Annotated in this window: 53 protein-coding genes, 1 tRNA gene and 1 pseudogene (2 of these 55 running past the window's edge); 29 read left to right on the top strand and 26 right to left on the bottom strand. The window is 52.8% G+C overall.

What is annotated here, in order from left to right:
* The 7 genes from mreC to galK form a co-directional block, all read left to right on the top strand.
* A protein-coding gene (mreC, locus tag EZ315_RS02255; protein WP_135470245.1) for a rod shape-determining protein MreC crosses the window boundary here: on the top strand, window position 1 shows a 1-nt sliver of it. 854 nt of this gene lie to the left of the window's left edge; a 1-nt sliver of its 855-nt coding sequence is all that appears in the window; its start codon lies off the left edge, out of view; its stop codon straddles the left edge of the window (only 1 of its three bases is visible, at window position 1).
* 42 nt (window positions 2-43) lie between these two features.
* Window positions 44-565: a rod shape-determining protein MreD gene (locus EZ315_RS02250; protein ID WP_135470243.1), complete on the top strand. Its 522-nt coding sequence runs from the start codon at window positions 44-46 to the stop codon at window positions 563-565.
* On the top strand, window positions 549-2411 hold the full coding sequence (gene mrdA / locus EZ315_RS02245) for a penicillin-binding protein 2 (RefSeq protein ID WP_135470241.1): 1863 nt from the start codon (window positions 549-551) through the stop codon (window positions 2409-2411). The genes EZ315_RS02250 and mrdA overlap by 17 nt, the downstream gene beginning before the upstream one ends.
* 3 nt (window positions 2412-2414) lie before the next feature.
* Window positions 2415-3878 (top strand): rod shape-determining protein RodA, encoded by a 1464-nt coding sequence (gene rodA / locus EZ315_RS02240; protein WP_135470239.1) that lies wholly within the window; start codon window positions 2415-2417, stop codon window positions 3876-3878.
* A gap of 123 nt (window positions 3879-4001) precedes the next feature.
* A complete protein-coding gene (locus tag EZ315_RS02235; RefSeq protein WP_135470237.1) occupies window positions 4002-5042 on the top strand; it encodes an aldose epimerase family protein in 1041 nt (346 codons plus the stop codon).
* Window positions 5043-5074: 32 nt separating this feature from the next.
* Window positions 5075-5980, top strand: coding sequence for a sugar phosphate nucleotidyltransferase (locus EZ315_RS02230; RefSeq protein ID WP_135470236.1), 906 nt, complete (start codon window positions 5075-5077; stop codon window positions 5978-5980).
* Window positions 5981-5995: 15 nt separating this feature from the next.
* A complete protein-coding gene (galK, locus tag EZ315_RS02225; protein WP_135470234.1) occupies window positions 5996-7138 on the top strand; it encodes a galactokinase in 1143 nt (380 codons plus the stop codon).
* A gap of 220 nt (window positions 7139-7358) precedes the next feature.
* On the opposite strand, the gene EZ315_RS02220 is transcribed toward galK, so the two are convergent.
* The 5 genes from EZ315_RS02220 to EZ315_RS02200 are packed head-to-tail and all read right to left on the bottom strand — an operon-like array spanning window position 7359 to window position 12997.
* Window positions 7359-8669, bottom strand: coding sequence for a TolC family protein (locus EZ315_RS02220; RefSeq protein ID WP_135470232.1), 1311 nt, complete (start codon window positions 8667-8669; stop codon window positions 7359-7361).
* Between the two features lie 9 nt (window positions 8670-8678).
* Window positions 8679-9800 (bottom strand): efflux RND transporter periplasmic adaptor subunit, encoded by a 1122-nt coding sequence (locus EZ315_RS02215; RefSeq protein ID WP_135470230.1) that lies wholly within the window; start codon window positions 9798-9800, stop codon window positions 8679-8681.
* A gap of 13 nt (window positions 9801-9813) precedes the next feature.
* Window positions 9814-11058 (bottom strand): ABC transporter permease, encoded by a 1245-nt coding sequence (locus EZ315_RS02210; protein ID WP_135470228.1) that lies wholly within the window; start codon window positions 11056-11058, stop codon window positions 9814-9816.
* Between the two features lie 5 nt (window positions 11059-11063).
* The gene (locus tag EZ315_RS02205; RefSeq protein WP_135470226.1) at window positions 11064-12281 is read right to left on the bottom strand and encodes an ABC transporter permease; all 1218 of its coding nucleotides are present in this window, start codon (window positions 12279-12281) and stop codon (window positions 11064-11066) included.
* On the bottom strand, window positions 12281-12997 hold the full coding sequence (locus EZ315_RS02200; protein ID WP_135471888.1) for an ABC transporter ATP-binding protein: 717 nt from the start codon (window positions 12995-12997) through the stop codon (window positions 12281-12283). Before EZ315_RS02200 ends, EZ315_RS02205 begins: the two co-directional genes overlap by 1 nt.
* 195 nt (window positions 12998-13192) lie before the next feature.
* Here EZ315_RS02200 and EZ315_RS02195 point away from each other — a divergent pair.
* The 6 genes and pseudogenes from EZ315_RS02195 (at window position 13193) to EZ315_RS02170 (ending at window position 20986) form a co-directional block, all read left to right on the top strand.
* Window positions 13193-13953: pseudogene (locus tag EZ315_RS02195) on the top strand (shikimate dehydrogenase family protein).
* Window positions 13941-14960, top strand: a complete 1020-nt coding sequence (locus EZ315_RS02190) for a YeiH family protein (RefSeq protein ID WP_370463759.1) — start codon at window positions 13941-13943, stop codon at window positions 14958-14960. The pseudogene EZ315_RS02195 and the gene EZ315_RS02190 overlap by 13 nt, the downstream one beginning before the upstream one ends.
* Before the next feature lie 42 nt (window positions 14961-15002).
* Window positions 15003-17045, top strand: coding sequence for a ComEC/Rec2 family competence protein (locus EZ315_RS02185; protein ID WP_135470223.1), 2043 nt, complete (start codon window positions 15003-15005; stop codon window positions 17043-17045).
* Between the two features lie 119 nt (window positions 17046-17164).
* Window positions 17165-17554, top strand: coding sequence for a hypothetical protein (locus EZ315_RS02180; RefSeq protein WP_135470221.1), 390 nt, complete (start codon window positions 17165-17167; stop codon window positions 17552-17554).
* The gene (locus EZ315_RS02175) at window positions 17554-18516 is read left to right on the top strand and encodes a GSCFA domain-containing protein (RefSeq protein ID WP_135470219.1); all 963 of its coding nucleotides are present in this window, start codon (window positions 17554-17556) and stop codon (window positions 18514-18516) included. Before EZ315_RS02180 ends, EZ315_RS02175 begins: the two co-directional genes overlap by 1 nt.
* Window positions 18506-20986 (top strand): bifunctional UDP-N-acetylmuramoyl-tripeptide:D-alanyl-D-alanine ligase/alanine racemase, encoded by a 2481-nt coding sequence (locus EZ315_RS02170; protein ID WP_135470218.1) that lies wholly within the window; start codon window positions 18506-18508, stop codon window positions 20984-20986. The genes EZ315_RS02175 and EZ315_RS02170 overlap by 11 nt, the downstream gene beginning before the upstream one ends.
* Here the strand turns inward: EZ315_RS02170 and EZ315_RS02165 are convergent.
* On the bottom strand, window positions 20961-22466 hold the full coding sequence (locus EZ315_RS02165; RefSeq protein ID WP_135470216.1) for a potassium/proton antiporter: 1506 nt from the start codon (window positions 22464-22466) through the stop codon (window positions 20961-20963). The two genes, EZ315_RS02170 and EZ315_RS02165, sit on opposite strands and share 26 nt — an antisense overlap.
* A 142-nt stretch (window positions 22467-22608) precedes the next feature.
* Here EZ315_RS02165 and EZ315_RS02160 point away from each other — a divergent pair, with 142 nt between their 5' ends.
* From EZ315_RS02160 to EZ315_RS02145, 4 genes are read left to right on the top strand one after another with little or no spacing between them, the layout of a single operon-like run.
* Window positions 22609-24072, top strand: coding sequence for a DUF1846 domain-containing protein (locus EZ315_RS02160; RefSeq protein WP_135470214.1), 1464 nt, complete (start codon window positions 22609-22611; stop codon window positions 24070-24072).
* Window positions 24073-24103: 31 nt separating this feature from the next.
* Window positions 24104-25993: an amidophosphoribosyltransferase gene (locus tag EZ315_RS02155; protein WP_135470212.1), complete on the top strand. Its 1890-nt coding sequence runs from the start codon at window positions 24104-24106 to the stop codon at window positions 25991-25993.
* Window positions 25994-26038: 45 nt separating this feature from the next.
* Complete coding sequence (locus tag EZ315_RS02150; RefSeq protein ID WP_135470210.1) at window positions 26039-27046, top strand: hypothetical protein; 1008 nt, start codon at window positions 26039-26041, stop codon at window positions 27044-27046.
* A 49-nt stretch (window positions 27047-27095) separates the two neighbouring features.
* Window positions 27096-27980 (top strand): hypothetical protein, encoded by an 885-nt coding sequence (locus tag EZ315_RS02145; protein ID WP_135470208.1) that lies wholly within the window; start codon window positions 27096-27098, stop codon window positions 27978-27980.
* A 190-nt stretch (window positions 27981-28170) separates the two neighbouring features.
* On the opposite strand, the gene EZ315_RS02140 is transcribed toward EZ315_RS02145, so the two are convergent.
* Genes EZ315_RS02140 through EZ315_RS02120 form a run of 5 tightly spaced genes read right to left on the bottom strand, consistent with a single transcriptional unit; the run spans window position 28171 to window position 33992 of the window.
* Entirely contained in the window at window positions 28171-30006 is a 1836-nt protein-coding gene (locus EZ315_RS02140; protein WP_135470207.1) for an LTA synthase family protein, read from the bottom strand.
* A 57-nt stretch (window positions 30007-30063) separates the two neighbouring features.
* Complete coding sequence (locus EZ315_RS02135) at window positions 30064-31092, bottom strand: glycosyltransferase family 9 protein (RefSeq protein ID WP_135470205.1); 1029 nt, start codon at window positions 31090-31092, stop codon at window positions 30064-30066.
* A 21-nt stretch (window positions 31093-31113) separates the two neighbouring features.
* The gene (locus EZ315_RS02130) at window positions 31114-31839 is read right to left on the bottom strand and encodes a 3-deoxy-manno-octulosonate cytidylyltransferase (RefSeq protein WP_135470203.1); all 726 of its coding nucleotides are present in this window, start codon (window positions 31837-31839) and stop codon (window positions 31114-31116) included.
* Window positions 31840-31884: 45 nt separating this feature from the next.
* Window positions 31885-32757, bottom strand: a complete 873-nt coding sequence (locus EZ315_RS02125; RefSeq protein WP_170957435.1) for a lysophospholipid acyltransferase family protein — start codon at window positions 32755-32757, stop codon at window positions 31885-31887.
* The gene (locus EZ315_RS02120) at window positions 32742-33992 is read right to left on the bottom strand and encodes a 3-deoxy-D-manno-octulosonic acid transferase (RefSeq protein WP_207104615.1); all 1251 of its coding nucleotides are present in this window, start codon (window positions 33990-33992) and stop codon (window positions 32742-32744) included. Before EZ315_RS02120 ends, EZ315_RS02125 begins: the two co-directional genes overlap by 16 nt.
* Window positions 33993-34146: 154 nt before the next feature.
* On the opposite strand from EZ315_RS02120, the gene EZ315_RS02115 reads away from it, so the two are divergent.
* Together EZ315_RS02115 and EZ315_RS02110 are read left to right on the top strand one after the other, a co-directional pair.
* Window positions 34147-34812 (top strand): B3/B4 domain-containing protein, encoded by a 666-nt coding sequence (locus EZ315_RS02115; protein ID WP_135470198.1) that lies wholly within the window; start codon window positions 34147-34149, stop codon window positions 34810-34812.
* Complete coding sequence (locus EZ315_RS02110; RefSeq protein WP_135470196.1) at window positions 34809-35408, top strand: L-threonylcarbamoyladenylate synthase; 600 nt, start codon at window positions 34809-34811, stop codon at window positions 35406-35408. Before EZ315_RS02115 ends, EZ315_RS02110 begins: the two co-directional genes overlap by 4 nt.
* Window positions 35409-35493: 85 nt before the next feature.
* On the opposite strand, the gene EZ315_RS02105 is transcribed toward EZ315_RS02110, so the two are convergent.
* The 6 genes from EZ315_RS02105 to EZ315_RS02080 form a co-directional block, all read right to left on the bottom strand.
* Window positions 35494-36045: an IS1096 element passenger TnpR family protein gene (locus EZ315_RS02105; RefSeq protein WP_135470195.1), complete on the bottom strand. Its 552-nt coding sequence runs from the start codon at window positions 36043-36045 to the stop codon at window positions 35494-35496.
* 168 nt (window positions 36046-36213) lie between these two features.
* Window positions 36214-37410, bottom strand: a complete 1197-nt coding sequence (locus tag EZ315_RS02100; RefSeq protein WP_135470193.1) for a saccharopine dehydrogenase family protein — start codon at window positions 37408-37410, stop codon at window positions 36214-36216.
* A gap of 109 nt (window positions 37411-37519) precedes the next feature.
* On the bottom strand, window positions 37520-38245 hold the full coding sequence (locus EZ315_RS02095; RefSeq protein WP_135470191.1) for a Bax inhibitor-1/YccA family protein: 726 nt from the start codon (window positions 38243-38245) through the stop codon (window positions 37520-37522).
* Between the two features lie 83 nt (window positions 38246-38328).
* Window positions 38329-40116 carry an arginine--tRNA ligase gene (gene argS, locus EZ315_RS02090; protein WP_135470190.1) on the bottom strand — a complete coding sequence of 596 codons (1788 nt, stop codon included), beginning with the start codon at window positions 40114-40116 and terminating at the stop codon, window positions 38329-38331.
* Window positions 40117-40180: 64 nt separating this feature from the next.
* Complete coding sequence (locus EZ315_RS02085; RefSeq protein WP_135470188.1) at window positions 40181-41497, bottom strand: ABC transporter permease; 1317 nt, start codon at window positions 41495-41497, stop codon at window positions 40181-40183.
* A gap of 72 nt (window positions 41498-41569) precedes the next feature.
* Window positions 41570-42517 (bottom strand): ABC transporter ATP-binding protein, encoded by a 948-nt coding sequence (locus EZ315_RS02080; protein WP_135470187.1) that lies wholly within the window; start codon window positions 42515-42517, stop codon window positions 41570-41572.
* Window positions 42518-42608: 91 nt separating this feature from the next.
* Here EZ315_RS02080 and EZ315_RS02075 point away from each other — a divergent pair, with 91 nt between their 5' ends.
* From EZ315_RS02075 to EZ315_RS02045, 7 genes are all read left to right on the top strand, one after another.
* Window positions 42609-43106 carry an RNA polymerase sigma factor gene (locus EZ315_RS02075; protein ID WP_135470185.1) on the top strand — a complete coding sequence of 166 codons (498 nt, stop codon included), beginning with the start codon at window positions 42609-42611 and terminating at the stop codon, window positions 43104-43106.
* Window positions 43107-43111: 5 nt separating this feature from the next.
* The gene (locus EZ315_RS02070) at window positions 43112-43663 is read left to right on the top strand and encodes a hypothetical protein (RefSeq protein WP_135470183.1); all 552 of its coding nucleotides are present in this window, start codon (window positions 43112-43114) and stop codon (window positions 43661-43663) included.
* 52 nt (window positions 43664-43715) lie between these two features.
* On the top strand, window positions 43716-44636 hold the full coding sequence (gene pyrB / locus EZ315_RS02065) for an aspartate carbamoyltransferase (RefSeq protein WP_135470182.1): 921 nt from the start codon (window positions 43716-43718) through the stop codon (window positions 44634-44636).
* Between the two features lie 11 nt (window positions 44637-44647).
* Window positions 44648-45118, top strand: coding sequence for an aspartate carbamoyltransferase regulatory subunit (pyrI, locus tag EZ315_RS02060; RefSeq protein ID WP_135470180.1), 471 nt, complete (start codon window positions 44648-44650; stop codon window positions 45116-45118).
* A 22-nt stretch (window positions 45119-45140) separates the two neighbouring features.
* On the top strand, window positions 45141-45701 hold the full coding sequence (locus EZ315_RS02055; RefSeq protein WP_135470179.1) for a flavin reductase family protein: 561 nt from the start codon (window positions 45141-45143) through the stop codon (window positions 45699-45701).
* A gap of 22 nt (window positions 45702-45723) precedes the next feature.
* Window positions 45724-47004 carry a serine hydroxymethyltransferase gene (glyA, locus tag EZ315_RS02050; RefSeq protein WP_135470177.1) on the top strand — a complete coding sequence of 427 codons (1281 nt, stop codon included), beginning with the start codon at window positions 45724-45726 and terminating at the stop codon, window positions 47002-47004.
* 192 nt (window positions 47005-47196) lie between these two features.
* The gene (locus EZ315_RS02045; protein ID WP_135470175.1) at window positions 47197-48216 is read left to right on the top strand and encodes an alpha/beta hydrolase; all 1020 of its coding nucleotides are present in this window, start codon (window positions 47197-47199) and stop codon (window positions 48214-48216) included.
* Between the two features lie 90 nt (window positions 48217-48306).
* Here EZ315_RS02045 and EZ315_RS02040 read toward each other — a convergent pair whose 3' ends face one another.
* Window positions 48307-49479 (bottom strand): porin, encoded by a 1173-nt coding sequence (locus tag EZ315_RS02040; protein ID WP_135470173.1) that lies wholly within the window; start codon window positions 49477-49479, stop codon window positions 48307-48309.
* A 50-nt stretch (window positions 49480-49529) separates the two neighbouring features.
* Window positions 49530-50357 (bottom strand): acid phosphatase, encoded by an 828-nt coding sequence (locus EZ315_RS02035; protein WP_135470172.1) that lies wholly within the window; start codon window positions 50355-50357, stop codon window positions 49530-49532.
* Between the two features lie 211 nt (window positions 50358-50568).
* Between EZ315_RS02035 and EZ315_RS02030 the strand changes: the two genes are divergently transcribed.
* Window positions 50569-51081, top strand: coding sequence for a transposase (locus tag EZ315_RS02030; RefSeq protein ID WP_135470170.1), 513 nt, complete (start codon window positions 50569-50571; stop codon window positions 51079-51081).
* 203 nt (window positions 51082-51284) lie between these two features.
* Here the strand turns inward: EZ315_RS02030 and EZ315_RS02025 are convergent.
* The 5 genes from EZ315_RS02025 to EZ315_RS02005 form a co-directional block, all read right to left on the bottom strand.
* Window positions 51285-51358, bottom strand: a tRNA-Ile gene (locus EZ315_RS02025).
* Between the two features lie 184 nt (window positions 51359-51542).
* Window positions 51543-52115: a response regulator transcription factor gene (locus EZ315_RS02020; protein ID WP_135470168.1), complete on the bottom strand. Its 573-nt coding sequence runs from the start codon at window positions 52113-52115 to the stop codon at window positions 51543-51545.
* 35 nt (window positions 52116-52150) lie between these two features.
* Window positions 52151-52837, bottom strand: coding sequence for a hemerythrin domain-containing protein (locus EZ315_RS02015; RefSeq protein ID WP_135470166.1), 687 nt, complete (start codon window positions 52835-52837; stop codon window positions 52151-52153).
* A gap of 7 nt (window positions 52838-52844) precedes the next feature.
* Window positions 52845-53267 carry a DUF5606 family protein gene (locus EZ315_RS02010; RefSeq protein ID WP_135470164.1) on the bottom strand — a complete coding sequence of 141 codons (423 nt, stop codon included), beginning with the start codon at window positions 53265-53267 and terminating at the stop codon, window positions 52845-52847.
* 69 nt (window positions 53268-53336) lie between these two features.
* A complete protein-coding gene (locus EZ315_RS02005; protein WP_135470163.1) occupies window positions 53337-54737 on the bottom strand; it encodes an MATE family efflux transporter in 1401 nt (466 codons plus the stop codon).
* Between the two features lie 206 nt (window positions 54738-54943).
* Here EZ315_RS02005 and rplU point away from each other — a divergent pair, with 206 nt between their 5' ends.
* Together rplU and rpmA are read left to right on the top strand one after the other, a co-directional pair.
* Window positions 54944-55264 carry a 50S ribosomal protein L21 gene (rplU, locus tag EZ315_RS02000; RefSeq protein WP_135470161.1) on the top strand — a complete coding sequence of 107 codons (321 nt, stop codon included), beginning with the start codon at window positions 54944-54946 and terminating at the stop codon, window positions 55262-55264.
* Between the two features lie 22 nt (window positions 55265-55286).
* Window positions 55287-55547, top strand: a complete 261-nt coding sequence (gene rpmA, locus EZ315_RS01995; protein WP_135470159.1) for a 50S ribosomal protein L27 — start codon at window positions 55287-55289, stop codon at window positions 55545-55547.
* A gap of 94 nt (window positions 55548-55641) precedes the next feature.
* Here rpmA and EZ315_RS01990 read toward each other — a convergent pair whose 3' ends face one another.
* Both EZ315_RS01990 and EZ315_RS01985 read right to left on the bottom strand, forming a co-directional pair.
* Window positions 55642-57276, bottom strand: a complete 1635-nt coding sequence (locus EZ315_RS01990; protein WP_262709748.1) for an IS1182 family transposase — start codon at window positions 57274-57276, stop codon at window positions 55642-55644.
* Between the two features lie 5 nt (window positions 57277-57281).
* On the bottom strand, window positions 57282-57671 hold the final stretch of the coding sequence (locus EZ315_RS01985; RefSeq protein WP_135470157.1) for an ISAs1 family transposase. It continues 711 nt past the right edge of the window; only the last 390 of its 1101 coding nucleotides appear in the window; the start codon falls outside the window, past its right edge; the stop codon is at window positions 57282-57284.

Genomic DNA, 57671 nt, shown 5'->3' with positions numbered 1-57671 from the left:
GAAACATCATAACCCCCGTCCTCTCCCCAGCAACCCAAAAGCGATGAGCAAGCTTACTTTGCAGTTTATCCTACTCGGAGTGATTCTCGTATTCGCTCAGGTGATAGTGTTCAACCACATATGCCTGTTCAATGTGGGGGTGCCTATGGTCTTCATATACCTCATCATACGTCTCCCCATAACCCTTGCGGTCAATTGGGTGCTTACCATAGGATTCTTTCTCGGGCTCATTGTCGACGTGTTCTCCGACACCTACGGCATGAACGCCGTGGCGTGCACGGTCCTCGCCATGCTGAAACGTCCTGTCCTCCGTCTCTATGTGCCGCGTGAGGAGGATCTCGTCCGTCCCGAGCCGTCAATGATGTCGCTCGGAGCCGGAGTGTACATGAAGTATCTTCTCACCCTTACGCTCATTTATTGCGCGCTTATCTTCACGATCGAGGCATTCACGTTCTTTAACCCTCTCCAACTGGTGCTGCGCATCATATTCAGCACATTCCTGTCAATGATTATAATGCTCGGCATCGACTCCATAATGACTCCACGAAGTGAGAAAAGACTATAACCTTGCCAAACGGCAATATGTCATAGGCGGATTCATAGTTATCATCGCTATCATATATGTGATACGCCTCTTCAATCTCCAGGTGATGGAGGCGAAGTACAAGGATTCCGCCGATTCCAACGCCTTTCTGCGTAAGGCTGTATATCCGTCTCGCGGCATAATATATGACCGTGACGGACGCCTTGTAGTGTACAATCAGCCCGCCTACGACGTGATGATCATCCCGCGCGACATCAGGGAATTCGACACTATCGATTTCTGCAACGCGGTCAACATCACCCCCGGGGATCTTGTCAGACGCATGACCGACATGCGCGACAAGAGACGCAATCCGGGATGGTCCCCCTACTCACCGCAGAAACTTCTTTCCCACCTTTCGTCCGAAGAGTACGGACGTTTGCAGGAGAAGCTCTACCGCTTCCCGGGGTTTTATATCCAGAAACGCATCCTTAGGGAATACAACTACAATTGCGCGTCCAATGTCCTCGGCAACATCAGGGAAGTCGCGCCTGCCGACATGGAGAAGGACCCCTACTATATGCGCGGTGACTACATGGGCGACATAGGAGTGGAGCACACCTACGAGCGTTTTTTGCGAGGAGTCAAAGGAACCGAAGTGCTTATGCGCGACGCCCTGGGACGAATACAGGGACGATACGAGGATGGCGCGCTCGACCGCGAGGCGATAGCCGGAAAGAACATAAAGCTCAGCCTTGACATCGAGCTTCAGCAGTATGCCGAATCATTGATGGTCAATAAGAAAGGCGCCGTCGTGGCAATAGAGCCGTCCACCGGCGAAGTGCTCTGTCTTGTCACAGCACCCACCTACGACCCCACACTGCTTGTCGGACGAGAGCGTGGCAACAATTACAACAAGCTCATGCAGGACCTCGACAAGCCGCTACTCAACAGGGCTATACAGGCTACCTATCCCCCTGGCTCCACATTCAAGCCCACACAGGGACTGATATATCTCCAGGAAGGGATAATCACCCCGTCCACACCGTTCCCATGCTATCACGGATTCATCCTTGGAAGGCTCAAGGTGGGGTGTCACGGTCACGGCTCGCCACTACCCCTCAAGCCCGCGCTCCAGACATCCTGCAACGCCTACTTCTGTTGGGGCCTCAGAGCCATGATCGATAAGAAAAGCAAATACGGCTCGGTGGCAAACGCCTTTGAGATATGGAAGAACCACATGGTGGCACAAGGATACGGCTATAAGCTCGGAATAGACCTCCCTGGCGAGTACCGCGGTTTCATCCCCAATGTGGAATACTACAACAAGCGTTACGGCGACGGACACTGGAGCGCGGCCACAGTGATATCCATAGCTATCGGGCAGGGCGAGATCCTTGCCACCCCGCTACAGATAGCCAACCTCTCGGCAACAATCGCCAACCGTGGACATTACATCACCCCCCATGTGGTCAAGGAGATCCAGGACACCGTGGTCCCCGGGGAATTTCTTGAGCGTCACGACACATCTATCGACCGAAGATGGTACGAGGAAGTGGCAGAGGGAATGCGTATGGCAGTCACCGGAGGCACATGCCGCCTTGCCAACCTCCCTGACATAGAGGTCTGCGGCAAGACCGGTACGGCGCAGAACCCTCACGGCCGCGACCACTCGGCGTTCATGGGCTTCGCACCCTACCACCAGCCTAAGATCGCTGTGGCGGTCTATGTCGAGAACGCAGGCTTCGGAGCCACATTCGGTGTCCCTATAGGCTCCCTCGTTATGGAGAAGTATCTGCGCGGACACATACCTCCCGAACGGAAATATCTTGAAGAGAGAATGCTACAGAGCAATACTATACAGTTTGCCGGAACAAAAAAACACTGATCTATGCAGCAGAACGAGACCTCAGCATCCGTATTCAAATACGTCGACTGGTTCACGGTAGTGCTCTACATCATCCTCGTCGGGCTTGGGATGGTGAGCATCTACGCCGCAAGCTACGATTTCGACCATGCCAACATGCTCAGCTTTGCCGAATTCTCCGGCAAGCAGTTCCGTTGGATAGGACTGTCATTGGCTATGGGACTGGTCATCCTGCTCATAGATGTGCGCGTCTACGAGAATTATGCCTACGTCATATATGCCGGATTGCTGCTCTTGCTGCTGGTCACCATATTCATTGCCCCCGACATCAAAGGCTCCCATTCATGGCTGAAGATAGGACCTATGAGCCTTCAGCCTGCGGAGTTCGGAAAGTTTGCCACAGCCCTGTGCCTTGCCAAGCTCTTTTCAAGCTACAACTTCACGCTCAACGCCTCACGCAAGAATTACGCCCGAGCCCTCCTGATCATCTTCCTGCCTGTGCTCCTCATCCTGGGGCAGGACGAGACAGGCTCCGCACTCGTGTACATGTCGCTCTTTTTTGTCCTCTACCGTGAAGGCATGAGCGGACTTGTGCTCCTCGCCGCGCTTTGCGCCGTAGTCTTCTTCGTGGTCGAAGTCAAATTCACAGGCTCCCTTCTCCTCGGCATTCCTGTGGGGCAGGCTGCGGTCTTCATAATGATAATGGTCCTTGTAGTGGCGATGCTCGCCATCTATTGCAGGGATATTGATGCCGCGCGCAACGTCTTCCTTTGGTTTGTTGGGAGCGGCGTGCTGGCATCGCTTCTCACCCTTGTCAATCTTGAGATCCCGGGTCTCATATTCTTCCTTGCGGTCATAGCCGTCGCGCTTGTCTACTGTGTGCTGCTTATGTTCAAGTCCAAGGGGCGTCACCTCCCCATCACCATCTCGGCGGCACTCGTCTCCATAGCCTTCATGCTCTCGGTCAACTACACGTTCACCTCGGTGCTCAAGGGCCATCAGCAGATGCGTATCAAAGTGGCTTTAGGCATAGAGGACGACCTTCAGGGAGCAGGCTACAATGTCAACCAGTCCAAGATAGCCATCGGATCCGGAGGCATGTGGGGCAAAGGCTTCCTTAACGGCACGCAGACCAAGCTGAAATATGTCCCGGAGCAGCACACCGACTTCATCTATTGCACCATTGGCGAAGAGGAAGGCTTCGTAGGAGCGTCCGCTGTGCTGCTGCTCTTTGTCGTGCTCATATTGAGGGTCCTCGCCCTTGCCGAGCGGCAGCCCACCGTGTTCGGCAGAGTCTACGCCTACTGTGTTGCAAGTTATTTCATATTCCATATAGCCATCAACATAGGCATGGTTATAGGATTGTGCCCGGTGATAGGTATCCCGCTTCCGTTCTTCAGCTACGGCGGCTCATCCCTGTGGGGATTCACATTCCTCGTTTTCATACTTCTGCGCATTGACGCCTCCCGTCGCGAACGGTCCTTCTGATCATCCGCTACCCACCCTTTTTCACTAATTTTTGCTCCCGGAGGGTTGGATACAATAAGATAAATCGCTATATTTGCGTTGCCGGAATGCTACGTCCCGGCGGTTACTTATTGAATAATCATCATGTCTATTACCAAAGTCTTTTACCCCTCCCCGAAGGGTGAAATCACTCATCTTACCCTCACCAACAGCAAAGGCTCAAGCGTGACACTCTCCACACTCGGAGCCGGAATCATATCTATAATCGTGCCCGACAGCAACGGCAACATGGCTAATGTGGCTCTCGGATACAAGGATGCCGCATCCTGGATCGCCGACGGTCCATGCGCCGGAAAGATACCCGGACGTTTCGCCAACCGCATCGCCAATGGTCGCTTCACCCTCGACGGAAAGGAATACACACTTGCCATCAACAACGGTCCCAACGCCCTCCACGGAGGCCCTGAAGGATTCATGAACCGTATATGGGACATAAGCGAAGAGAACGATGGCAGAGTAGTAATGACATACACCTCCGTCGACGCAGAGGAAGGATACCCGGGCAATCTCACAGCCACAGCCGAATACATCTGGGACGACAACAATGTCCTCACCCTTAATATCGGAGCAGTGACCGATGCGCCCACCGTCCTCAACCTCACCAATCACGTGTATTTCAATCTCGACGGAGAGAACTCAGGCACCGTGCTGTCCCATGAGCTCAAGCTCAATGCATCGCGATGGCTCCCCACCGACGACACTCAGATCCCCACCGGAGAGATAGCCTCCGTAGTGGGCACACCCATGGACTTCACCTCGTTCAAAGCCATAGGCAAGGACATCAAGGCGGAATTCGAAGCACTGAAGATAGGCAAGGGCTATGACCATTGCTGGGTCATTGACGGCTACGAGAAAGGACGGCTCATCCCTGTGGCAGAGCTGCGCGGAGCCACCTCCGGACGCAGTCTCATTGTTGAGACAACACAGCCGGGCATGCAGATTTACACAGGCAACTGGCTCGCAGGATGCCCCGAAAGTATCTCCGGAGCCGCCTATCAGGACTACGACGGTGTGGCTATCGAATGCCAGGGATTCCCCGATGCCCCTAATAAGCCCTCCTTCCCGTCACCTGTCCTCCGTCCCGGCGAAGAGTACAAAGAGACAATCAGATTCACATTCAAGTAAAAACGTAATACAGTCAAATTTCAATATTTTTTATGAAACCCACACTTTTCGTCCTTGCTGCCGGTATGGGCAGTCGTTATGGTGGACTCAAGCAGCTTGATCCGCTCGGACCTCAGGGGCAAACCATCATGGACTATTCCATCTACGATGCCATCCAGGCCGGATTCGGTAAGGTGGTATTTGTTATCCGCAAGGATTTTGAAAATGATTTCCGCGAAAAGATCCTTTCAAAATACGAGGGGCATATACCTGTCGAAGTCGTGTTCCAGTCCACCGACAAGCTCCCCGAAGGCTACACATGCCCCCCTGACCGCAGCAAGCCATGGGGCACTAACCATGCTGTGCTCATGGGCAATGAAGTCATCAGAGAGCCATTTGCAGTCATAAATGCCGACGACTTCTATGGGCGCGACGCATTCCGCGTGATAGCCGACGACCTCATGCGTCCACGCGACCGCAAGGGCGACTACTCGATGGTCGGATTCCGTGTGGGCAACACCATGACCGAGAACGGCTCCGTGGCTCGCGGCGTATGCTCCACAGGTGCCGACGGCAATCTCACTGGTGTGGTCGAGCGCACTGCCATAAGCTATGCCCCCAACGGCGACATCGTGTTCACCGACGAGAACGGCGTTGAGCAGACACTCGACCCCATGACACCCGTGTCTATGAACCTTTGGGGATTCACACCCGACTACTTCGACTTCAGCGAACGTGAGTTCAGAAAATTTCTCGATAAGGATATCGACACACCCAAGGCTGAATTCTTCATCCCCCTCTGTATCGACACCCTTATCCACAACGGCGAGGCAACAGTCAAGGTGCTCGACACCGACTCCCGCTGGTTTGGAGTCACCTATGCCGCTGACCGTCCTGGCGTTGTCGAGAAGTTCGCTCAGCTCCACAACGATGGCATATACCCCGATAAAATGTTCTGAAACACAATAATTACCATGGAATTAAAAGAAAAAATCGTCAAGGCTTTTGACCAACGATTCGGCGGAAAGGGCACACTTTACGCATCAGCCGGACGCATCAATCTCATTGGCGAGCACACCGACTACAATGGAGGCTTCGTATTCCCCGGAGCCATCGACAAAGTGATCATGGCTGACATCCGTCCCAACGGCACCGACACAGTCAATCTCTACTCCATTGACCTTGATGAGAAATCATCTTTCGGGCTCAGCGAAGAGGACGCACCATCACAGCAGTGGGCACGCTATGTGTTCGGAGTATGCCGTGAGACCCTCAAGCGCGGAGGTGTTGTCAAAGGCTTTGATGCTGTTTTTGCAGGCAATGTGCCCCTCGGAGCAGGCCTCTCATCATCTGCCGCACTCGAATCATGCTTCGCATACGCCCTGAACGACCTTTTCAACAGCAACTCCATTGAGAAATTCGAGCTTGCCAAGATCGGTCAGTCCACCGAGCACAACTATTGCGGAGTGAATTGCGGCATTATGGACCAGTTCGCATCCGTGTTCGGAAAGAAGGACTGCCTCATACGTCTCGATTGCCGTTCGCTTGAGTACGAATATTTCCCCTTCAGCATCGACGGCCACAGGCTCGTGCTTGTTGACTCCGTGGTGAAGCACGAACTTGTGGATTCCCCCTACAACAAGCGTCGCCAGTCATGTGAGCGAGTGGCAAAGCGTCTCGGCATCGACACCCTCCGTGATGCCGAGATGGCTGATCTCGAAGCCGTAAAGGGCGACATCTCCGCCGAGGACTATATGCGTGCCAAGTTTGTCATCGAGGAGAAAGAGCGCGTGCTCGACGTGTGCGACGCCCTCAACCGTGGCGACATCGACACTGTAGGACGCCTCATGTACGAGACTCACCGCGGTCTGTCCAAGGACTATGAAGTGTCTTGCGAGGAGCTCGATTTCCTCAACGACATAGCCCGGGAGTGCGGAGTGGTAGGCTCACGGATTATGGGCGGAGGCTTCGGCGGCTGCACCATCAACCTTGTTGCCGACGACAAGTACGACCACTTCATAGCCACAGCCAAAGAAAAATTCAATGCCAAGTACGGTCACGCCCCCAAGATCTACGATGTCATCATCTCTGACGGAGCCCGCCGCATAGAAGAATAAAGAGATACAAAAGTATCAGAAGGACAAAAGAAACAAAAGTTCTTTTAATTATTCCCCACCTTCAACAATGAAGTGCACCCCAAAAGTTTTATGTACAACTTTTGGGGTGCACTTCAGCATTCGGCAGATGCTCAATTCACATTTGTTTTATAACAAGCTCTAAATCTTCTGTTTCTTTTGTTCTTCTGATACTTTTGTATCCCTTCTGTCGAGGTGATTTCTATCTTACCTTGTTATAGAAGTTCAGTATCCTGTTTCGGAGTATCATCTCGTATTTGGCCTGAACCTGTTGCGACAGGGTCGTTATATAGTTGGAGCGAGCCTGTTCCCATTCGGTGGCATTGGCGCGTCCGTAAGTGAACTTCTCGGTCATTGCATCGAGAGCCGCCTTGGCAGAGGTAACAGCCGTCTCCCCGGCGCGGTATTGGGCTTCCGCGCCCTCTGCCTGGCTGTGGGCCTGGCGGATGGTCTTCAGCAGATTGCTCTCCTGCCGTTCAAGTTCCAGCTCGGCTGACAGCTTCTGGGCACGTGCCTGACGTATCTGGTTGCGGGTGTTGAAAGCGTCGAATATCGGCACGTTCAGTGAAAACCCGAGCGACTTGGAGAAATTGTCGCGCATCTGCCTGCCGAAAGAATTGCTCGGCATGCCCGACATGGTATAATAGTTTGAACCCAGTCCGGCGTTGAACGACAGTTTGGGTATATACCCTGTCTTGGCTATGGATATGGCATGGTCAGCAAGCCCCACCGATGAGCGAGCGGCGAGTATACCCGAATTATTGTTGAGGGCATTCTTGTACACCTCGTCGGCAGATGCGAGTCGTGGCAGCTCTCCGTCCAGGTCTATAGGCTCAACGTCAAAATCCTCGGTGCCCTTAAGCTCCAGAGCCCTCGTCAGGTCCACCAGGGCGAGTGAATAGTCATTCTCTGCATTCACCACAGCCACCTGGCTTGATGCCACCTGCGATTTCGCTTGCAGCACATCCACCTCCGGCACCTTGTCACCCTCGAAGAGTATCTGTTGCCGTTCCAGCTGGGTCTGTGCCAGGCGTAGCTCCTCCTTGCGCACCGACACTATCTCCCTGCTGTAAAGCACCTGTAGATAATAGGCGATGACCCCGAGGGTCACATCATCCTTGGCGTTCTCTACTCTCAGGTCGAGGGTGTGTATGTTCGCCTGTGCCTGTCGCAACTGCCGTAGTGCGCTGAGCCCTTGGAATATTGGCAGCGAGAACGACACATTGAATCCTGTCGACGATGTGTTTCGGTTGGCATAAGTGTTTTCTGACGTAAGCCCCCTGCCGAAGCTCCAGCTTTGCGCGGCAGAGGCTGAGAGGGTGGGGAGGAAACGGTCCTTGGCTTCAGTGACGTTGAGGTCACCCTTATAACGCTCTATGAGTGCCGAACGCACATCGAGATTATGGTCTATGGCATAATTTATGCAGCTGTCCAGGCTCCATGTCTCTGCTTTCGCAGGGAGTGCTGCCGATATGAGCAGTGCTGACAGTATGGATATACCGGTAATTTTCATAGCTCAGTATTATTTTTTGGATCCGCTGTTTGGCATGTCAGCGATTATATGGCCTCGCAGATGGGATTCGGATGTTATTCCTGAGCTCACCTCTATGTTCACGCCGTCCGATGTCCCTGTCGTCACAGCCTTGCGTTCGAATTTCTGTCCGTCTATTGAGTCGGTGAGCAGATACACGTATGTGCTGTCTCCTGCCCATTCTATCACGCTTTCTGGCACTGTGAGCACCTGTGAGGCTTTGCTGAGCAGCACAGTGGCATTCGCGCTGTATCCGGCTCTGAGCTGCTGTCCCTCAGGCACCGTGAGTGCCGCCTTTATTTCAAATGTGTTTGCGCCGTTGGTCTCGGTTCCCTTTGGGGCTATGTATTCTATCACGGCATCGAGATGCAGGTCAGGCAGCGCGCCGATAGATATCCTCATCGGCTGGTTCACGCTCAGCAGCCCCACTTCTGTCTCATCTACCTTGCCCTTGAATATGAGGTTGTTCATATCGGCTACGGTGGCTACGGTGGTGCCGTCGTTCATGGTGTTGGCCTGTATCACCGACGATCCCACCTTCACTGGCACATCCAGCACCAGCCCCGATGTGGTGGCGCGCACAAGCGTGTTGCTCCCTTTGGCGTTGGTCTTGGATACACCCTCCTTTACAATCGAATAGGCATCCTGGGCGGCGTTCAGCTCGGCTTTGGCCTGAGAGTATTGTGTGGCGGTGGTCTCATACTCCTCTCGGCTTATAACCTTCTTCTCCAGCAGCATTGTGTTGCGCTCATGTTTTGCGCTCGCGTCCTCAAGGTTTATCTTGGCTGTCTCTATGCGCGAGAGTGCCGATGATAGCTGTCCCTCGTCGGGTATCACCTTTATTCGTGCTATCACATCCCCCTCTTTTACCATCTCGCCCGCCTCGACATTGATTTCCGAGATTATGCCCGACACCTGGGGCTTGATCTCTATCTCGTCGCGTGGCTCTATGGTGCCGGTGAGCACGGTGTTCCGTTCTATGTCCCCGAGCGTGGGGCTGACTATCTCATAGCGCATCTCCTTCGGACGTGATTTCATGAACAGGTACACGAAAGTTCCCACGAAAAGAAGGGCTATGAATGACCAAAGCAGGATTCTGAAAAACTTTTTCATATCTTGATAATAATTATTTGTCGTTTAGGGCTTCGATTGGTTTTATTTTCATTGCTTTTACTGCGGGGATGATACCTGCTGCGGTCCCGAGCACCAGGAACGTTGCAAGTATGCCTATGGCTTGGCTGAAATCCATCTGGAATTTTATGGGTCCCTGCGGGCCTGCCGTGAAAATCTCCGCGGCTCCGAGCAGGATTGCGGCAAACACTATTCCGGCTATCCCCGCAATCGTCGTGAGCACCATGGACTCCGATAGTATCTGCGCTATTATGTCGCGGGGCTTTGCGCCTATGGCGCGGCGTATCCCTATCTCGTGTGTGCGTTCGCGCACTATTATCCACATTATGTTGCCTACGCCGATCACTCCCGACAAGAGGGTGCCTGTGCCCACCACCAGTGCGAGAAGGGTGATTCCGGCAAACACATTGTCCACCATCTCGAACATTTCCGATATGTTGAAGTAATGGAAAGCTCCATCATCGTCAGGAGCTATCGGATGGTTGGATGCTATGATGCGTCTCAGTTGCTTTTCGTAATTGCCAGGCTTCGTGCCCTGACGGAATGTCATCATGAAGATGTCGATTCTGTCCCCGAGGTTATAGCTCCGGCGCATCGAATTGGAGGGTATGAATATCGACTCATCCATGTTTGCGCCTATAGTGATTTCCGATATCTGTCCCACCACCCCTATCACTTTATAGTATATGCCGTTAAGCTGTATGTCATTGCCCACACCAGATGCCGTTCCGAACAGTTCGCTGGCTACTTTCTTCCCTAACACACACACTTTACGGTAATTGGCATTGTCGGCTTCATTCAGGAAACGTCCGTCGAATATGATGGGCTCGAATATCTTGTCGTATTTATTCTCCACCCCTGTGAGCTGCGCGTTGGATTTCTTGTCTCCGTACAGGGCATTCGCCCACATGAAGTTGACCGACGATGAATTCTCTATGTCAGGTATGGCTCTGCGTATATTGTCGGCATCCTGTAGGTTCATTTCCAGTGCCATCCCCTTGTTGAATCCGGCATAGCTTTTGGTCGTGCGTTCCGGAAAGATGGTGGCGGCGTTTGTGGCGAATCCTTCAAAGTTGCGCGACATGAAATGCTTCAGTCCCTCGGCTCCTCCAAGGAGAAGGGCAAGCATGGCGGTTCCCCAGAATATTCCGAAGCCGGTCATGAAAGTGCGCGTCTTGTTCTGGGCAAGCGTGGTGCCTATCTCGCGCCAGTTCTCTATGTCAAATATCGGGTTCTTCATATTTGCTATTCGTCTCTGAGTGCCTCCACAGGCTTGATTTTAAGTGATTTCAGTGCCGGGAACAGTCCTGCCAAAGCCCCGGCGATGATCAGCACCACAGTGACCTGGATGGCTATGGTGATATTGACAGATGGGTCCTTGATGAACGACATGTGCTGTGTGAGCACACTGATTGCCTGCGCAGCTATCACACCGGTCACCACTCCTATGTAGCCGAACAGTGTCGTGATGGCGACACTCTCAAGTATCACCTGTTTGAGTATGCTCAGCGGGCGCGCTCCGATGGCGCGTCTCACACCTATCTCATGGGTCCTTTCCCTCACTGACACAAACATTATATTGCTTACACCCACTATTCCCGAAAGCATTGTGAGCAGACCTATTATCCATATCGCCACGCCGAGCGCTCCCATCGCCGACGATTGTTTAATATGCTGGTTGAAGCGGTTCCATATGCGTAGCGCGCTTTTGTCGGATGCGTCAAACTGATGCTCGCTCCCGAGCGTGGAGTAGAATCCTGCTTCCGCCGCAGTCCCCTCCTCAAGGTTTTTCAGGTTGTCGACCCCTACTGTGATGCGCTTCACCTTATCGCTCCCGCCGGTGAGATTTCGTGCGGTAGTGTAGGGGATATAGCTGCGGGTGTTCCATTCATGTGAATATACGCCTACCACAGTGAATGTCAGTCCGCTCATATTCACGAGTTCCCCTATAGGATACTTTTTGCCGAACAGATTGCGGGCATTGTCCTTGTGGAGCACTATCACGCGGCGTCCCCACCTTATGTCGTTTTCGTTTATGAACCTGCCCTCCATGATGGTGGCCCCCTCGCTCTTGAGCGCGGAAGGGTAGGCTCCCTGGTAACCTCCGGTCACATAGTCCTTCCCTGTTGATATTGTCGCGCTGTCGTTGCGTATGTCAGCTGCGATGCGCGTCACCACGTTGGAGTTGCGGTTCTGTATTATCGATATGTCCCGTTCCCGAAGAGTTATCTGACGGTTGTCCGTAAGTCCTTTGTAGGGCTTGTGGGTCCATCCTCCCTCTATGGTCATTGACTCCGTGTCCCGTTGCGAGAACATCGACTCCATTCCGTTGACCAGCCCCTCCGACACGCTCAGGAGCACTATCAGCAGGAATATGCCCCACGACACTGCAAAGCCTGTCAGGGCTGTGCGTAGCTTGTTGTGGCTCAGTGTGGCAAGTATCTCGTTTATTAGATCGGTCATTACGGATGGGCGGATGTGATGATGTCTGATTGGTTTGCGGCTGTGATGGTGCTGTCAGGGAGGGCGATGCGTCCGTCCGAGATGCGGATCACACGGTTGGTCTGCTCTCCTACACCTGGATCGTGGGTCACTATGACTATGGTGCGGCCCTCTTCATTGAGATTGCGGAACACCTCCATCACCTCTTTGGAGGTCTTCGAGTCGAGGGCTCCGGTCGGCTCGTCAGCAAGTATTATCGACGGATTGGTTATGAGGGCCCTGGCTATGGCTACACGCTGTTTCTGTCCCCCCGACAGTTCCCCGGGCAGATGCGTGGCACGGTCTGACATGCCCATCCTCTCAAGCTGCTCCATCGCCAGTGCGTTACGCTTCTTGCGTGAGATGCCGCGGTAGAACAGCGGCAGTGCCACATTCTCCAGCGCGTTCTTGTAGTTTATGAGGTTGAACGACTGGAACACAAATCCTATCAGGTAGTTGCGTAGGTCGGCGGCCTTGTTCTCGGTCAGGTTCCTTATAAGAATGCCGTCAAGATGATATTCCCCGGAGTCATAATTGTCAAGTATGCCCAGAATGTTGAGAAGTGTGGACTTGCCTGAGCCTGAAGCCCCCATTATGGATACAAGTTCCCCTTTCTCGATCTGTAGGTTCACATCCTTCAGCACATGCAGAGGCACAGCTCCCGGATATGATTTATTTACGTTTTTTAGGTCTATTATCATAGCTGTGTTATTGCTTTGCAATCATAACTATTAGACGATGAATTGTAAATAAAGTTTCACTATAGACTTAAAAAATTAAATAAATAAGATTAAAAAACAGCCATCATCCTACTCTCCTTGCCGTATAAAAGTGAAAAAATGTTGCTTATTTTAACAGAAACAAGTAATTTTGTGCAATTTCATATTTCCCAAATGGATACGCATAAAATTTTCGGATTGATAGGTTATCCTCTCGGACACTCCTTTTCGTGTGGCTTCTTCAACGACAAGTTTGCCGCCGAGGGGATCGATGCACGGTACATCAATTTTGAGATACCCTCGGTCACTGAGCTAAAGGAGGTGCTCGACGATCACCCCGGATTGTCGGGGCTCAACGTCACAATCCCTTACAAGGAGAAAGTGATCCCTTATCTTGACCGCCTTGATCCCGAGGCGGAGGCGATCGGTGCGGTCAACGTCATAAAGATCATACGCGACGATCCCGACGATGAGGATGACTATGAATTGGTGGGATACAATTCCGATGTCGTAGGCTTCCGCGATTCTATATCGCCGCTCATCACTCCGCAGCGCACAAAGGCTCTCATTCTTGGCACAGGCGGAGCCGCTAAGGCTGTGCGTCAGGGGCTTAAGTCGCTTGGGGTGGAATCGGTATATGTTTCTCGCTCTCCGCGCCGAGGCATGCTTTCCTACGATGATCTTACCCCGGAGGTTATGGCTTCCCGCAAGGTGATAGTCAACACCACCCCCTCGGCATGTACCCTTCCGTCGACAGTTTCCCTCCGATACCCTATGGGCTTCTCGGTCCCGATCATCTGCTGTATGATCTTATATATAATCCTGACACCACTGCATTTATGAGAAAAGGAGCTGAGCATGGTGCCGAAGTTAAGAACGGTCTGGAGATGCTTCTGCTCCAGGCTTTTGAATCATGGCGAATATGGAATATGTAAATCTCGGTCTTAAATTGGGTAATATGAATGCAGTAGGCAGGTACATCTACATTCTGTTGGTTGTTATGGTGATACTTCCTGTCGACCTCTTCGGCTCGGGTGTCGCTGTGGCTCCTTGGTTTGCTCTGTTTCTCGGCATAATGTATGCCCTGTTTTTTGAATGCCCTTATCCGAAGTTCAATAAAAAGACCTCCAAGTATCTTCTTCAGGCATCAGTGGTGGGGCTCGGTTTCGGCATGAATCTCACCGAGTCGCTTAAGAGCGGCAGTGAGGGCATGCTCTTCACTGTGGTATCGGTTGTGAGCGTAATGGTGGTAGGTGTCCTTGTCGGATACTGGTTGCATATCGGCAGAAAGACATCCTATCTCATATCTTCCGGAACAGCAATATGCGGAGGCAGTGCCATCGCCGCGGTGGCACCTGTCCTCAAGGCCGACGACCGTGACATGGCTGTGTCATTGGGCGTGGTGTTCGTGCTTAATGCAGTGGCACTGTTCATATTCCCCCCTATAGGAGCGTTCTTCGACATGAGCGCGCAGCAGTTCGGCACATGGGCGGCGATCGCCATCCACGACACATCCTCTGTGGTGGGTGCCGGTGATGCCTACTCCAATCTCCTTGCTGCACAAGGTGTCGCCAATGCCGGTGACGCGCTTAAGCTTGCCACGCTTATCAAGCTCACGCGTGCTCTGTGGATAATACCCCTCGCGCTTGTCACCATGGTGATATTCCGTGACAGGAAGAGCAGTATATCCATCCCTTGGTTCATATTCCTGTTCATCATTGCCATGGTGCTCAACACCTATCTTCCTATGCCTGAATGGCTCACATCCTCACTCGTGTATCTTGCCCGGAAAGGTCTTGTGCTCACACTCTTCCTTATAGGTGCCGGACTCTCGGTCAAGATGGTGAAGTCGGTGGGCTTCAAGCCGTTCCTGCTCGCGGTCATACTGTGGATTGTGATAGGAGTGAGCAGCTTCCTGGTGGTCATGAACACCATTGATTAACGACCCCCTGATGCAGTAAGTTTCAGGGACACATAATTCCCTATGCCTCTCTCCCTGTGCCCCATGCTGCCATTTGCGGTGGCATTCATGCTCGGAATCATATTCAACGGGACGGTGTCTTCCCCTCTGTGGGTATCCGTTCCGTTGGCTTTATGTGCGTTATTCATCATATTGCGTCGGCATTACATCTCTATTCTATCCCTTGCCATTGCATTGGGGTTTATGGTCAGCGAAGCTCATCGCCCTCTTAAGCCGGGATTTGTGAGTGACGGCGGCAGTGTGAGCATGTCATTCTCCGGTGTTGTCAAGGAGCACAGGGAGTACGATGGGGCGCGGGTGCTGGTTGTCGGCATTGACTCCTGCGGTCTTCGGCCCGCACCGCGTTTCATTGTCAAGGCTGTCGTTCCGTCTATGATACCCCCCGCCGACGAGGCTGACCGCATTCGGTTTAATGGCAGTCTGCGCCCTCTCGATAGCCGGCTCGACCTGCCCGATGAGATCGACTACAATGCACCCTATCGCGTAATGGGAGTTGTCGCTGAATGCTTTATACATCCCGATAGCATATGCTACGTCACCCCGGAGCCTGGCATTGTCAGCTCCATACGTCGGTACCGTCGCGACGTGCAGGCGCGTATAGCGGTCTTGCCCTTGTCATCAGGAGCCAGGGAGTTCCTTATGGCTGCACTCACAGGCGACCGCTCATGGATCGTCCCCTCCACTCGTGAGCTCTTCTCCTCCACAGGCATAGCCCACATCCTCGCCCTCAGCGGGCTCCATGTTGGCATCCTTTCTGCCGTGATAATGATCATGCTCTTCCCATTGACGGCATTCGGGATGAGGCGTTGCAGCATGATTCTTGCCATTGTCTCACTGTGGCTTTTCGCAATCCTCACCGGACTGTCTCCTTCGGTTGTGAGGGCAGTGGTCATGGCAACCCTTTTTCTTGTCACCACAATGTTGCAGCGGTTATGGTCCCCGCTTAACGCTCTTGCTATTGCAGCACTGGTCATTCTGATCTTTACCCCGGCAGCTATTTACACCCTTGGCTTTCAGCTCACATTCCTTGCGGTCCTCTCCATCATAGTGTTTGCCCGCAGGCTCAACCCCTTCGGTTACAGGCATCCCGTCATGCGTGCTATGGCAGGCTGTGTCACCGTCTCGGTTGCTGCAATGTTGGGCACAGGCATGGTTAGTGCCTTCCATTTCCATATATTTCCGGCATATTTTATGTTCACTAACATTGCAGTGTCCCTTCTGTTGCCACTTATTCTTGGCTCAGGCATGCTTTTGTTGGCACTTGATGCTGTCGGCTGCACGGCAGCATGGCTGGGAAGTATTGTCGATACCTTTTACGGCATGATGATGGATATCGCCGGATACATCGCCACTCTTCCCGGCTCCTCATTCTCAGGTCTCTGGATTCCGCAATGGGTTATGGCTATGTACTTTGTCCTCTTGCTCCTGTTCGCCCTTTGGCTCTATGGTAGGAGGGTGGTGATGCTCTTCGCCATGGCGGTCGTCACACTCTTCATCGTGTTGTGGTCATTTATCCCTGTCCCGGACAACAATGCCACGGAAGTATATATAACACACTCTTCCACCGAGACCACCATGCTTGTAAGAGACCGTGACACACTCCTGTCATTCACCACAGCCCGCCCTGCATTGCACGGAGAAGTCATGGAGCGCAGCCTCAGGAAATACAGTTCCTACATGCTTCGCCGAGGCATCCCCGATATAGTACCGCTGGAGGATGGAGCCATTCACGGTCAGGTGTGTAGGCAAGGCTCTCTGGTAAGTGTCTCGGGAGCCACATTCCTTTTCCTCGCATCAGGCATCCCGAAGAGCCACACACTCCCGGCATCCGCACGCATCACCTATGCAGTGGTGTGCCGCGGATTCACGGCAGATGTCCGTAAGCTCGCCTCCGGGATCCGTCCCGACACCATCCTGCTCAGTGCCGATCTCGACCGCCGTCGCCACGACCGCTACTGTCGCGAACTGACCGCAGCCTCCATCCCCCACCGCTCCCTCCGCCCAGCCCCCTTCTCAATATCATATCCGCCCTCTCCGCCATTGTGACAGCATTTGCATGGCTGCGAATAATATTGTATTTTTGCGCGTGGAAAAAAACACTGTCGGCACCTCTGTTGTTTCATTAAGTGTTAACAGTTTCCCCCACCATCATAGATTCAACTATTATGAGCCTACTTACACCATCCTCACGCAAAGCCGTCAAGGCATTGTCTTTAATGATCGTAGCACTGATAGCCATGACATCTTTCACATCGTGTGACGATGACGACGATGAATGGTACTACACCGTAGAGGGCAGCTGGGAGCAGGTAGCTCCGCCCACTCGCGAATACGTCTATTACGAGTTTTACGAAGACGGTTACGGCAATTACATCGTCGACGATCCGAGATATGGAGCGGATTATTACGAGTTCTCCTGGTGGGTCAGCGGCTCGTCTCTCACCATTGACTACGGCGGAGGTGACGTGGAATACTACTCATGGTCAGTCCAGGGTAGCACACTCTATCTTTACCCCGATTACGGCAACCCCATTGTCCTGAATGCGATCCACTGATGATATTCCGTACTGAGGTTTCTCCCGAAAAAGGCCTTGAAGGGCTGCTCTCGCACGGCACCCCTGTTGTGCTTGTCGGATCATGCTTCACCGACAATATAGGGGCATGCATGCGCGACGACCTCTTCGATGTCATAGTCAACCCCTTCGGACCCATCTACAATCCGTCGTCGGTGCGTCGCGCTGTCTCCTCCATAGTCGACGGCATCAGTATAAGCCCCGGCGATCTGTTCCCTCACGAAGGGCGTTTCCACAGCCACCTCTTCCATTCCCGCTACTCAGGCTGCGACCGTGAGGCGGCAGCCCAGGCGATGACACGTCAGATACATCTTGCCCGCGAGGCCCTCCTGCACGCCTCCTCCCTTATCGTCACCCTTGGCACCACCCGGGTGTTCCGCCACCGTCAACAAGGCATGGTTGTAGCCAACTGCCACAGGCTGCCGTCATCTTCATTCCGTGAAGAGACCCTTTCACTCGATCAGTGCACCGACGATTTGGAGTCTTTGGTCAGTATGGTCCGTACCGTCAATCCCGACATACATATAATATTTACAGTAAGCCCTTTGCGCTATTTGGGGCAGGGTGCGCACATCAACTCCATATCCAAGGCAACCCTCCTTCTTGCAATTGACTCCGTAGTCAGGACCTTTCCATCCACCCACTATTTTCCGTCGTTCGAGATAATGATGGACGACCTGCGCGACTATCGCTTCTATGCCGACGACATGAAGCACCCCACCGACCAGGCTGTCAGATACATCTACGACATATTCTCAGCCACATATTTCTCCCCCTCCACACGTGACCTTGCCTCACAATCCCGCCGTCTCACACGCCGTCTCGCCCATCGTCCCATGGGAGGCACCCCGGCTGACGACACCTCACAGATCATAGAAGAATTCACCAAAGCCCATCCTCTCCTGGCTCCAATCATAGACAGATACATTTCCAATGGATTATAGCATTTCCGAGATAGCCCGCATCATCAATGCCGGCTCACCGGCATTTCCTGACCATAGAATAACCTCCCTCCTCACCGACAGCCGTTCCCTCCTTGATCCGTCCGGCACACTCTTCTTTGCCCTACGCACCCCCTCGGGCGACGGTAACAACTACATCGCCTCCCTATATGCCCATGGTGGTGTGCGCGACTTTGTGGTCGACACCATTCCCGCCGACGCCTCATCCATGCCTCAGGCCAACTTCCTCAAAGTCCCTTCTGTCATCGACGCCCTCCAGAAGTTGGCAGCCTCCCATCGTGCAAAGTCCGGAGCGCGTGTCATCGCCATTACCGGGAGCCGGGGCAAGACCACAGTCAAGGAATGGCTCTACCGCCTCATATCCCCTGACCTCAGGGTCGTGAGGTCACCGCGCAGCTATAATTCCCAGACAGGTGTCCCGCTGTCCCTGTGCGCCATCGACAGCGGCACGGAGATGGCAATCATTGAGGCAGGTATATCCCTTCCCGGTGAGATGGACCGTCTGGAGTCAGTCATATCCCCCGAGATAGGAATCTTCACCAACATCGGCGCGGCACATAGCCACGGCTTTTCCGACATAGCACAGAAATGCCGAGAGAAGGCTTCGCTTATGCGCCGGTGCCGCTATGCCGTCTACTGTGCCGACAACCGGCTTATCTCCGACTCCCTCCCCCAAGGGCCCGATAGGGTAGGGTGGACCCGCCTTGACACCCCAGGAGCCGCACTGCGCATAGTCAGGGTTTCTAAGGCTGACGGCTCATCCACCATTGACTATCATTGGGTCCCAGGAGCATTGTCCGGACAGTTCACCATCCCTTTCACATCCGAGAGGGATATAGAGAATGCCGTCACCTCATTGGCGGTGATGCTCCTTCTCGGCACCGACCCCGCCACCATAGCCGACCGTATGCCCTTATTGCGTCCGGTCCGCACCCGTCTCGATGTTGCTGACGGAGTGAATGATTGCCAGATGATTCACGACACCTTCTCCTCCGGCATCGCATCCCTCTCCCTCTCTCTCGACTTCATGTCGCGTCGTGTCACCCCCGATCACACCCTCACAGTCATCCTCGGGGATATCGACACGGAGGGGCTGCCCGCTGCCGACGTGTACGCCCGCGCCGCCGCCATGCTGCGTCTCAGGCACATCGACCGCATCATAGGCATAGGTCCGGAGATCAATTCCCGTTCATCATCCCTTCCGGCAGGTTCTGTTACCTATCCCTCTGTTGAGGAATTTCTCGGCAGCGTCACCCCCGACGATTTCCGATCCGAGCTCATACTCATCAAAGGCTCTCAGGACGAACCTCTCGGCAACGTCGCACGCCTCCTTGAGAAACGCCGCAACGGCACCGTCCTTGAGATAAACCTCGACGCCGTTGTCGACAACTTCAACTTTTTCCGTTCCCGCGTCAGGCCCGACACCGGCATGGTATGCATGATCAAGGCATCAGGCTACGGTGCCGGCTCCCACGAACTCGCAAAGACCCTCCAGAGCCAGGGCGCAAGCTATCTGGCAGTAGCCGTCCACGACGAAGGCGTGGATCTGCGCCAGGCAGGCATCACCATGCCCATCATAGTCCTCAACCCCGCGGTCGACGACCTCAACGCCATCTTCGACAGCCATCTGGAGCCGGAGATCTACTCCGTCGACTTCCTCCGCAGCCTCATCGCCGAGGCACGCCGCCGGGGCATAAAGGACTATCCGGTCCACATCAAGATTGATTCCGGCATGCACCGTCTCGGTTTCCGTCTCGACACTCTTCCCGAGGTCATAGAAGTCCTGCGCAGTCAGGACTGTGTGTCACCCTCAAGCATATTCTCTCATCTCTGTGCCGCCGACGACCCCTCCGAGGACGAATACACCCTCCGTCAGTTCGACTATTTCGAACGCTGCTGCGTCATGCTCCGTTCGGCATTCCCCGGGCGCAGGATACTGAGCCACATCCTCAACTCCACAGGCATCACACGTTTCCCCGGGCAGCAGCGCGACATGGTGCGTCTCGGCATAGGGCTCTACGGCATACGCACCATGCACGACGGCTCCCAGGACGAGCTACGCCCCATATCCTCACTCAGCACATCTGTAATATCGGTAAAACACTGGGAGGCAGGCACCACCATAGGCTACAACCGCCGAGGCATACTCAGCCGCGACTCCGTGATAGCCACAGTCCCTGTGGGCTATGCCGACGGCATAAACCGTCACCTCGGCTACGGCAACGCATCTTTCTGCGTGCGCGGAGTCCTCTGTCCCACAGTCGGCAGCATATGTATGGACTCCTGTATGATCGATGTCACCGGAATCCCCGGAGTCCAGCCCGGCGACAGGGTCGAGATATTCGGCGACAGCGTCCCTGTTGAAGCCATAGCCGACACCCTCGGCACCATCCCCTACGAGGTCCTCACATCGATCTCTCAGCGCGTCAAGCGTGTCTACTATCGGGAGTGACATCCTCCTGTATCACCAGCAGCCTGTCACCCGGCACAAGTTTCAGAGTGCCGTTTGGCACCATATAGCGTCCGCCGCGTTTCACCATCATCACAAGGGAGCCCTTTGGGAGCGACATCTCTCTCAGAGTGTTCCCTTTTGTCAGCTCCCTCTCCGATAGCTCTATTGTGTGGAGCGATGTCGGCAGCTCGTCGGCAAGCTCTACGCCGAAATCCTCCTCTGGAGCCGCGTCAGTGTCGATAAGGTCGAGCTTGCGGGCGGAGCTTATCACACTTGTCCCCTGTATGAGCAGCGACAGCAGTGTCACGAAGAACACTATGTTGAATATCTCTCCCGCCCCCTGCACATTCTCCACCACTGGATAGGTGGCGAAGATTATTGGCACCGCACCGCGCAGACCCACCCACGACACCCACAGTTTGGAGCGCAGTGTGATGCCGCGGAAAGGCGCGAGTGACAGGAACACGCTCAGCGGTCTGCCTATCGCTATCATGAATACACCTATGAGCAGCGACACGGCTGCCACGTCAAGCATCTCATGGGGGTTCACAAGAAGCCCGAGCATCAGGAACACCACTATCTGCATGAGCCAGGTCATGCCGTCCATGAATTTCGATATACCGCGATGGTTGGGCAGACGCTCGTTGCCCAGGAGTATGCCGCATATGTACACAGCCAGATATCCGTTCCCAGCAAGGGCTGTTGTCGCGGAGAATGTCAGGAACACAGCCCCGAGTATCATTATGGATATCATCGCAGTGGCCTGTGACGGGTCCTCGCCTGCACCCTTGGCATTCCCCCAGGTGCGGTAGAAGGCTATCAGCCGAGATGTTGTTTTACCCATAGCCACACCCATCAGTCCACCTATTCCGAACTGAAGCGACAGCTGCCATATCACGCTCCACCCCGACAGTTCGCTCCCCATTGTTATGGTCTCTATGAGGATTATGGTGAGCATATAGGCCATAGGGTCATTCGAGCCGCTCTCCAGTTCCAGCAGAGGGCGCAGATTGTTGCGCATAGCCACCTTCTGCGAGCCGAGTATCCCGAACACCGATGCCGAGTCGGTCGACGACATCGTTGCCGCAAGCAGCAGCGACGGTAGGAATGCGAAATGTATATTCGTCCACTCCATCCCCGACAGCAGCCATATGAACCCTCCGGTTATGAAAGCGGTCATGAGCACACCCGCTGTGGAGAGTGCTATCCCCGGCATTATCACCGGACGTATGGCAGAGATTTTTGTGCCCATGCCTCCCGAGAACAGTATGATGCAGAGTGCCACCATGCCTATGCTCTGTGCTGTGTGCATGTCGCTGAACTGTATGCCCGCTCCGTCTGTCCCGAATCCCATCCCCACAAGCAGGAAGATGAGAAGGATGGGCAGACCTATCCGGTAGCTTGATTTTCCTATCAGCACACCTGCTATCAGCAGTATCGAGCCTACGAGCATTACACTCTCCGACGACAGATATTCCATATGGTTATATTAGGTTAGGGGTGGATACGTAATTTTTATGCAAATTTAGGGCTTGGCGTTCTATTATCACGAATTTTTCCGAAAAAAATATTCCTCCGCATTGTGATTTCCCTTGTAAAAATTATTAACTTTGTAACCCGTTATGAAATACGGATTCGACAATGAGAAATATCTCAGAATACAGTCTGAGCATATCAAGGAACGCATAGCGCAGTTCGGCAACAAGCTTTATCTGGAACTTGGTGGAAAACTTTTTGACGACTATCACGCAAGCCGCGTGCTCCCTGGATTCCAGCCCGACAGCAAGTTAAGAATGCTCTCACAGCTCGCCGACAAGGCTGAGATAGTGATAGTCATCTCTGCATTCGACATCGAAAAGAACAAGATTCGCAACGACCTCGGCATCACCTACGACGAGGATGTCATTCGCCTGCGTAAAGAGTTCCAGAGCCGCGGTTTTATGGTCGGCTCGGTTGTCGTTACCCATTATAATGGGCAGAGCAGTGCCGACGCTTTCCGCCAGAAGCTTGCCCGGATCGGCATCACCACCTACGTTCACTACATCATTGACGGATACCCCACCAATGTCGATCTCATCGACTCCGATGAAGGCTTCGGGAAGAACGATTATGTGGTTACCTCTCGTCCGCTCGTCATAGTGACAGCCCCGGGGCCAGGAAGCGGCAAGATGGCGGTATGCCTCAGCCAGCTCTACAACGAGCACAAGCGGGGCATCGAGGCGGGATATGCCAAGTTCGAGACATTCCCTGTATGGAGCCTCCCTCTTAAGCATCCGGTCAACATCGCATATGAGGCGGCTACCGCCGATCTCAATGACGTCAACATGATCGATCCCTTCCACCTTGAGGCATACGGAAAGACAGCCATCAACTACAACCGCGACATTGAGATTTTCCCGGTGCTCAACGCCCTCTTTGAAGGAATATATGGCGAGAGCCCCTACAAGTCCCCAACCGACATGGGCGTCAACATGGTAGGCTTCTGTATCTCCGACGATGAGGCATGCTGCGAAGCCTCCAGAGACGAGATAATACGCCGTTATTTCTACGCCCTCAACCGCATGGCTTGCGGCGATTGCAACGACAATGAGGTCAATAAGATAGCTCTTCTTCTCAAGCAAGCTAAGATCGACCTCTCTTACCGAAGGCCTGTTAAGGCGGCACGCGACAGGGCGGAGAGGAGTGGCGTTCCCTGTTCGGCTATCGAGCTTGCCGACGGCACCATCATCACAGCCGAGTCAAGCACACTTCTCGGCCCGAGCGCGGCACTCATCCTCAATGCCATAAAGCATCTCGCTGGTATCGACCACAGCGTAAAACTCATACCTCAGGAGATGATAGAGCCTATACAGCACACCAAGATATGCCATCTGCGCTCTATAAATCCCCGACTTCACACCGACGAGGTCCTTGTTGCTCTCTCAGTGCTCAGCACCACCAACGACGACTGCCTGCATGCCCTGGAATGCCTGCCGCAGCTCTATGGATGTCAGGTCCATTCCACTGTAATGCTCGGGGAGGTGGACCACAAGATTTTCAAGAAACTCGGCGTAGGGCTGACATGCGACCCCGTGCGCAAAGTGTAGCCTGATAAGAAAACAACTCAGAAGATTACCTATGGAGATACTCAGACACGAGTGTGGCGTGGCTATGATTCGCCTGCTCAAACCGCTTGAATACTATAAAGAAAAGTACGGCACATATGCCTATGGTCTTAACAGACTCTATCTCCTCATGGAGAAGCAGCACAACCGCGGTCAGGAAGGCGCAGGCATAGGGGTCGTGAAGAGACATTCCCTCCCCGGCACCGAATACGTATTCCGTGAGCGTGCTCTCGGCAAGGACGCCATCCAGGAGATATTCGACACCGTGAGGGATAAGATTGCCCATTACGATGTCAATTCCCACACCCCCGACGAAGTGGATATGGATGCTCCGTTCATTGGCGACATATATATGGGGCATCTCAGATATTCCACCACAGGGAAGAGCGGCATATCATATTGCCATCCGTTCCTGCGTCGCAACAACTGGCGTTCACGCAACCTCCTCATGTGTGGCAACTTCAATATGACCAATGTCGACTCCATTTTCAACGAGGTGGTCGGCAACGGTCAGCATCCCCGCATCTACAGCGACACAGTCATCCTGCTTGAGCAGCTTGGCGACGCCCTCGACAAGGAGAACCACCGTATCTACAGGCAGTACCGCGACACCCTTTCCGGCACAGTCCTCACTGACGCTATTGAGGACAATATCGACATGTCGAGGATACTTTCATCCACAGCCGTGAAGTGGGACGGCGGTTTCGTCATATGCGGTGCCACAGGCTCAGGCGATATGTTTGCCCTCAGGGACCGTCATGGCATACGTCCGGCGTTCTACTACTGCGATGATGAGATTGTAGTGCTCGCTTCCGAGCGGCCGGTGATTCAGACCGTCCTCAACGTCGCGCGACGTCAGGTCTGTGAGCTTGCTCCTGGCAGCGCGCTTATAGTCGACAAGGCTGGCAATGTAAGCATCCGGAACATACTGGGCGAGGACACCAATGAGCGGTGCTCCTTCGAGCGCATATATTTCTCGCGCGGAAGCGATGCCGACATATACCGCGAACGCAAGAAGCTCGGTAGCAACCTGGTCCCTGCAATTATGAAGAGCATCGGAGATGACATATCCCACACCGTTTTCTCATTCATCCCTAACACAGCCGAGGTGGCTTTCATAGGCATGGTGTCAGGCTTTGAAAAGGAGCTCGGCCGTATCAAGACCACACAGATACTCAATGCTCAGATGGCAGGCACCCTCAATGAGCAACGGCTTAAGGAGATAATGAGTCAGAACCTGAGGGTCGAGAAGGTCGCCATAAAGGATATAAAGCTCCGCACATTCATTGCCGAAGGCGAGTCGCGCAACGATCTTGCGGCTCACGTCTACGATGTCACCTACGGCATTGTCGAGAATGGCGTGGATAATCTTGTGGTCATTGACGACAGCATTGTGCGTGGCACCACCCTTAAGCAGTCCATCCTCCGTATGCTCGACCGCCTGCATCCCGCTAAGATTGTCGTGGTGTCCTCCTCCCCTCAGGTGCGTTACCCCGATTACTATGGCATCGACATGTCGCGGATGGGCGAGTTCATCGCATTCCGGGCAGCGGTACAGCTGCTCAGGGAGCGTGGCATGGAGCATATCCTCGACGATACCTACCGTCACTGCATTGAGCAGGAGTCTAAGCCTGACTCTGAGCTTGTCAATTGCGTGAAAGCTGTGTATGCCCCCTTCACTCAGGACGAGATTTCGCATAAGATGGTTGAGATGCTCACAGCCGACGGCTCCATAAATGCCGATGTCGACATTATCTACCAGACGGTCGAAGGGCTGCATGAGGCTATTCCCGGTCATCCGGGCGACTGGTATTTCTCCGGTGATTACCCCACTCCCGGAGGCACGCGCCTTGTCAACCGCGCTTTCATCAACTATTACGAAGGCAACACCGACAAGCGTTAGCCACATTTTCCTCCTCTCCTCCTCTCTATTGATACTCTATCCTCTATGCTCCGTCTTTTTATAATTATCATGGTCCTGTCGGCAGGTGCGGTGTCACTTTATGCCGTGGACGATTGCCGTCGTTTCCATTACTGTGATGTTCCGGGGATAGTGGACAATGGCGAGTTGTCTCTGCATCTTCTTGACCAGGGGCAGTCCCTCTCCTCATTGATGGTGGAGGTGAGGGCTTCGTTGGCTGATGTCAGGGAGCACACCGGTATGTCCTCCTCATGGTGGGGTGTCTCCCTTTCCTCCCCTGGCGATACCCTCAAAGTGTCTCTCCGTTTCGGCAATACCGACTTCGGCGACCTCCTCGACCGCCGTATAGCGGTTGTGGAGGTCCGGCATAACGATGTCATTGTGGCTGAACAGGAGGTCGGCGGATTCAACACTGCCCCTCGCGGATACAACTCCTTGTCACTCTCTTTGTCATCCGGGATTTTGTCAGTCAGTGGCGGAGGGCACAGGTGCCTGCACCTGTTATCGTTGCCTGTCCCTGATGGGTTTGTTCCACTTGACGCATCCGTTTGGAGTGTGGGCAGCCTGTCCGTGCCGGTGTTTTCGGCTGAGGTGAGCCGTCCTCCGGGCGACGTGCTTGCGTCGGAGTTCACTATGGAGAGCCTTAAGGAACGGTTCCGTAAGTCCAATGATCTCGTCGAAGGGTTCTGGACCTATTTTGACCGCGATAACGATCCTGACTATGCACGTCTGGGCGGGAAATACACCTTGGCAGTGGTAAGAAGAAATGCGGATTCTCCTCTGGTCTACGACATTGTTTATGTGTCCGGGGCGCAGGTCTGTGGTGACAGATGGAAGCCTATGATGCTGAAAGGGCTACTGCGTCCTGTCATTTTTGACGGTCATTACGATATGGAATGGGTTGACTCCTCCTTCCTGCGTATCACAGGTGACTTAAGTGCCGTGCTTGATGGTAATTACGCACTTCTCACATTCAGATTCCCGATGCTCGGGACCATTATTCGTTTCTCTAAAGTCCCCCTTTCCTCTCTCTGACATTATCGCACTTTCCGGGAGTCCGTAGCGCGTATCTTTGTCCGTTGATATGACGAAGCTTACCCACCGCATCCTACAGCCTCAGCGAATGCTCCGACCACCCGGGACTCCGTGGCACATTCATTTCGCGCGTTATCTCGGAAGGCCTTTGACCCCTGTCGAGATCTCCGTCATATCCCCCTTGGAGCGGCAGCGTGCCACTGGTTCCTCATCCCCTGTGTTTGTTCTCGATCCTCCGGGATTCGATTCCGCTCCGTTGCTCATGAAATATCAGGAGTACAGGCTCAGCAACCTTTCTCGGGCAGAAGGAGTTCTCATCATCCCTGTCAGCGACTTGCGCGATCATCCGCGTAGGCAGCTCCCTGGCAACATATACCTTATCACGCATTCCCATCCCGACTTCATTCGTGGTCGGTCACCTTACTGCACGCTGCTTCTTAATGTCGAGCGTTACAGTAAATACTCCCCATGGTGCAGCAACACCAGGCGATGGGAGCGTCTTCTCGCAGCCGTACTTCCCACTCTCACACCCTCGGGTTTCGTCATCATCCATGCCTCGTCCGGCAAAGTCCCGCCACCGCTTCCGTCACCCTCTTCCTCGGTTACGGAAGCATCTGTCATATCTGATGTGAACCACCCGCGCCAACACACAAGGAGACCGCGCCGGCGTAAGCCGCCGGCAATTCCGCAAGCTATTGCGACACTCCGTCCATCTCCGGAAACCATATCGCCGGTCAGCCGCACATCTGTCCTGAAAGAGATCGTCATATCCGTTCCGTCATCCACGCTCGTCATTTCCGTTTCGGCATACTATCTCTTCTCACAGATGCGAGGTCAGTTCACAGTATGCCGTTACACACCTCCGCCCCACAGTCTCAAGCGGTGCGCCGTGCTCCGCAGCCCAAAGCTAAACCGCCCGGCAAGAGCAAATTGACATCTTGTTACAAAAATCCGACACCGCGATAAAATTGGCATATTATCGCAAAAATCCGAGCCGCCCTAAATTGGCATCTTATCGCAAATTTTGACGTTTGTACGGCGGGGGCGTGCCCCCGCCTCCCTCGTCGAAAAACCACCTCGTTGAAAAATGCCTTCGTCGAAAAACACCCATCCGGTTCTGGACGCTACCTCTTTGCGAGATCTTCATAAAGGTACTGGAGTATAATCCTCCCCTTATGCTCCCGGTCTTTATCCGGATTGGATATGGCGGAATCTGTCACATTGTCTACCACCGTGAACCCTGTGGCATCGCGGAACATGAACCCGTTGATGAACGTATGGTACGAGAACGGATACTTGTATGACTCCGACATGACATCACGGCTGAATATGAATTCATCGTGAGGCATGTCAAGCTGTCCGAGTATCGTGGACGCTATATCACTCTGCGACATTATTGTGTCTATCCTTCGGGGAGCCTTTACAGCACCGCCGAGCATGAGCAGCGGTATATGGGAGTACTTGTCGTGGCTCAGAGGCTCACCCGCATTGCATCCGTGGTCACCGGTGACCACTATGAGCAGGTTGTCCCAGGCAGGAGTCTGCCTGAGCCTGTCAACCAGTCTTCCGAATGCATCGTCTACATAGGCGAATGAGTTGGCTATCTCGTCATCAGGTATACGGTTGTAAGGCACCTTCCAGTCCTCGTGCGAGCTGAGTGTGAGCAGCGATGTGTACCATTGCCTCCCTTCTTTATGCTTGTTTTGTATATCCTCGTACACCCACTCGAATACCTCTCCGTCAGGCACTCCCCATTTGCCTCTCGACATTGACGGCGGGAAGTCCGGTTCCGATACTATGTGGTCATGGCCTATGGTCAGGAAATATTCCGACATGTGAAACACCATAAGGTCTCCTCCGTGCACGGCTGTGGTCTCATAGCCCGCATCCTTGAATTTCTTTGGAAAAGCCGGCAGATTGGGAAGCTTGTTGGTCATGCGTATCACACTGGTGGTAGGCTGGGCGAGATAACCGCTAAGCAATGCCACGAGCCCCCGGTCCGTGCGGAAACTGTTGCTGTCTACGCGTGTGAAGAACAACCCTTCGTGTGACAGACGGTTGATGTTGGGGGTCACATCCTTCTCCCCCCCGAGTTCCTCTACAAAACGCGCCGAAAGGCTCTCCCAGATTATGAAGAGCACGTTGGGGCGGTTCGTGTTGAGAGCTTTCTCGCTTGTCCCATGGCTTGCAGGGTAAAGATCATTGAACTCTTTCCCGCATTCATCGCTGTCTGTGTAATGGAATGCCCCCTCTATTTTGTCATTGACACCGAGAGAATATATGAAAGCATACACCGGGTTTAGTGCCGCATGGTTGAAGAACTGGTTGTTGCTGTAGTACGACAGGCTCGGATTGTTGGGACGGCGGCGCATACCGCGTATCAGCACCACAAGGACCCCTATGAGCGCGGTACCCGTAAGTGCGGTCACGATGCTCTCTGCGATGCCGTGTGCAATGAACGTGCCATGCGACATTGACACTGCACATACAAGCTCAAGCCAGCAGTATGTGCAGCCTGCCACCATGAGCAATGCAAATATCGATCCTGCAATATAGAGCGTGCTCACGCTTGCTATAGCCCACTTCAGCGTCTTTAGGTAAGCCAGTACCGATGCATCTATCTTATGTTGCCAGAACGAATATAGAGCCGTATCGGCTATGACCATCAGCCCTGCCACGATAGCCGTTGCCGCATTGTAGAATGTCATGAACTGAGGCAGGAAATCGGTCTGTATGAACGCCTGTGATATGGATGCGAGTAGAGGGACTGATGTTAGGTATGCACACACTATCACATCCGTTTTCAGTCCGTACCTCCACATGTCGGGCAAATCATGCACAGATATCGGGCGGGTGGAGAGCTTGCGGTTGTATAGTAGGAACAGCGGACGCTGGAACATCTGGAAATACAGGAGCCAGGAGGCATAGTAGCAGACTATGAATAGTATGAATTTTTCCACGGTTGAAACGATCTCTGTCGCTGCATCGGAAAGGGAAAGGACATGCTGTCTGGCTCCCTATCTGCACAGCTCTTTGACTTTATTGACGATGGTCTCTTCTGATATTTTGTTGAGGCAGTCCATATGTCCGAGCGGGCAGCTCTTGCTCCCGGCGATAGTGCAGGGCTGGCAGGCTATGTTCAGCACCACGGCATTCCTGCCCTCCTGTCCGAAGCCCAGAAATCCGCAGGCAGGTGTTGTGCCGCCCCACACCGATACCACCTTCGTGCCGGCAAGCCCTGCGAGATGCTGGTTGGCTGAGTCCATGCTCACCATCACCTCAAGGCGGCTCATCAGCGCAAGCTCTTCTTCGAGTGGGTAGCGTCCTGCTAATGACACTATCTCCCCTCTCCCGGCATCCGGATTCTCCTGCCATGAGTCAAGGGTCTCAGCTTCTGTTCCGCGCCCTCCGAACAGATACACGTTCATCCCCTCCCTTGCAAGCATCCGGGCTACACGCCTCATCTTCTCAGGAGGATACGTCTTGGTGCTGTAGCGGGCAAACGGTGCTATGCCTACTGCCGGACACGATATCTCTGCCGGCAGCTTCACTGGCTCGGCACTCTGGTATATCGACGAGAAGTTCATTGACGCATCTGCCCCGAGCTTCCTGAACACATCGAAATACCGGTCTATGTACTGTCTTTGTGGCTCCCCTCCCGCAAACACCGCTCTGCGTATGCCGCGCGCCTTGTCTACGCGCGCCACACGCGCACCTCTCATCCTCAGGTACATCCCTATGAGGCGTGTGCGCAGTATGTCGTGAAGGTCCGCCACATAGTCAGCTTTCAGTCTTGCAAGCTCACGGGCTATCCTGAACACGCCTCTGACCCCTTTGTGCTCACCTTTCAGGTCAAAGGGCATCACAGTAACGTTGGATGGCGCGTTGACAAACATTCGCCCGAAGAACGGACGTGTCGCCACATAGATATCCATCTCGGGATGGCTCCTCGCCACCGAGTAGATCACAGGCACCGTCATTGCGATGTCCCCGAGGGCGGAGAACCGCAGTGCCACCAGTCGCTTTCTCCGTGTGCTTTCTGCCATTGACACTTTCTGACTCCGCTTTTAGAGATTTCTGAGGTATGCCTCCACTCCGTCGATGTCCTTGCGGTTGTCCACCGACAGCGACTTGCAGTGGCAGTTGTAATAGTAGATAGGCATATGGTTCTCAAGGAAACGGAACGAATCGTTCTCCTCGATCTTCTCGATAGGCCCGCGGGGTGTGTTGTGGTAGAAGTCGAGAGCCTTGCGTGTGAATGCGCCCACTCCCACAAACTTGTGGAACACATAGTCCATCGCCCCCTTCGGATAGGGGATAGGTGAGCGGGATATGAACAGGCAGCGGTCATCGGCAGCGGTCACGATCTTCAGGTTGGTTGCGTCAACAACCTCCACAGGATTCGAGAAGTCGGTCATGAGGTTCGACACAAAGAAATCCCCGGGCTGAAGTCCGTCAGGTATGCACTGCACTATGGCATCGCGGGTGAGCAGTGGCTCATCTCCGTTCACCATCACGTAAAGGTCCGCATCGATGCGTGTCGACACCTCATAGAGCCGTTCGGTGGCTGTGTCGTGGTCATCACGTGTCATGATCACCTTCGCTCCGAAGCTCTCTGCCTTCGACTTGATTTTCTCGCTGTCGGTGGCGACATAGACCTCTTCGAACACCTCTACCTCCTTGCAGTGTTCGTAGACCCATTGGATCATAGGTTTGCCGAGTATGAGGGCAAGAGGTTTCTCAAAGAATCTTGACGACTCGGCACGTGCCGGGATCACGCATATTATTTTCATATCTTTTTCGGATAAATGTTTTCAAAATGGTTTGCACTAATGCTCTCACTGGTATAGCCAGCGGCGGTGTGACCAGAGCCACAGTCCTGGGCGTCGGCGTATAGTCTCTTCAAGCATTTCATAGTAGCGTCGGGTGTATGGCGAATCCCCCTCAAGGCTGCGGGGCTTGATGGGCTTCAGTGTCATTCGGTAATGTCCACGTCCGGTCTTCTCCATATCGAGATACAGATAGGCGGCATTTACATGCTTCCCTATCTCCTCGCCTCCGGGATTGAATGGGGTATGCTGTCCCAGGAAAGTGGTGGCATGGTGTGACACACTGCTGTTCGACCGGTGGTCGGCAACGAAGCCTATTATGAACGGAACATTGTCGCGGTGCCAGCGCACCATGGTCCTGAACACCCTCTCCTGCGGCAGTGACACTGGGTTGAATCGCGAACGCACCTTCAGCATGAGCCGGTCGAACGCTTTGTCGTGAAGTGGCTTGTACACCTGGGCGCATAGGCGCGGCTTGCTGAAATGACGCACCACTGCCGGGACATACTCCCAGTTGGCGTAATGACCCAGGTACATCACTACAGGATGACCCTCCTCAATGAGACGGTCCACGATTTCTCCACACTCGACCTTAATCCTCCTGTCGACCTGCTTGTCGCTTATGTGAAGCAGCTTCGCGGTCTCCACGATATTGTCCGCGAACTGTTTGTAGAAGTCCTGCTCGATCTCTCTTAGCTCCTCATCCGTCTTTTCCGGGAATGAGTTGCGGAGATTCATGCGTATGACACCTCGACGGTATTTCATCACATGCTGTAGGATCATACGCACGCCGTCACTGATGCAGTAAAGCACCCTGAACGGTAGCAGAGCGAGTGTGGTGAACAGCACTCTGTACAGTGCGTATTTCAGTTTTTCTCGCATAATGTCCTGAGTATTTGTTGCACTACACGTGGTGTTGCACCTGTGTTCTGGCTCACATATTTCGCTGCGCGTTTGGCTATGTACTGCTGGCGAGCTGTGTCCGACTTCAGTCGCTTGAACCATATGTCGAGCTCCTCTATGTCATGCACCACCTTGCCTATGCCGAGACGCTCCATCTCCGTCGGGGTGACCTTGCGCCTTATGTTCGGACCGAACGACACCGGTATCCCGTACACGGCAGGCTCGATCACGCTATGGAGCAGGCGTGTGAACCCTCCTCCCACATATGCCCACGAAGCATAGCGGTATATGTAGGCAAGCGCACCCACGAAGTCCACTATCATCACCTGCGCGTCGCTCATGTCGTCGCTCGCGCTGCAATGGGTGTACCTGAGGCTCCTGCGTTTCACCTTGTCCTCTATCTTCTTGATGGTGTCCTCGTCAATCTCGTGGGGGACGATTATGAAGCGCGTCCCAGGATGTCGGTTGGCGAGCTCTGTCACCATCTCAAGGTCTTCGTCGTCATGGATGCTCCCTGCAAGGAATATCTTCTCTTTCCCGGCAAACCTTTCGATCCTCTCGTCTTTCCATGGTGTGGAGGCGACCAGGGCTACGTTGTCAAACAGTGGGTCGCCGTTCACCGTTGCATTGTCTACACCGATGGAATGAAGATTCCTGACAGAGTTCTCGTCAAGCGTGAACACCTTCGAGAATCCGGCTATGGAATCGCGGTACAGCTTGCCGTACCAACGGAAGAACGGTCCGTCATCACGTATGATGGCTGACATCAGGAATGATGGTATTCCAAGTTTCTTAAGCTGGTTCAGGTAATTGTGCCAGTACTCCGACACCATGAACACTGCACAGTCAGGCTTGACGGCATCAAGAAACTTCGATGCGTTGCTGCTTGTGTCGAGTGGCAGATAGAACACCCTGTCGATCATTCCCGGGTGCTTGGTGACAGCCTCGTAGCCAGTAGGGGAGAAGAACGTCACCACGATATTGCAGTCAAGCTGTTCCTTGATCGACGTTATGATAGGTCGTGCAATGCCGTATTCCCCTAACGATGCGGCATGGAGCCATACGGTCGGTTTGCTCCGGTCAAGGCCCTGCATGCCTTTTACGACTTTATCCACGGCACAGCGTTGGCCGCGTACAAAGCGTTTTATCTTGGCGGTACTGTCCTCCGATACGAAGGTGGATACGCCAAGTGCGACGCATCTTGCAAAACGCATAGCTAAATCGTATATTTGTAGCATAAGATGCTTGAGGGGCAAACTAATGTGGTTAATGACCGAATCGGTGGCAATGTGCCTTTTGCATTACAATCGACAAAATTACGATTTATTTTTGATATATTCATACTATTTTCTGTAATTTTGCGGAGCTATGGATATTCGGATTGAAGATACAATAAGGCAAGCGGCTCCGGGGCTGCTTGTAGTGGCGATTGAGGCTGACGTGACCAACGGCGAGACCTCCGAGGAATTATGGGCTCTGCTCAACCGTGCTGCCGCTGACATAAGGGACATTACCGAACTGCCCGACATCAACAGGCGTCCTGGGATACGTGCCACGCGTGATGCCTACAAGGCATTGGGCAAGGAGCCTAACCGTTACCGCCCGTCGGCCGAGGCTCTGTGCCGCAGGGTGGTCAAAGGTATGGAGCTATACAGGATCAATGCGCTTGTGGATTTGATCAATCTTGTGTCGCTCCTTTCGGGCTACTCTATAGGCGGCTTTGATGCCGACAGGATTCAGGGCGAGGTGCTCTCTCTGGGTGTCGGTCGCGAAGGTGAGCCGTTCGAAGCCATCGGACGAGGGGTGCTCAACATAGCCTGCATGCCTGTCTATCGTGACAGCATAGGTGGGATAGGGACCCCGACAAGCGACAATGAGCGCACAAAGCTCGACCTCTCCACACGGAGGCTTCTGATGTGCGTCAATGTCTATGGCGAAGAGATGCCGGTGGAGGACACTGTGAGGATGATTGTCGATTCCCTTGAGAGATTTGCTGACGCTAAGAATATAACGATTAATTATTACCGCCCATGAAAACACTCCGCATGTATCCCACAAGCCTGAATGAAAGGTTCCTTGACGAGGCTGTGGATGTCCTTGAGAAAGGAGGAATAATCATTTATCCTACCGACACCCTGTATGCCATGGGGTGTGATGCATTGAACAATGGGGCGATCGAACGGCTATGCAAGGTGAAAGGTGTGAATCCTCAGAAGCAGACCCTGTCCATAGTGTGTGACGGACTGTCGATGGCAAGCGAGTATGCAAGAATCGACAATGAGGCTTTCAGGATACTGCGTTCCAATCTTCCGGGACCGTTCACTTTCATTCTCCCTGCTGCAACCACATTGCCTAAGGTATTTAAGGGGAGGCGTACAGTGGGTGTGCGCATCCCTGACAACCCTATATCGCGAGCCCTGTCCGAACGCCTCGGTCATCCGGTGCTTTCCACTTCCATCCCTCAGGATGAGGAGTGCGGTGACCCTTCGGCATTTGCCGATGAGTATGCCGGGATTGCATCGCTGCTAATTGACGGAGGGGAGGGTGACGGCATCCCGTCCACGGTGGTCGACCTCACTGACAGCCGCGATCCTGAAATCGTCAGAGATGGAAAAGGCGAACTGATATGATGCTGTAAAATAACAAAGTCATCGCAAGGCACTTTCCTGGAAAGTGTGTCGCGATGACTCTTATGATATTTCTTGGAATGGAGGATTATTCGTCGAAGGTCATTTCGTCGAAGCCTGCTGCTTCGAATTCGTCCTCATTGTATTCGGTGGAGCCGTAGAATTCGTCGTCAAGATCGGTGGTCGCCTGCTGTGCGGCTTTGGCATCGATCTTTGCATCAAAGTCATCCATATCCACTGTCTGCGACGGTGCTTCTCCCATGGACACGGAGCATAGGGGATCGATAAGATGCTTCCCTGGTACAGATCGCTTCATTTCAATAAAGAATGAACGGTCAGTGAGATAGTCGAACACCCATACAAGACGCTGGCCCTCATCCTCTATAAAGTCGCTCAGAGGAGTGTCCTCCATCAGATACACATCCTGGGAAGAGTCGCTTCCCATATCCTCCAGGCATATCTCTTGTTCGCGCTCCCATCCTTCATCGCACATGAAGAACGAGCTGAACTGGGTCTTGTCGTATCCTACGCTGTCACATATGGCATTGCGAAGGTCAAGAAATGTAGCGTCGGCATCAATCTGTATTTCGCGCTTGAAATTGTCGACTTCATCAGAGACTATGCGGAAATTGTATATCATATCTTGGAGTATTTCGTGAGTTTAACATTACTACCGCGAAAGTAATAACTATTTGCCGAACTGCAAAATTTTTTTAGATGGAATAAACGGCTTAGTGTATAAAAGACCACAGGACCATGAATCTGTGGTGCGATTTCATGGTCCTGCGGTGCTGTAGGATGTTTTTTGCTATACTTCGAGATCCTGATTGAAGGTCTCGTTCCAAGGGAGACCGTCCTTTGCAAGCTCGGCAAGGAACGGATCGGGATCGAATTCCTCGACGTTGTTCACGCCAGGTTTTACCCACTTGCCGGTAAGGAACATCATGGCTCCGACCATTGCCGGCACGCCGGTGGTGTAGCTTACAGCCTGCATTCCGGTCTCTTTATAGGCTGCCTCGTGAGAGCAGTTGTTCCATATATAGTAGGTCAGAGGCTTGCCTTCCTTGTCCTTGCCTGATATGCGGCATCCGATAGATGTCTCGCCATGGTAGTTCTCGCCGAGGTCCTGAGGATTGGGGAGGACTGCCTTAAGGAACTGGAGCGGCACTATCTTCTGTCCGTTGTAGTCGATCTCGTCGATACGTGCCATGCCTATGTCCTGGATCACGCGCAGGTGGGTGAGGTATTCCTGTCCGAATGTCATCCAGAAACGAGCTCTCTTGATTGAGGGGAAGTTCTTGACGAGCGACTCCAGTTCTTCGTGGTACAGGAGGTAGCTTTCACGCCCGCCTATGTTGGGATATGTGAGTGTCTTGTGGATTTCGAGCGGTCCGGTTGTAACCCATTTGCCGTCCTGATAGTAGCGTCCGTTCTGAGTGATCTCGCGGATGTTGATCTCAGGGTTGAAGTTGGTGGCGAATGCCTTGCCGTGGTCTCCGGCGTTGCAGTCCACTATGTCGAGGTACTCCATCTCCGAGAAATGGTGCTTGGCGGCATATGCTGTGAATACTCCTGACACTCCGGGGTCGAAACCGCAACCGAGAATGGCAGTAAGACCTGCTTCCTCGAAACGCTGCTTGTATGCCCACTGCCATGAGTATTCGAAGTGTGCCACATCTTTTGGCTCATAGTTGGCTGTGTCGAGGTAGTTCACTCCGCATATGAGGCATGCATCCATAATTGTGAGGTCCTGATAGGGGAGTGCCACATTGATGACGAGCTGAGGCTTGTGACGGTTGAAGAGCTCTACGAGCTGGGGAACGCTGTCGGCGTCCACGACATCAGCACTTACATTTGGCTTGCCGATGGTTTCAACCACAGCCTCACACTTTGAACGGGTGCGCGAAGCGATCACTATCTCGCTGAACACGTCGGGGTGCTGGGCGCATTTGTGGGCAACGACGGTGCCGACGCCGCCGCAACCTATGATTACTACTTTTGCCATTTTATTATTCGCCCGAGGGCGATTGTTATAGGGTTATAAGGTTAGGGGAATGGCAGGTGACCTTCACAGGTGATGATCACCCGCCATTTCACGTCGTTTTTTCTTGGGATCAATCGCGTGAGCTTCCGAAGAAACGCAGCAGATAGAGGAAGAGGTTGATGAAGTCGAGATAGAGGGAGAGCGCGCCCAGAGTGGCGAGATGACCAATCATATTGGAGGGAGCATAGAGTGCCATCTGCTTGATCTTCTGAGTGTCCCAGGCTGTCAGACCTACGAATATAAGCACACCCGCACAGGAGATCACCCAATCAAGGCCGGTGCTTTTGGTGAAGATGTTCACAACGGATGCAATGATGAGACCTATGAGGGCATAGAAAAGGAAGTTGCCCCATTTGGTGAGATCCTGGGTGGTGAAATATCCATAGATGCTCATTGCTCCGAATGTGCCGGCGCAGATGAAGAATGTCTTGGCAATGGATGTTGCCGTGTAGAGCAGGAATATGGGTGCTAATGCCATGCCGTTGATTGCCGCGAATGCATAGAAGAGCAGTGTGGCTGTGCCGGACGCCATCTTGGATATGCGGGCTGAAAGGGTGAACACCAATACGAGTTCGGCGATGAATAGTCCCCAATAGAACCATGAGTGTGTGAGCATGAACTGCATATAGGATGCGCTTCCCGCACAGAACATGGAGATGAATGCTGTGACGAGCAGTCCAAGAGTCATCTTTAGGTAGACACGTTTCATCACTGATGATGTGGTGGACGCGATCTGTGAGGCAGACTGGTAACCTCCGCCGTTATATGGGGGAGGGGTCGGAGTTTCGTTGTACATATTAAAATAAGCTATGTTAAGTTTATTATTAGACAACCGGAAATGACCAAAAGTTTAATTTCCGGCATTCCGGTTGTGGGTTGTTACATGCGTTCGGGTACCCTGATGCCGAGGAGTTTCATGCCTGACTCGATGACGCGTGCGGTCTGCGAGCTGAGTCTGAGCCTGAGTGAGCGAACCGCGGTGTCGGTTTCCTTGAGTATCGAGCAGTCGTGGTAGAACTGGTTGTAGAGTTTTACAAGGTCGTATACATAGTTGGCTATCAGAGCAGGGCTGTAGCTCTGACCGGCAGCTGCCACAACCGACGGATAGTCGGCGAGAGCCTGGATGAGTGTGATCTCACGTTCGCCAGGTGTCACGGCTGAGTGGTCCTCGACCTGCATTCCCTCTTCGGCAGCCTTGCGCAGCACTGAGCGGATACGTGCGTAGGTGTACTGTATAAAGGGTCCGGTGTTGCCGTTGAAGTCGATGGATTCCTTTGGATTGAAGGTGATGTTCTTTCGGGGATCAACCTTGAGTAGAAAGTATTTGAGCGCGCCGAGTCCTACCATCTCGCTGATAGCGGCGGTCTCCTCATCGGTGAGACCGTCGAGCTTGCCGAGTTCGGCGGATACAGAGCGGGCTGTTGACACCATATCGTCCATAAGGTCGTCGGCATCTACCACGGTGCCTTCGCGTGACTTCATTTTTCCTTCGGGGAGTTCGACCATTCCGTAAGAGAAATGAACAAGGTCCTTGCCCCATTTGAATCCGAGGCGGTCGAGAAGGATCGAGAGCACCTGGAAATGGTAGTTCTGTTCGTTGCCCACGACGTATATCATCTTGTCGATAGGGAAGTCCTGGAAACGCAGTTTGGCTGTTCCGATGTCCTGTGTCATGTAGACCGATGTGCCGTCGCTGCGCAGGAGTAGCTTGTGGTCGAGTCCGTCGCCGGTGAGGTCGGCCCATACCGATCCGTCCTCTTTGCGGTACATCTTGCCTGCATCGAGCCCTTCGAGCACTTTCTCTTTACCTTCGAGATAGGTCTCGCTCTCGTAGTATATCTTATCGAAGTCGACACCCATGCGCTTGTAGGTCTCGTCAAATCCGGCGTATACCCATTCGTTCATTTTCTGCCAGAGTCCACGGATTTCGGGGTCCTTCTGTTCCCATTTCACGAGCATTTCACGAGCCTCCTTCATGAGCGGAGATTCTGCCTTAGCCTCGTCCTCGGACATGCCTTTCTCCATGAGGCTCTTGACCTCAGCCTTGAAATGCTTGTCGAAAAGGACGTAGAAGTCGCCGATCAGATGGTCGCCTTTTTTTCCTGAAGATTCAGGGGTTACGCCGTCGCCCCACTTCTGCCATGCGAGCATCGATTTGCAGATGTGTATGCCACGGTCATTTACGATGTTGGTCTTTACTACGCGGTTGCCGCATGCCTTGAGTATCTCGGCGAGGCTGAATCCGAGGAGATTGTTGCGTATATGCCCCAGGTGGAGAGGCTTGTTGGTGTTCGGTGATGAGTATTCCACCATAACAAGTGGGGAGTTCTCATCAGCCGCTTTCATTCCGTAGTCGGGGGTGTCGGCTATATGTGCGAGCACTGAGTTCCAGAATCCGGGAGCGATGGTGAGGTTAAGGAAGCCTTTCACGACGTTGAATTTTTCAACTGCCGGCTCATTGTTCACAAGCCATTCGCCTATCTCAGTCCCGACAGCCTCGGGTGATTTGCGTGCCGCCTTGACCCATGGGAACACTACCACAGTGACATTGCCTTCAAACTCCTTGCGGGTGGCTTGAGGTACGATACTGTCGGCGGGAGTGTCGGTAGCGTACAGCTCTTTGACTGCACGTGACACGGCTTCGGATATGATGCTATCAATCGACATTTCCTTGTATGATATGTTTTTTGAGTTATAACTGAATTAATGTGCAAAGTTACACAAAAAATTGCTATTTATAGGAAATCCATCGGATTATTTCCTTGAGGGATGGTTTCTTTCCGTACATGAATATGCCGATGCGGTAGATCTTTCCGGCTATCCATACCATGGCAATGAAGCTCAGGAGCAGCAGTGAGAGTGACAGCCATATCTCCCATGCGGGGATGTCGAAGGGGATGCGCGCTACCATCACCATTGGGGCGGTGAGTGGGAACAGCGATGCCCAGAATGCGATGCTTCCCATGGGGTCGGCTGCAGCTATAAGGGCGAAAATGAGTCCGAAGATTATGGGGAATAACGCAAATGATGTCATCTGGGATGCGTCCTGGATGTTGTCGACCGCTGATCCGATGGCGGCAAAAATAGATGAGTAGATGAGGAACCCGAGCACGAGGAATACTGTCATCATCCCTATAAGCCCGAGTATGTTGCCTGCCTGGGTGAGCGATGCGAGGACGTTGATCATATCAATGGAGCCGGTTGTGCTGACTGCTTCGAGGTTGCCTGCCCGGAGGGCGGTTATGTCAGCCATTGATTCTGCCGGGATTATCGCCGGGAGCACCCATGCTGACATTATGACGAGCAGTATGCCCCAGAGTATCATCTGGGTCACTGCGACGAGTGCCACTCCGATGATTTTACCCATCATGAGCTGCATGGGTTTTACGGAGGATACCACCACTTCGAGGACCCGGTTGCTTTTCTCTTCTATGATGGATGTCATCACCATCTGTCCGTATATGAGCAGGAACATGTATAGGACGAATGACATGCCGATGCCGATGCCGTAGCTTACGCCTGAGGAGAGTATCTCGCTGTCCTCGCTGTCACGGTCGTTGCGGACGGTGCTTATGGCGACTGATGAGTTGACGTCGGCAAGGATGCTGTCGAGGTCGGCTATGTTGTGCTGTTTGAGGCGTTCGTTTTCGACGATCTTGTTGATCTGTGAGGTGATGGCGTTCTCAGCGGTGTAGGATGACGGTCCGTTGCTGAACAGCTGTAGTGAGCTGCGGCGGGATGAGATTATGTTGTGAGGTATCACGAGCACGGCATCGACATCGGTGCGCGTCAGTGCGGAGTCGATGGTCAGTGAGCTGTTGTCTGTGAACCGGATTTCTGGGGTGTCGGTCAGTTTCGGGGCGATGAGTCCGTTGTTGTCGATCACGAGCACGGATGTGACGCTGCTGTCGACGTAGTTCATGATCAGCGCCGGCATTGCCATAAGTGCGAGCATGAGCACCGGCATGAGAAGGGTGGTGAATATGAAGCTTTTCTTTTTGACGCGTTCGAGGTATTCGCGTTCGATTACGATTCCTATCTTCGACATAGGTCTATGGGGGTGTAGAGAGGGTTGTTGTGATGTGTTAAAAGGGTGATGTCAGTCTTGCCGGAGCCGAGGTCATGCCTGGTCAATGCCCATTGGCTCGGCATCCGAGCTTACTGCACGGATGAAGATGTCGTTCATGGATGCGAGGCTTTCGTGGATCGCAGCTATTGTGACAGTGTCGTTGGCTATGGATATCATGTCCCGGAGAGATGCTGTGTCGGCAAGTTGCAGGGAGATTCTGGAGCGTCCCTGTCCGTCGGGTGGTGACATGTGGAATGAGTGGGCTATGGCACTCAATCCTGATGTCAGGCTGTCGCAGTCGCCGGTAAATGTGATGTCGTAGCGGTTGCCGAAGTATTGCCGGCGCAGCTCTTCGACATTTCCGCTAAGGATGTTCCGACTTTTGTTTATGAGAGTGATGTTATCGCATATCTCTTCGACCGACGACATGTTGTGGGTAGAGAAGATGACGGTTGAACCCTGGTCGCGCAGGTCAAGGATTTCTTTTTTGAGCAATCCGGCGTTGATGGGGTCGAATCCCGAGAAGGGCTCGTCGAATATGAGCAGTGCGGGACGGTGGAGCACAGTGACGATGAACTGTACTTTCTGTGCCATGCCTTTAGAGAGCTCCTCCACGCGTTTGTCCCACCATGAAAGGATGTCGAATTTCTCGAACCATTTGCGGAGTTCTCTTGAGGCGTCCGATCGTGACAGCCCTTTGAGGCGTGCAAAGAACATTGCTTGTTCGCCCACTTTCATCTTCTTATACAGCCCGCGTTCTTCGGGGAGGTAGCCGATGTGACGTACATCGTCCTCGGTGAGCCGGTGTCCCTGGAACATGACGCATCCCTTGTCGGGGGCGGTGATGTGGTTGATGATGCGTATGAGGGTGGTCTTTCCTGCTCCGTTCGGTCCGAGAAGCCCGTAGACTTTCCCTTCGGGGACACTGATGCTCACATCATCAAGCGCGAGATGGGAAGAGTATGATTTACTGACATTCCTGACCTGTAATATATCCATATCGAAAGTTTTATACAATGAGACGTAAAATTAGTGAAAAAGTTCCGGAAATTCTGAAACTTTTGCAGTAATTTCGCGTCAGATTGAATATATGTCAACATCCGGCGAAAAAGAGTCTCGATTCATGGCGATTGTCAGTGACAACCGCCCGATGATCTATAAGGTGTGCTATATGTATGCCTCGGACCCGGAGGAGCTTAACGACCTGTATCAGGAAGTGCTCGCCAATCTGTGGCAGGGACTTGACAGTTATCGCGGGGATTCGCGCATGTCGACATGGATATATCGTGTGGCGTTCAACACGTGTGTCACATATATACGCCATAACGCCAAGCATGGCAATGGCCGTGTGGCACTCGATGATGTCACGGATGTGCAGTGGGAGGACAGCGGCCGCGGCGAGAAGCTCAGGCATATGTACCGTCTTATCTCATGTCTTGACAAGATGGATAAGGCTATCATACTTATGTGGCTTGACGAGAAGAGCTATGAGGAGATATCGGAGCTTACGGGGCTGCCGCGCAATACGGTGGCTACGCGTCTTTACCGTATAAAACAGAGATTGACCGAACGAAACAAAGATGAATGATGACGATGGATATAGACAATCTGCGACAGGAATGGAAATCGATCGAGGTGCCTCCCTGCAAGGAGGCGACCCGGGAGCTGGAGCGCAAGGTGGCTTCGGGGAAAGGGGCGCACTCTCTTCGTGACCGACTGAAACGTATCAGCCTGAGGCTCACTGCCGAGTGTGTGATAGGTGCCCTATGCCTGATACCGCTTGTGTCGGATCATGTGCTGCTTGTGGTCCTTGTGTCGGCTTTCTTTGTGGTGATGGGTGTGATGCATGCGGTACAGTACCGGATGCTGTCGCGCCTGGATCTTTCCGCCGCCACAGTGATTGAGGCTTTGGGCATGGTGTGCAGGCTTGAGTTGTTCCGCCGTACGCGCCGCATGATAGGGCTTACGCTGATGGTGCCGCTGATGGTGTATATGGTGATGTCGTTTGCCGACAGCTATGACGTGTATATGCTTCCGTGCTGTCTGCTGGGACTGGTGGCAGGGTGTGTGGTGGGCATAGCTGTGAACAGGCGCACTACGAAACTATTGCGAGAAATGAAGAGCCAACTTGCTTGCGAAAGTTGAATTTTCTATTTACCTTTGCAGAGTACTCACGTGTACTTCATATTTCACTGCAATGAATACCAAAAGTCTTGTGTCAATCAGCGACTTAAGTCGTGAGGAGATACTTAGTCTGCTCGACACCGCCAGAAAGTTTGAGGAGAAGCCCAACCGCCGTCTCCTTGAAGGCAAAGTAGTGGCGACACTCTTTTTTGAGCCGTCGACCCGCACTCGCCTGAGTTTTGAGACCGCAGTCAACCGCTTGGGCGGGCGTGTGATAGGATTCTCCGATGCATCCAATACATCAACATCCAAGGGTGAGACCCTGAAGGACACCATAAAGATGGTGAGCAATTATGCGGACCTCATAGTGATGCGCCATTTTCTTGAGGGGGCTGCGCTGTATGCCACAGAGGTCTCCGATGTGCCTATAATCAATGCCGGTGACGGAGCTCACCAGCATCCGTCGCAGACGATGCTCGACCTGTACTCGATCTACAAGACCCAGGGCACACTTGAGAATCTTACCATAACTCTTGTGGGTGACCTTAAGTACGGGCGCACCGTGCATTCGCTCATAATGGCGATGAAGTACTTCAATCCCACATTCCGGTTTGTTGCCTGCAAGGAGCTCGATATGCCAGAGGAATACAAGGCGTTCTGCCGTGAGAATGGCATACGATATACGGAACATACCGATTTTTCGCCAGAGGTGATCAATACCAGCGATATCATATATATGACCAGGGTTCAGAGAGAGCGTTTCGCTGACATCATGGAGTATGAGCGTGTGAAGGATCTCTATAACCTTAACAATGCCATGCTTGCTGATGCCCGCGACAATCTGCGCATACTCCATCCGCTTCCGCGCGTCAATGAGATAGCGCAGGATGTGGATGACAATCCCAAGGCTTATTATTTCGAGCAGGCGCGTAACGGACTGTATGCCCGCCAGGCTATAATATGCCGCTCGCTGGGTATCGAAGTTAACGACTAAACATTAATCCAATGACCAATATATCAAAAGCCGAGCTCGCTGTGGCTGCATTGCGCAACGGTACTGTGATAGACCATATCCCTTCGGAGGTCCTGTTCAAAGCTGTAAAAATATTAGGCATCGAGCATGTGAGGTCGGCAGTGACCATAGGGAACAACCTTGAGAGCAAGAAGCTTGGGCATAAAGGGATCATAAAGGTAGCCGATGTGTATTTCCCTGAGGCTACGCTCAACCGTATAGCCCTGATAGCCCCTTCGGCGGTGGTGAACATCATAAGGGATTATGAGGTGGTGGAGAAGTATCCCGTGACTCTTCCCGACACGATCCTCGGACTGGTGAAGTGCGGCAATCCCAAATGCATCACAAATAATGAGCCGATGCGCACACGTTTTCATGTGGTAGACCGCGAGGATGTGACCATCTCGTGCCATTATTGTTCGCATACTGTAAAGAGTGCGGATGCACAGATAATACAGATATAATAGCCCCTATAATATCAATAAAGTGAAAGTATCCTGGAAACCAGGCACAATGATATATCCGCTGCCTGCGGTGCTGGTGAGCTGTGGCACTATGGAACACAGCAATATCCTCACTGTGGCATGGACCGGGACATTGTGTACGAATCCTCCGATGTGTTATATATCGGTGCGTCCGGAGCGTCATTCCTATCCTCTCATCAGGGAGAATATGGAGTTTACCATCAATCTCACAACTTCGTCAATGGCCCGGGCCACGGACTGGGCCGGGGTGAGGTCGGGTGCCGATTATGACAAGTGGGAAGAGACAGGGCTTACGCCTGAGCCCGGGGTGAAGGTGTCGTGCCCTTCGATAGCGGAATCCCCCCTGTCGATAGAGTGCCGGGTCAAGGAGGTGGTGCATCTCGGAAGCCATGACATGTTTGTCGCGGACGTGGTGAACGTGCTTGCCGACGAGAAGTTTATGGACCCGTCCACCGGAGCATTCGATCTTGCCGCCGCAGGTCTGCTCAACTATTCCCATGGTCAATATTTTGAGCAGGGGGCACCGATAGGCCGTTTCGGCTGGTCGGTAAAGAAGAAATAAACCTTAATTTAATAAAATAAAAATGACAAGAGACAACGCCATCTTCGAGATCATCGAACGTGAACATCAGCGACAGAAAAAAGGCATAGAGCTGATTGCCTCAGAGAATTTCGTCAGTGACCAAGTGATGCAGGCTATGGGGTCGTGCCTCACCAACAAGTATGCAGAAGGCTATCCCGGGCACCGTTACTATGGCGGCTGCGAGGTGGTTGACGAGGCAGAGACTCTGGCTATAGAGAGGCTTAAGCAGCTTTTTGGAGCGGAGTGGGCCAACGTGCAGCCTCATTCGGGAGCGCAGGCCAATATGGCTGTGTTCATGGCATGCCTGAAGCCCGGCGACAAGTTCCTCGGCCTCAACCTGAGCCATGGCGGTCACCTGAGCCACGGAAGCCCTGTGAATTTCTCCGGACTGATGTTCCAGGCTCTTGAGTATAACGTAGATGCCGAGACCGGACGTGTGGACTATGAGCAGATGGAGGAGGTAGCCCGCAGGGAACGTCCCCGTCTGATAGTGGGCGGAGCAAGTGCCTACAGCCGTGAGTGGGATTACGCACGCATGCGTCGTCTCGCCGATGAGATCGGTGCCATCTTTATGGTGGATATGGCTCACCCTGCCGGACTCATTGCCGCAGGTATTCTTGACAATCCTGTGAAGTATGCCCACATTGTGACATCCACGACCCACAAGACTCTTCGCGGTCCGCGCGGGGGTGTGATCATGATGGGCAAGGATTTCGAGAACCCATGGGGCAAGACCACTCCCAAGGGTGTGGTGAGGATGATGTCGTCGCTGCTTGACTCGGCTGTGTTCCCGGGTGTTCAGGGCGGACCTCTTGAGCATGTCATCGCAGCCAAGGCTGTCGCTTTCGGCGAGGCTCTTCAGCCGGAGTTCAAGGAGTATCAGATGCAGGTGAAGAAGAATGCATCGGCTCTGGCGTCGGCACTTGTGTCGATGGGGTACAATATAGTGTCGGGCGGTACAGATAACCATTGCATCCTTGTGGACCTCCGTTCGAAGTTCCCTGATCTTACCGGCAAGGTTGCCGAGAAGGCTCTTGTGGAGGCTGACATCACTGCCAATAAGAATATGGTGCCTTTTGACAGCCGCTCGCCTTTCCAGACATCGGGCATACGACTTGGCACACCGGCTATCACCACCCGCGGCGCGAAGGAGCCTCTCATGGGTGAGATCGCCGAGATGATCGATACAGTGCTCCGTACGCCTGCCGATGCTGACACTATTGCTGCCGTGCGCGCGAAGGTGAATGCTGTAATGGCTGACTATCCGATGTTTGCATACTAATTTCAGGCAACAGGATACAGGTATCCAACCAAAGTAAAAGGGAGCAACCCGATCGGCAGACTGCGGGGAACGCAGGGCTGATGTCTGACCGGGTTGTTTCTTTTTTGTTGTGGCGGGGTGTGATTTTTTTGCGGAAAGGGTGGGGATACATCCTTTTTTGATTCCGGTGCGTTATAACTGAAAAAACTATTTATGAAAATAATTCTGATACTCGTTCTGCTTATTCAATGTGTGCTGCCGATGAGGGGTGCTGTGAAGTCCGTGTGGCAGCAGGATGTGTTGGGTGACGGCTATGAGATGCGTTATGTGGATCAGGGGTCGGACTATTCGGGAGCGGTGGTGTCGACGATAGTGCGTAAGTGTGTGCCTGATACGTCGGCTGAGAGACGGCGTGGCGTATTGTATGTGCACGGGTTCAACGATTATTTCTTTAATGCGGATATGGGTGACAGGTTTGTTGCCCAGGGCTATGATTTTTATGCCGTTGATCTGCGGAAATACGGACGGTCGGTAATGAAGGGGCAGAGGATGTTTGAGATGCGTGATGTGAGTGAATATTTTGCCGATATAGATTCTGCACTTAGTGTGATGAGGAGGTCTGGGGTTGACGAGATAGCACTTATGGGACATTCCACAGGAGGGTTGATCACTGCCTGCTTCATGGCATCGAATCCGGGAGCCAAGGTGGATGCGCTTGTGCTCAACAGTCCTTTCCTCGACTGGAATCTCGGATGGAAGGAGAGACTTGTGCCACTGATCTCGTGGCTCGGTGGCATTGTTCCGGATATGCCTGTGGCGCAGGGGGAGTCAACTGCCTATGCGGAGAGTCTGCTAAAGGAGCATCATGGTGACTGGAGCTATGACACGAGATGGAAGCTGTCGCAGTCGCCTGATGTCACGGCGGGATGGGTGAGGGCTATCGACAGGGCGCAGAAGTCATTGCGTGACGGTAAAGCGGATATCAAGGTGCCTATATTGCTGATGTATTCGTCGGAGAGCGTGAACGGTGACGAATGGACTCCAGCCCATAATCGTGCGGACGGTGTCCTTGATGTCAATGACATACGCCGCTACGGACGAATGCTGGGGCCGGATGTCACTTGCCTGAGGGTGGATGGCGGGCTGCATGATCTGATGTTGTCGAATCAGAGGCTTCTGTCGGTCCTGTATCCGCGCATATTCTCATGGCTCGGCAAGGAGTTGCCGAAATGATGCTTGTGGGCTGTGACCGGTGTCGCGGACAGTAATGAACCCTGAGAGATGGTTATGGCTCTCAGGGTTTATTGCTGATATATCGCTGCTTCAGAATATGATTTGCAGGCGTGCTTCAAGGATGTTGACGTGACGTTTTGGGAGGAGGTTTTCGACGTCGCGGTGGCGTACGGTGCTGTAGGAGTAGCGCAGGCGTGCCAGCATCCATGAATTTATGTAGTAATTGAATGTGCAGTTGATGTCGTTCATTATGCCGCCCATTATGCCTGCTTTGGAGTCGGAGGCATTGGTGTAGTTGTAGCCGAGCACAAATTCAAGAGAGCCTTTTGCCGGTGTGGCTACTCCGGCATCGGCATGAGAATAGGTGTATTGCGACCCTATAAGCAGAGTGCGCACCATTCCGTAGGCACCTTGAGCTGTGTAGTTGCTGAAACCGTCCTTGCGGGCGACGTTCATGTAGTAGTATTGGGCTTCGAGGGCGAAATTGCTCTTGATGAAGAGCAGTTCAGGTGTCATCTTGAAGAGTCCTCGTGCATGGTCGATGCCTGCGGAGAGCACCGGTACTTTGGATACACGGCTCGGAAAATTGGCGGTGTAATCAAATGCTGAATGGTCGTCGGCTGTAGGTGTCGAGTAATTGAAGGATGAGCCTATCTGGAATACATCGCCGTCGCTGTGTCGCGGACGCCATACGAGTCGGGTCTGCGCTCCCCATGCCTGCTTGCCCATGGCTGTGGCGTTCTGGGTCATGGCATTTGCTTCGGCGAATATGCTTGTGCCAGCGAAGAACCGGTCCTTGTCGTAGACCCACATGGCGGCGAGCAGTCGGGGGTTGGCATAGAAAAATTCATTGGAGGTAGGCTCTTCATAGGTCTGCTTCATAGATGAGCTCGTCTCGGAGTTGAGTCCCCATTGCGGGACGAAATATCCCACGCGCAGGAGGTTGGAGGGGTTGAAGTCGTATTCAAGATATGTGTCTTTCAGCCCGACTTTGCCGTATCCGAATCCGACATCGACTTTGGCTTTCCATTTTCCGTAGCTTGCCTTTACTCCGAGACGGAGGTCGGGTATCGCTACGCCGTCGACAAACCGTGTGTCCTCATCCTCCTGGATGTTTCCGTTGCCACCCATATATACCGCTCCGTCCATAAGGATTCTGCCAGTGGGCTTCACTGAGAACTTAGGAGCGTCGTCATCGTCAGCAGCGGTTGCCGGAAGGATGCTTATTGCAGCAGCTGTGAGTGCCAGTATGATATTTTTCATAATAGTGTGCGTGTTTTGTGTGGTGAAGTGTCATAGTGTATTACGGCAGGTCAGTCGGTGGTGGTCTTTGTTGGGACCGGGGTGCCTTTTGCCACTTTGCCTTGCTTCTTCAGCCGGCTGAATTCGGCTTTGGCTTTACTGAGCTGTTCCTGGAAGGCGGGATCGGCGTGGAGGCGTGCGACTGTGACTGCTCCTGTGATGCGTCCGGCATCGACGTCGCTCTGGAAGTGGTAGCCGCATATCACGCGGCTTTCGCCCATTTCATATCCGCGTTTGAGTATCTCGTTCTGACGTTCGGGATTGATTTCGGCGAGGACCAAGGCTGTAGCCCATCCGATGGATGTGTGTCCTGAAGGGTAGGAGCCGTTGGTTGATAGCTCTTCCTGCTGCTCGGGGTTGCAGGTGTCCTCATCGTAGAAGGAGAATGGCCGCTGACGGTTGTAGTAGTTTTTTGCCTCACGGGTGCCGAGGTCGCCGGCATCTTCGCGCATTCCGATAACGAGCTTCAGGATTTCGGGTGTGTTCTCGTCGATTTCCACTCCGAAAGCTTCAGAGAAGGCTTCGGGTACGCCGTTGCCATCAACGCGTGCATCGGTGACTGCCTGGTCGCCCCGGGGGGTGTTGCGCATGGTTTTGCCCCATGTGTAGCGAGCCTGGTCATTGAGGAATGTGATTGATGCACCGTCAGGCGGGGGAGGCAGCAACAGGTAGCTGTTGGGGACATCTCCTTCCTGAAGGAAAAAGAGTTCGGGGTTGGTGCGGTGGTCTTTGATCTTTTTGGCAGGTACTGCGTCCTGTGCAGATGAAAAGAGGGTGGCAACGGCGAGGCATATGATGCATGTGGCGTTGCGGAGAGTTGAAACATGTAGATTCTTCATGTGAGAATTGGGTTAAAGGGTTGTAGATTAGAGTTGTTGAAGAATGTGGCTTTGCCATCACTTGCCGGTCCGGAGCCGTGGGCCGGGAGGTGCGATGGATATAAAAAATCAACATATGCTGTTAAGGATGGTTTTCAAATTTTATATGTTGTTGAGCATGTTTTGTGCTTTTGCCCAAATTTTGTTAATGAGCGTGAGGTGAAGCAATGATGTGTGGGAACTTCTTGACTTGCCTATTGATGCAGATTATAAAATCAATGCCCGCGACAAGTCCGTGCCACCGGTGACTTACTCAAACGGCGAGACCATGCGCCAGATCCTTGCCCGCAGCAAACACACCCTGATGATGTCGCAGAACAAATGGACTGACATACAGCGTCATCGCGCAAACATTCTGTTCAAACACTATCCGATACTGAAAGCTGCATACCATCTGGCTATGGAACTGCGCCAAATCTTCAACGCAAAGATATCACCCACCAAAGCAATGGGTCGGATGAACAAGTGGTATGAAAAAGTAATGGCATTGGGCAACAACAACTTCCGCTCTGTCATCAAGACGTTCAAGAACCACGCCCCGACTATCCTCAATTATTTCCGACGTCGCGCAACTAATGCCTCGGCCGAAGCATTCAACTCCAAAGTCAAAATCTTCCGTTCGCAGATGCGAGGGGTCCGTGACCGTGATTTCTTTATCTTCCGGCTCGTCAAACTCTACGCCTAAACTTTAACATTTCAGCTCTCGAATTTTAACAAATGCACCGGAATTTCGGCTTGACCCCCTTTGGCTCCAACGGGGAACCGTTTTTTACCATGCCCCACCTTCATTCCTCATCGTTCTTCATCGGCGTGCATAGGGCAATAAAAAAGCAAAACGCCGATTATGTTGATAATCAGCGTTTTGCCTTAATTTAACATTAAAATAAGTGGTCCCACTAGGGCTTGAACCTAGGACCCACAGATTATGAGTCTGTTGCTCTAACCAACTGAGCTATAGGACCGAACGATTCGGCTTACGGTTTTTAGTACCGGTTGGCTTTACGTTTTCAGCAGTGCAAAATTATGCATTTTTTTGTATCCGTGCAAGTTTTTAGCGGATTTTTTTCGTAGAAATATGATATTTGTGCTTTTTTAGCTGAAATAAGTCTTTGGAACAGCTTTTCGGGAGGGTGCGAAGAGTGGTTGTTATATCTTTACGTCGTCGATCTTTATCATGCCAGTGGCTATCGCGAAGATGGTGAGGCCGGCAGGTGAGTGGATCTGTAGTTTGGCGGCTATGTTGCGTCGATGTGTCATTATAGTGTTGACAGAGACGTTCATTTCGGCTGCAATTTCTTTGTTGGCAAGTCCTTTGACAATGCCGAGTATCACTTCTTTTTCACGAGGCGAGAGGTCGTTGCCGCGTGATGTCTCTTCCCGGTCGGATGGCTGGAGGAGTTGTCTTATTTTTTCTCTCAGTGCCTCGGCGGGTTCGTAGATGGAGACTGTGGCTGTGTGGCATCTTGTCGATGTGTCGGGTATCTGTGCGGATGTGAGGAGTAGGGTGGGGGTGTCGGGCTGGCACGTTTGGGCTGTGAATATGTCCACTATTGTCAGCGAGGGGTGTGCGGCGGCGATCTTTTCGGACGCTGGGTGGGGCTCTTTTGCCTCTGGTGTGATTTCGAGGAACGTGACTCCGGTTATACCGCGCAACACTGCTTTCACTCCTTCTGTGATGACGGGTGAACTGAGCAGTAGTGCTATTGTGTGGTTGCGCATATTCTGTCGGAGTTATGGTTGGGTGGGTGTGAGTGTTATTTTGCGGATTCGAGCCGTGTTATAAGCGGTACGAGTATGTGGTCCTCGATGTGGGCATGTTGCTTGAGGTCCTCTTCGCAATTGTACAGATCAACGAGTACGTCGTACATCCTGTAGGGGACTGAGGTGGAGTAGTAACGTAGTATGATGTTCTTGAGTTCTGCGAGGCGGCTTTCTACCTGATGGTCGTGACGGCGTGAGAATATGCTGATATTGTAGGAGCTGTCGTGTTTGCCTTCGGAGAGGGATTTGACGTAGGGGAAGACGGTTGACTCTTCGTAGTGGAAGTGAGCTTCTACTTCACTTACATAGTCATCGAAGTATTTGATGATGATTGGATTTATGTCGGCGTGAGCAGGGTCGAGCGACGAGAGGAGGTTGGTGCGTATGTGAGGATATTTGTATTGGAGATAGTAGTTGTGAGAGTTGTGGAGGAACTGTGCCACTTCGCGGGCAGTCACAACTGATAGCCTGTGGGAGTCGATGTCGCCAGACAGGAGGAAGTTGACTATAAGCAGGAAGACTTCGACGTTGATGTCGGACTCGACGCATAGTTCCCCTATGGTCTTTGAGCCGAATCCGAGGGGGAGGGAGAAGCGGCTTAACACAGGCAAAATGTCGTAGTCCTCATTGATGAGGTCTACGACACTGTCCTGTTCTGTGAATGTGTGTGATATCTTCACGTAAGGATTATTCTTTGGTTTCTTCCTGTTCGGTGGGTTCTTCGGGAAGGAAGTCGGTGATGCCTGCCGAGATGAGGAGGTTGTACCATGACAGCAGTTTCTTGATGTCGGTGGTGTAGACTTTCTCCTGATCGAAGTTGGGGAGTATCTCGGCGAAGTAAGCGCGCACCGCGTCGTCCTTTCCGAGAGATTTGATGTCGACGGGGTTGCCTTCGTTTTTGGTCTTTACGGCATCAAGCACTCCGCTGAGGGGGGTGTCGCCTTCGTCGGTGTAGATAGAGATGTCGCCGAGTGAGATCACTTTGTCGCGAGCGTAAGCCGGTGTGCGTTTTCCTGATGCGATGTCCTCGACGATCAGCATTCCTTTGCCGCGGTTGACGAGGCGGAACAGACCGGGACGACCGGATATGGAAAGTATGGTCTTTAGCATAATGGTTATGATTTTTAAGTTTAGAGCGTGTCTAAAAATTTAAGCAGTGCAAAGGTAAGCAATTCTCTCCTATGATTCCAAAGATTCGGGGCAAAGATTGCGAGGCTGGCTTGTGGCTTTGCCAAGGCGTGAGATCTGCACGGCTACCATCACAATGGTGACAGCGGTGGCAAGCATGTCGGAGATTGGGAATGACATCCATATTCCGTCGAGCCCGAATCGACCCGGGAGGAACAGGAGAAGGGGTATCAGGAATATGACCTGACGAGCGAGAGACAGGAATATTGAGGCTGTTGCCTTGCCGAGTGACTGGAACAGTGTGGTGGATATGACCTGGAATCCTACTACGGTGAATGCAAGGAGTGAGATGTGGAGGCAGCGGACAGTCTGGTCGATCAGTTCGGAGTCGGATGTGAAGGCGCGTGCTATGTGCCATGGGAACCCGAGGCCTCCTATCTGTCCGATGGCGACAATGACTGTAGCAGCCCCGACTGCAAGCCAATATGTGCGTTTGAGCCTGCCGAGCATCCCGGCTCCGTAGTTATAGCCGATGATCGGCTGCATGCCCTGGCACATGCCCACGATCACCATTGTCATCAGTGATGTGTAGGATGTGAATATTCCTGCCGCTCCCACTGCTATGTCACCTCCATAGGTGTAGAGCGATTTGTTGATTATGACATTAATGAAGCATGCGGCGGCATTCACCAGGGATGGAGCCGCTCCGATGGATATTATGGATGCGATCACGCGCCATGAGGGGCGGTACATACAGCTGTCGTGCTCGAAATGCAGCACTGATGAACGGTTGAAGAAGTGGCTCATGACGAAGAGTGCAGATACTGTCATGGATATGTCGGTAGCTATCGCAGCTCCCTTTATGCCCCAGCCGAGCCAGAAAATGAATATCGGGGCGAGTATGACATTGACGCCTGCGCCGATGAACATTGTCACCATAGCCTTGACCGGATAGCCTGACACGCGCATGAAGTTGTTGAAGGTGAAGGCAAAGTTGGTCATGAACATTCCCGGGAGAATGTAGAGCATGAAGTCGCGAGCATAAGGCAGGGTGACCTCGCTGGCTCCGAACGCCATGAGGATGTCGTCGATGAAGATGCCGAATATGATCAGATAGGCGAGGACTATGACCGAGAGAGTCACCAGGGCATTGCCTAATGCCCTGCGTGCTCCTGCATAGTCCTTTGCCCCGAGAAGGATGGATATCCTGGCAGATCCGCCGGCTCCTATAAGGACGCCCAATGCGGCAGAGAGGTTCATTACCGGGAATGTTATGGCGAGTCCGGCGATTGCTTCCGGGCCTACGCCCTGACCAATGAATATGCGGTCGATCACATTATATAATGACATGACAAGCATCCCTACGACGGCAGGGAGGCTGTAACGCCAGAGCAGTCTGCCTACGGATTCGTGGCTGAGCTCTTCAAGTTTTTCGGTGTCTGTTCGGTTCATGCAATGCGTTTTCGGTGCAAAGTAACCAAAAAAATCGCAATTAAATCCGACCGATGATAATTTTTAACACAAATATTTGGCTGATTGGGTATAAAGTGCTAATTTTGCAGTCGATTTAGCCTCACCGGGCACGTTAAGCAATGGAAAGGGATTTGACCTACATCCGTTCGCCCGGCGGTATAACCTGTAACACAACAAAATAACAGATGTACGCTATCGTAGAAATCCAGGGACAGCAGTTCAAGGCAGAGGCCGACAAGTTCCTGTATGTTCACTATCTCGGCGACGCGCTCAAAGAAGGAGACACCGTAGAATTTGACCGTGTGCTCCTCGCCGAAGCCGACAATGAAGTTAAGGTAGGTGCCCCTACACTTGAGGGTGCCAAGGTCGTTTGCCAGGTGCTCACACCTCTCGTGAAGGGTGACAAGGTAATCGTCTTTAAGAAGAAGCGTCGCAAGGGCTATCGTCGTAAGAACGGTCATCGCCAGTGCTTCACTAAAGTGTTAATCAAAGAAGTTGTAGCTTAACCCCCTAAATCACAAAAAAGAAATGGCACATAAAAAAGGTGTCGGCAGTTCTAAGAACGGCCGTGAGTCAGAAAGCAAACGACTCGGAGTAAAGATTTTCGGCGGTCAGCATTGCAAAGCCGGCAACATCATCAAGCGTCAGCGTGGCACACAGCACCATCCCGGTCTTAACGTTGGTATGGGCAAGGACCACACTATCTTCGCTCTCATCGACGGTGTAGTAGTATTCACCGAGGGCAAGGAGGGACGTAAGTTCATCAACGTGGAGCCAGCACAGGCTTAACGTTGATAGCAGCCGAAAAAGATTAAGAGGCTGTGTCGTAATTCAGTTTTACGGCGCAGCCTCTCTTTTTGCCGGGCTGAGGATTGGATATTTTTCAGGCGACTGATTTTTGAGGATTTGTCCAAAATATCCGATTCTCTGAGTCTAAAATCGGGTATATATGTAAAAACAGGCCAAAATGGGGCGTATTTCCCCCGTTTTTGGTCTGTTTCGCTATTTTTGAACACATTTTCTTGATGTTGAAGGCTATGGCGAAGAAGGCAAAGTCCATCGTGACCTTGTCTTTGCCGAAGTGCCGGAAGCGGCGGTATGCCATGTTGAACTTCATTTGTCCGAAGACAGCCTCGGGCTCGATACATCGTCGTCCGCGATGTCGGATGCCTTCCTCCGAAGTGAGTAGCTCGCGGGCTTTATGTTTGTATTCGTTGAGTCGGTGGTTAACTTCGATTATACGTCGGTCGCCTTTGGCCTTGTAGCACATACATCGCAGTGGACAGCCCTTGCAGTTGTGAGCGCGGTATCGCGCGTTTTCACTGCGGTAGCCGCTTGCGGTCTTTGTGTGGGAGGTGCCGATGCGGGTCATGTGCTGCCCCATCGGGCATACGTAATAGTCCTCGGTGGCGTTGTAGTGGAAGTTGTCGTGATGGAATGGATTAGGTTTGTAGCGCGGACGCTGTTCCAGATGGAAGCGGTTGTACTTGACGTAAGCCTCCATGCCGGCCTCGTCCATGAAGCGGTAGTTCTCTTCCGAGCCATAGCCGGAGTCGGCGACGGCGACAGAGGGCAGATGTCCGTAGCGGTCAAGGAAGGCGTTGAAGAACGGTATCAGTGTCAGTGTGTCGGTGGGATTGGGGAACAGGGCAAAGTCGGTGATGAACTGGTTTTCGGCAGAGATCTGAAGATTGTATCCAGGCTTGGTCTGGCCGTTGTTCATGGCGTCTTCCTTCATGCGCATGAACGTGGCGTCGGGGTCGGTCTTGGATATGGAGTTGCGCTCGCCGATCTGTTCAAGACGGCTGTCATATTCCTCGAGCTTGTCGCGATGCTTCTCCAGTTCCTTTATCTGCTTCTTTTGTCGGCGACGTTGCTTCTTCTGCTCATTATACACAGGGGCGGGCTCTGCCGCGAGTGCGTCTTTGAGTTCACCGATAAGGGTATCAAGGGTTTCGGGAGTGAACTCCACCGGCTCAGACTCTGCAGCTTTATCCTGCGCTATAATCTCGTCTATCTGTTGCAGAAGGACGCGTATTTTCTCCTGTAGTTTTGCACGGTTCTTTTCTACGGTCTTCCGCCAGACGAAGGTGTATTTGTTGGCTTTGGACTCTATCTTTGTTCCGTCGATATACTCCACGTCCAGTGTGATAAAACCGCGCTCGGACAACAGCAGCACAACCTGCGTGAAGATATTGTTTATCTCTTTTTTCACACGGTTGCGGAAGCGGTTGATGGTCACGAAGTCGGGACGCTCCTGCGCCGCCAGCCATATGTAATGGATGTCGCGCTGCACCACACGCTCAATCTTGCGGCACGAATAGATATTGTTCATGTAGGCGTACAGAATGATTTTGAGCATCATCTTCGGATGGTAAGGGCAGCGGCCACGCTCACTGTACAGCTTCTTAAACTCCTTAAGGTCAAGACTCTCGACAACGGCATCGACAACGCGCACAGGGTCGTTTTCCGCGATGGCCTCGTTGGGATTCAGCAGAAAAAACCAGGGCTGACGCATGAGATTTAACTATCCTTAAAGACTTTGTACAGATATTCAGTGCTCCACATACATTTTTTGCGTCTTCGTTTAAGGCTGAGTTTATCGTTCTGCTTTTTAAGCATTTCCAATGCATACTTGCGCATCGCTGAAAAATTGACAGCGCCATTCTTGGCGCGTACGCGGCACATATCTTCCCGAAACGTCACGTCGAGATGCCAGTGCAGTTTGTTCTCGATACCCCAGTGCGCACGAATACGCATCGCATAGTAAGAAGCCTCATCTTTCTCCACGCTGCTGAGATAGTAGATTGTTTCACGCGAGCGGGCACCGTTCTCAGTACGCTCACGCTCCATCTTTATGATACGTTTAAGACCGGGCCACTTCTCGTACATTCCCTCCTGTTCCAAAAGTGT

The organism is Duncaniella freteri (assembly GCF_004766125.1).
GTDB classification, from domain to species: Bacteria; Bacteroidota; Bacteroidia; order Bacteroidales; family Muribaculaceae; genus Duncaniella; species Duncaniella freteri.
The sequence above is the reverse complement of the archived record's forward strand: the minus strand, read 5'-3'. Positions and strand labels throughout refer to the sequence as shown.

Excerpts from the sequence above, each read along its gene's own strand:
- pyrI (WP_135470180.1), top strand. The coding sequence starts at position 44,648 with ATGACCAATATATCAAAAGCCGAGCTCGCTGTGGCTGCATTGCGCAAC.
- rpmA (WP_135470159.1), top strand. The coding sequence starts at position 55,287 with ATGGCACATAAAAAAGGTGTCGGCAGTTCTAAGAACGGCCGTGAGTCA.
- EZ315_RS02190 (WP_370463759.1), top strand. The coding sequence starts at position 13,941 with ATGGAATATGTAAATCTCGGTCTTAAATTGGGTAATATGAATGCAGTA.
- EZ315_RS02085 (WP_135470188.1), bottom strand. The coding sequence starts at position 41,497 with ATGTCGAAGATAGGAATCGTAATCGAACGCGAATACCTCGAACGCGTC.
- EZ315_RS02120 (WP_207104615.1), bottom strand. The coding sequence starts at position 33,992 with ATGCGTTTTGCAAGATGCGTCGCACTTGGCGTATCCACCTTCGTATCG.
- EZ315_RS02020 (WP_135470168.1), bottom strand. The coding sequence starts at position 52,115 with ATGCGCAACCACACAATAGCACTACTGCTCAGTTCACCCGTCATCACA.
- EZ315_RS02010 (WP_135470164.1), bottom strand. The coding sequence starts at position 53,267 with ATGCTAAAGACCATACTTTCCATATCCGGTCGTCCCGGTCTGTTCCGC.
- EZ315_RS02005 (WP_135470163.1), bottom strand. The coding sequence starts at position 54,737 with ATGAACCGAACAGACACCGAAAAACTTGAAGAGCTCAGCCACGAATCC.
- EZ315_RS02170 (WP_135470218.1), top strand. The coding sequence starts at position 18,506 with ATGGATTATAGCATTTCCGAGATAGCCCGCATCATCAATGCCGGCTCA.
- EZ315_RS02180 (WP_135470221.1), top strand. The coding sequence starts at position 17,165 with ATGAGCCTACTTACACCATCCTCACGCAAAGCCGTCAAGGCATTGTCT.
- EZ315_RS02175 (WP_135470219.1), top strand. The coding sequence starts at position 17,554 with ATGATATTCCGTACTGAGGTTTCTCCCGAAAAAGGCCTTGAAGGGCTG.
- galK (WP_135470234.1), top strand. The coding sequence starts at position 5,996 with ATGGAATTAAAAGAAAAAATCGTCAAGGCTTTTGACCAACGATTCGGC.
- EZ315_RS02070 (WP_135470183.1), top strand. The coding sequence starts at position 43,112 with ATGGATATAGACAATCTGCGACAGGAATGGAAATCGATCGAGGTGCCT.
- EZ315_RS02100 (WP_135470193.1), bottom strand. The coding sequence starts at position 37,410 with ATGGCAAAAGTAGTAATCATAGGTTGCGGCGGCGTCGGCACCGTCGTT.
- EZ315_RS02185 (WP_135470223.1), top strand. The coding sequence starts at position 15,003 with ATGCCTCTCTCCCTGTGCCCCATGCTGCCATTTGCGGTGGCATTCATG.
- EZ315_RS02075 (WP_135470185.1), top strand. The coding sequence starts at position 42,609 with ATGTCAACATCCGGCGAAAAAGAGTCTCGATTCATGGCGATTGTCAGT.
- EZ315_RS02125 (WP_170957435.1), bottom strand. The coding sequence starts at position 32,757 with ATGCGAGAAAAACTGAAATACGCACTGTACAGAGTGCTGTTCACCACA.
- EZ315_RS02130 (WP_135470203.1), bottom strand. The coding sequence starts at position 31,839 with ATGAAAATAATATGCGTGATCCCGGCACGTGCCGAGTCGTCAAGATTC.
- EZ315_RS02210 (WP_135470228.1), bottom strand. The coding sequence starts at position 11,058 with ATGAAGAACCCGATATTTGACATAGAGAACTGGCGCGAGATAGGCACC.
- EZ315_RS02220 (WP_135470232.1), bottom strand. The coding sequence starts at position 8,669 with ATGAAAATTACCGGTATATCCATACTGTCAGCACTGCTCATATCGGCA.
- EZ315_RS02150 (WP_135470210.1), top strand. The coding sequence starts at position 26,039 with ATGCTCCGTCTTTTTATAATTATCATGGTCCTGTCGGCAGGTGCGGTG.
- EZ315_RS02035 (WP_135470172.1), bottom strand. The coding sequence starts at position 50,357 with ATGAAGAATCTACATGTTTCAACTCTCCGCAACGCCACATGCATCATA.
- EZ315_RS02205 (WP_135470226.1), bottom strand. The coding sequence starts at position 12,281 with ATGACCGATCTAATAAACGAGATACTTGCCACACTGAGCCACAACAAG.
- EZ315_RS02155 (WP_135470212.1), top strand. The coding sequence starts at position 24,104 with ATGGAGATACTCAGACACGAGTGTGGCGTGGCTATGATTCGCCTGCTC.
- EZ315_RS02080 (WP_135470187.1), bottom strand. The coding sequence starts at position 42,517 with ATGGATATATTACAGGTCAGGAATGTCAGTAAATCATACTCTTCCCAT.
- EZ315_RS02105 (WP_135470195.1), bottom strand. The coding sequence starts at position 36,045 with ATGATATACAATTTCCGCATAGTCTCTGATGAAGTCGACAATTTCAAG.
- EZ315_RS02230 (WP_135470236.1), top strand. The coding sequence starts at position 5,075 with ATGAAACCCACACTTTTCGTCCTTGCTGCCGGTATGGGCAGTCGTTAT.
- rplU (WP_135470161.1), top strand. The coding sequence starts at position 54,944 with ATGTACGCTATCGTAGAAATCCAGGGACAGCAGTTCAAGGCAGAGGCC.
- EZ315_RS02250 (WP_135470243.1), top strand. The coding sequence starts at position 44 with ATGAGCAAGCTTACTTTGCAGTTTATCCTACTCGGAGTGATTCTCGTA.
- EZ315_RS02095 (WP_135470191.1), bottom strand. The coding sequence starts at position 38,245 with ATGTACAACGAAACTCCGACCCCTCCCCCATATAACGGCGGAGGTTAC.
- EZ315_RS02215 (WP_135470230.1), bottom strand. The coding sequence starts at position 9,800 with ATGAAAAAGTTTTTCAGAATCCTGCTTTGGTCATTCATAGCCCTTCTT.
- EZ315_RS02045 (WP_135470175.1), top strand. The coding sequence starts at position 47,197 with ATGAAAATAATTCTGATACTCGTTCTGCTTATTCAATGTGTGCTGCCG.
- EZ315_RS02165 (WP_135470216.1), bottom strand. The coding sequence starts at position 22,466 with ATGGAATATCTGTCGTCGGAGAGTGTAATGCTCGTAGGCTCGATACTG.
- rodA (WP_135470239.1), top strand. The coding sequence starts at position 2,415 with ATGCAGCAGAACGAGACCTCAGCATCCGTATTCAAATACGTCGACTGG.
- EZ315_RS02160 (WP_135470214.1), top strand. The coding sequence starts at position 22,609 with ATGAAATACGGATTCGACAATGAGAAATATCTCAGAATACAGTCTGAG.
- EZ315_RS02235 (WP_135470237.1), top strand. The coding sequence starts at position 4,002 with ATGTCTATTACCAAAGTCTTTTACCCCTCCCCGAAGGGTGAAATCACT.
- glyA (WP_135470177.1), top strand. The coding sequence starts at position 45,724 with ATGACAAGAGACAACGCCATCTTCGAGATCATCGAACGTGAACATCAG.
- EZ315_RS01990 (WP_262709748.1), bottom strand. The coding sequence starts at position 57,276 with ATGCGTCAGCCCTGGTTTTTTCTGCTGAATCCCAACGAGGCCATCGCG.
- EZ315_RS02135 (WP_135470205.1), bottom strand. The coding sequence starts at position 31,092 with ATGGCAGAAAGCACACGGAGAAAGCGACTGGTGGCACTGCGGTTCTCC.
- EZ315_RS02115 (WP_135470198.1), top strand. The coding sequence starts at position 34,147 with ATGGATATTCGGATTGAAGATACAATAAGGCAAGCGGCTCCGGGGCTG.
- EZ315_RS02110 (WP_135470196.1), top strand. The coding sequence starts at position 34,809 with ATGAAAACACTCCGCATGTATCCCACAAGCCTGAATGAAAGGTTCCTT.
- argS (WP_135470190.1), bottom strand. The coding sequence starts at position 40,116 with ATGTCGATTGATAGCATCATATCCGAAGCCGTGTCACGTGCAGTCAAA.
- EZ315_RS02145 (WP_135470208.1), top strand. The coding sequence starts at position 27,096 with ATGACGAAGCTTACCCACCGCATCCTACAGCCTCAGCGAATGCTCCGA.
- EZ315_RS02040 (WP_135470173.1), bottom strand. The coding sequence starts at position 49,479 with ATGAAAAATATCATACTGGCACTCACAGCTGCTGCAATAAGCATCCTT.
- pyrB (WP_135470182.1), top strand. The coding sequence starts at position 43,716 with ATGAATACCAAAAGTCTTGTGTCAATCAGCGACTTAAGTCGTGAGGAG.